At 38.7% G+C, this 57,671-nt stretch carries 60 protein-coding genes and 1 riboswitch (2 of these 61 only partly in view); of the genes, 46 read left to right on the top strand and 14 right to left on the bottom strand.

Translation table 11 applies throughout. The features are described 5' to 3' along the window. From accB to NQ185_RS01640, 8 genes are all read left to right on the top strand, one after another. Positions 1-458 carry the 3' portion of an acetyl-CoA carboxylase biotin carboxyl carrier protein gene (gene accB, locus NQ185_RS01675; protein WP_257579781.1) on the top strand. Its footprint begins 37 nt before the window's first position, so 458 of the gene's 495 nt are visible here — the last part of the coding sequence; its start codon lies beyond the left edge, outside the window; it ends in the stop codon at positions 456-458. Positions 459-632: 174 nt separating this feature from the next. After that, on the top strand, positions 633-1,988 hold the full coding sequence (gene accC, locus NQ185_RS01670; protein WP_257579780.1) for an acetyl-CoA carboxylase biotin carboxylase subunit: 1,356 nt from the start codon (positions 633-635) through the stop codon (positions 1,986-1,988). Positions 1,989-2,003: 15 nt separating this feature from the next. After that, on the top strand, positions 2,004-2,414 hold the full coding sequence (locus tag NQ185_RS01665) for an Asp23/Gls24 family envelope stress response protein (protein WP_257579779.1): 411 nt from the start codon (positions 2,004-2,006) through the stop codon (positions 2,412-2,414). A gap of 196 nt (positions 2,415-2,610) precedes the next feature. Further along, the gene (gene nusB, locus NQ185_RS01660; protein WP_257579778.1) at positions 2,611-2,994 is read left to right on the top strand and encodes a transcription antitermination factor NusB; all 384 of its coding nucleotides are present in this window, start codon (positions 2,611-2,613) and stop codon (positions 2,992-2,994) included. Between the two features lie 15 nt (positions 2,995-3,009). Further along, complete coding sequence (gene folD, locus NQ185_RS01655; RefSeq protein WP_257579777.1) at positions 3,010-3,870, top strand: bifunctional methylenetetrahydrofolate dehydrogenase/methenyltetrahydrofolate cyclohydrolase FolD; 861 nt, start codon at positions 3,010-3,012, stop codon at positions 3,868-3,870. Between the two features lie 89 nt (positions 3,871-3,959). Further along, complete coding sequence (gene xseA, locus NQ185_RS01650; protein WP_257579776.1) at positions 3,960-5,315, top strand: exodeoxyribonuclease VII large subunit; 1,356 nt, start codon at positions 3,960-3,962, stop codon at positions 5,313-5,315. Further along, on the top strand, positions 5,308-5,532 hold the full coding sequence (gene xseB / locus NQ185_RS01645; protein ID WP_257579775.1) for an exodeoxyribonuclease VII small subunit: 225 nt from the start codon (positions 5,308-5,310) through the stop codon (positions 5,530-5,532). Before xseA ends, xseB begins: the two co-directional genes overlap by 8 nt. Positions 5,533-5,534: 2 nt before the next feature. After that, positions 5,535-6,419, top strand: coding sequence for a polyprenyl synthetase family protein (locus tag NQ185_RS01640; protein WP_257579774.1), 885 nt, complete (start codon positions 5,535-5,537; stop codon positions 6,417-6,419). A 66-nt stretch (positions 6,420-6,485) separates the two neighbouring features. On the opposite strand, the gene NQ185_RS01635 is transcribed toward NQ185_RS01640, so the two are convergent. Continuing rightward, positions 6,486-7,019 carry a hypothetical protein gene (locus tag NQ185_RS01635; RefSeq protein ID WP_257579773.1) on the bottom strand — a complete coding sequence of 178 codons (534 nt, stop codon included), beginning with the start codon at positions 7,017-7,019 and terminating at the stop codon, positions 6,486-6,488. A 1,359-nt stretch (positions 7,020-8,378) separates the two neighbouring features. Between NQ185_RS01635 and NQ185_RS01630 the strand changes: the two genes are divergently transcribed. From NQ185_RS01630 to NQ185_RS01595, 8 genes are all read left to right on the top strand, one after another. Then, on the top strand, positions 8,379-8,993 hold the full coding sequence (locus NQ185_RS01630) for a hypothetical protein (RefSeq protein ID WP_257579772.1): 615 nt from the start codon (positions 8,379-8,381) through the stop codon (positions 8,991-8,993). 9 nt (positions 8,994-9,002) lie between these two features. After that, on the top strand, positions 9,003-10,895 hold the full coding sequence (gene dxs, locus NQ185_RS01625; protein ID WP_257579771.1) for a 1-deoxy-D-xylulose-5-phosphate synthase: 1,893 nt from the start codon (positions 9,003-9,005) through the stop codon (positions 10,893-10,895). A gap of 4 nt (positions 10,896-10,899) precedes the next feature. Continuing rightward, on the top strand, positions 10,900-11,739 hold the full coding sequence (locus NQ185_RS01620) for a TlyA family RNA methyltransferase (RefSeq protein ID WP_257579770.1): 840 nt from the start codon (positions 10,900-10,902) through the stop codon (positions 11,737-11,739). 95 nt (positions 11,740-11,834) lie between these two features. Beyond that, positions 11,835-12,284 (top strand): transcriptional regulator AhrC/ArgR, encoded by a 450-nt coding sequence (ahrC, locus tag NQ185_RS01615; protein ID WP_257579769.1) that lies wholly within the window; start codon positions 11,835-11,837, stop codon positions 12,282-12,284. Positions 12,285-12,303: 19 nt separating this feature from the next. Next, positions 12,304-13,998, top strand: coding sequence for a DNA repair protein RecN (gene recN, locus NQ185_RS01610; protein ID WP_257579768.1), 1,695 nt, complete (start codon positions 12,304-12,306; stop codon positions 13,996-13,998). Between the two features lie 109 nt (positions 13,999-14,107). Continuing rightward, positions 14,108-15,394, top strand: coding sequence for a SpoIVB peptidase (gene spoIVB / locus NQ185_RS01605; protein ID WP_257579767.1), 1,287 nt, complete (start codon positions 14,108-14,110; stop codon positions 15,392-15,394). A 246-nt stretch (positions 15,395-15,640) separates the two neighbouring features. Then, a complete protein-coding gene (gene spo0A, locus NQ185_RS01600; protein ID WP_257579766.1) occupies positions 15,641-16,426 on the top strand; it encodes a sporulation transcription factor Spo0A in 786 nt (261 codons plus the stop codon). Positions 16,427-16,558: 132 nt separating this feature from the next. Then, entirely contained in the window at positions 16,559-17,290 is a 732-nt protein-coding gene (locus NQ185_RS01595; protein WP_257579765.1) for a glycerophosphodiester phosphodiesterase, read from the top strand. A gap of 35 nt (positions 17,291-17,325) precedes the next feature. On the opposite strand, the gene NQ185_RS01590 is transcribed toward NQ185_RS01595, so the two are convergent. Further along, entirely contained in the window at positions 17,326-17,568 is a 243-nt protein-coding gene (locus NQ185_RS01590; RefSeq protein WP_257579764.1) for a DUF2627 domain-containing protein, read from the bottom strand. Positions 17,569-17,709: 141 nt separating this feature from the next. On the opposite strand from NQ185_RS01590, the gene bcd reads away from it, so the two are divergent. From bcd to NQ185_RS01540, 10 genes are all read left to right on the top strand, one after another. Then, positions 17,710-18,807, top strand: a complete 1,098-nt coding sequence (gene bcd / locus NQ185_RS01585) for a branched-chain amino acid dehydrogenase (RefSeq protein ID WP_257579763.1) — start codon at positions 17,710-17,712, stop codon at positions 18,805-18,807. Positions 18,808-18,957: 150 nt separating this feature from the next. Continuing rightward, positions 18,958-20,385, top strand: a complete 1,428-nt coding sequence (gene lpdA / locus NQ185_RS01580; protein ID WP_257579762.1) for a dihydrolipoyl dehydrogenase — start codon at positions 18,958-18,960, stop codon at positions 20,383-20,385. Positions 20,386-20,413: 28 nt separating this feature from the next. Then, positions 20,414-21,409 carry a thiamine pyrophosphate-dependent dehydrogenase E1 component subunit alpha gene (locus NQ185_RS01575; RefSeq protein WP_257579761.1) on the top strand — a complete coding sequence of 332 codons (996 nt, stop codon included), beginning with the start codon at positions 20,414-20,416 and terminating at the stop codon, positions 21,407-21,409. Between the two features lie 15 nt (positions 21,410-21,424). Continuing rightward, positions 21,425-22,408, top strand: a complete 984-nt coding sequence (locus NQ185_RS01570) for an alpha-ketoacid dehydrogenase subunit beta (protein ID WP_257579760.1) — start codon at positions 21,425-21,427, stop codon at positions 22,406-22,408. Between the two features lie 34 nt (positions 22,409-22,442). Then, positions 22,443-23,693, top strand: coding sequence for a dihydrolipoamide acetyltransferase family protein (locus tag NQ185_RS01565; protein WP_257579759.1), 1,251 nt, complete (start codon positions 22,443-22,445; stop codon positions 23,691-23,693). A 112-nt stretch (positions 23,694-23,805) separates the two neighbouring features. Next, positions 23,806-25,197, top strand: coding sequence for a methylmalonyl-CoA mutase family protein (locus NQ185_RS01560; RefSeq protein ID WP_257579758.1), 1,392 nt, complete (start codon positions 23,806-23,808; stop codon positions 25,195-25,197). Beyond that, positions 25,194-27,365, top strand: a complete 2,172-nt coding sequence (gene scpA / locus NQ185_RS01555; RefSeq protein ID WP_257579757.1) for a methylmalonyl-CoA mutase — start codon at positions 25,194-25,196, stop codon at positions 27,363-27,365. Before NQ185_RS01560 ends, scpA begins: the two co-directional genes overlap by 4 nt. Next, on the top strand, positions 27,358-28,383 hold the full coding sequence (gene meaB / locus NQ185_RS01550; protein ID WP_257579756.1) for a methylmalonyl Co-A mutase-associated GTPase MeaB: 1,026 nt from the start codon (positions 27,358-27,360) through the stop codon (positions 28,381-28,383). Before scpA ends, meaB begins: the two co-directional genes overlap by 8 nt. 171 nt (positions 28,384-28,554) lie before the next feature. Beyond that, positions 28,555-28,992 (top strand): BrxA/BrxB family bacilliredoxin, encoded by a 438-nt coding sequence (locus NQ185_RS01545; RefSeq protein WP_257579755.1) that lies wholly within the window; start codon positions 28,555-28,557, stop codon positions 28,990-28,992. Between the two features lie 96 nt (positions 28,993-29,088). Next, positions 29,089-29,592: a L,D-transpeptidase gene (locus NQ185_RS01540; RefSeq protein ID WP_257579754.1), complete on the top strand. Its 504-nt coding sequence runs from the start codon at positions 29,089-29,091 to the stop codon at positions 29,590-29,592. 136 nt (positions 29,593-29,728) lie between these two features. On the opposite strand, the gene prli42 is transcribed toward NQ185_RS01540, so the two are convergent. Next, positions 29,729-29,821 (bottom strand): stressosome-associated protein Prli42, encoded by a 93-nt coding sequence (gene prli42 / locus NQ185_RS01535; protein WP_213127746.1) that lies wholly within the window; start codon positions 29,819-29,821, stop codon positions 29,729-29,731. 152 nt (positions 29,822-29,973) lie between these two features. Here prli42 and mce point away from each other — a divergent pair, with 152 nt between their 5' ends. The 5 genes from mce (at position 29,974) to NQ185_RS01510 (ending at position 35,699) form a co-directional block, all read left to right on the top strand. Beyond that, positions 29,974-30,396 carry a methylmalonyl-CoA epimerase gene (mce, locus tag NQ185_RS01530; RefSeq protein ID WP_257579753.1) on the top strand — a complete coding sequence of 141 codons (423 nt, stop codon included), beginning with the start codon at positions 29,974-29,976 and terminating at the stop codon, positions 30,394-30,396. Further along, positions 30,389-31,939 (top strand): acyl-CoA carboxylase subunit beta, encoded by a 1,551-nt coding sequence (locus tag NQ185_RS01525; protein ID WP_257579752.1) that lies wholly within the window; start codon positions 30,389-30,391, stop codon positions 31,937-31,939. Before mce ends, NQ185_RS01525 begins: the two co-directional genes overlap by 8 nt. 870 nt (positions 31,940-32,809) lie before the next feature. Continuing rightward, positions 32,810-33,928, top strand: a complete 1,119-nt coding sequence (locus NQ185_RS01520) for a M20/M25/M40 family metallo-hydrolase (protein WP_257579751.1) — start codon at positions 32,810-32,812, stop codon at positions 33,926-33,928. 23 nt (positions 33,929-33,951) lie between these two features. Then, on the top strand, positions 33,952-34,422 hold the full coding sequence (locus NQ185_RS01515; RefSeq protein ID WP_257579750.1) for a chemotaxis protein CheW: 471 nt from the start codon (positions 33,952-33,954) through the stop codon (positions 34,420-34,422). Between the two features lie 62 nt (positions 34,423-34,484). After that, positions 34,485-35,699: a DNA polymerase IV gene (locus NQ185_RS01510; protein WP_257579749.1), complete on the top strand. Its 1,215-nt coding sequence runs from the start codon at positions 34,485-34,487 to the stop codon at positions 35,697-35,699. On the opposite strand, the gene NQ185_RS01505 is transcribed toward NQ185_RS01510, so the two are convergent. Both NQ185_RS01505 and zwf read right to left on the bottom strand, forming a co-directional pair. Continuing rightward, on the bottom strand, positions 35,700-36,143 hold the full coding sequence (locus tag NQ185_RS01505) for a YueI family protein (RefSeq protein WP_257579748.1): 444 nt from the start codon (positions 36,141-36,143) through the stop codon (positions 35,700-35,702). Between the two features lie 347 nt (positions 36,144-36,490). Next, a complete protein-coding gene (gene zwf / locus NQ185_RS01500) occupies positions 36,491-37,990 on the bottom strand; it encodes a glucose-6-phosphate dehydrogenase (protein WP_257579747.1) in 1,500 nt (499 codons plus the stop codon). Positions 37,991-38,148: 158 nt separating this feature from the next. Here zwf and rnz point away from each other — a divergent pair, with 158 nt between their 5' ends. Then, positions 38,149-39,078, top strand: a complete 930-nt coding sequence (rnz, locus tag NQ185_RS01495; protein ID WP_257579746.1) for a ribonuclease Z — start codon at positions 38,149-38,151, stop codon at positions 39,076-39,078. Here rnz and namA read toward each other — a convergent pair. Beyond that, positions 39,075-40,097: an NADPH dehydrogenase NamA gene (namA, locus tag NQ185_RS01490; protein ID WP_257579745.1), complete on the bottom strand. Its 1,023-nt coding sequence runs from the start codon at positions 40,095-40,097 to the stop codon at positions 39,075-39,077. The two genes, rnz and namA, sit on opposite strands and share 4 nt — an antisense overlap. A 69-nt stretch (positions 40,098-40,166) precedes the next feature. Next, positions 40,167-40,991 (bottom strand): pyrroline-5-carboxylate reductase, encoded by an 825-nt coding sequence (proC, locus tag NQ185_RS01485; protein WP_257579744.1) that lies wholly within the window; start codon positions 40,989-40,991, stop codon positions 40,167-40,169. A 723-nt stretch (positions 40,992-41,714) separates the two neighbouring features. On the opposite strand from proC, the gene NQ185_RS01480 reads away from it, so the two are divergent. The 4 genes from NQ185_RS01480 (at position 41,715) to NQ185_RS01465 (ending at position 45,291) form a co-directional block, all read left to right on the top strand. Beyond that, complete coding sequence (locus NQ185_RS01480) at positions 41,715-42,686, top strand: MBL fold metallo-hydrolase (RefSeq protein WP_257579743.1); 972 nt, start codon at positions 41,715-41,717, stop codon at positions 42,684-42,686. Then, positions 42,686-43,483 carry an SDR family NAD(P)-dependent oxidoreductase gene (locus NQ185_RS01475; protein ID WP_257579742.1) on the top strand — a complete coding sequence of 266 codons (798 nt, stop codon included), beginning with the start codon at positions 42,686-42,688 and terminating at the stop codon, positions 43,481-43,483. The genes NQ185_RS01480 and NQ185_RS01475 overlap by 1 nt, the downstream gene beginning before the upstream one ends. A 183-nt stretch (positions 43,484-43,666) precedes the next feature. Continuing rightward, entirely contained in the window at positions 43,667-44,929 is a 1,263-nt protein-coding gene (locus NQ185_RS01470; RefSeq protein WP_257579741.1) for a Y-family DNA polymerase, read from the top strand. A gap of 29 nt (positions 44,930-44,958) precedes the next feature. Further along, positions 44,959-45,291 carry a YolD-like family protein gene (locus tag NQ185_RS01465; RefSeq protein WP_257579740.1) on the top strand — a complete coding sequence of 111 codons (333 nt, stop codon included), beginning with the start codon at positions 44,959-44,961 and terminating at the stop codon, positions 45,289-45,291. A gap of 35 nt (positions 45,292-45,326) precedes the next feature. Here the strand turns inward: NQ185_RS01465 and NQ185_RS01460 are convergent, their stop codons facing one another. After that, entirely contained in the window at positions 45,327-45,539 is a 213-nt protein-coding gene (locus NQ185_RS01460; RefSeq protein WP_257579739.1) for a CDGSH iron-sulfur domain-containing protein, read from the bottom strand. A gap of 111 nt (positions 45,540-45,650) precedes the next feature. Here NQ185_RS01460 and NQ185_RS01455 point away from each other — a divergent pair, with 111 nt between their 5' ends. Continuing rightward, positions 45,651-45,983 (top strand): iron-sulfur cluster biosynthesis family protein, encoded by a 333-nt coding sequence (locus tag NQ185_RS01455; protein WP_257579738.1) that lies wholly within the window; start codon positions 45,651-45,653, stop codon positions 45,981-45,983. Positions 45,984-45,990: 7 nt separating this feature from the next. On the opposite strand, the gene NQ185_RS01450 is transcribed toward NQ185_RS01455, so the two are convergent. From NQ185_RS01450 to NQ185_RS01440, 3 genes are all read right to left on the bottom strand, one after another. Then, a complete protein-coding gene (locus NQ185_RS01450; RefSeq protein WP_257579737.1) occupies positions 45,991-46,893 on the bottom strand; it encodes a hydroxymethylglutaryl-CoA lyase in 903 nt (300 codons plus the stop codon). A gap of 357 nt (positions 46,894-47,250) precedes the next feature. Beyond that, the gene (locus NQ185_RS01445) at positions 47,251-48,432 is read right to left on the bottom strand and encodes a toxic anion resistance protein (RefSeq protein ID WP_257579736.1); all 1,182 of its coding nucleotides are present in this window, start codon (positions 48,430-48,432) and stop codon (positions 47,251-47,253) included. Further along, positions 48,429-49,082, bottom strand: a complete 654-nt coding sequence (locus NQ185_RS01440) for a 5-bromo-4-chloroindolyl phosphate hydrolysis family protein (protein WP_257579735.1) — start codon at positions 49,080-49,082, stop codon at positions 48,429-48,431. Before NQ185_RS01440 ends, NQ185_RS01445 begins: the two co-directional genes overlap by 4 nt. 129 nt (positions 49,083-49,211) lie before the next feature. On the opposite strand from NQ185_RS01440, the gene NQ185_RS01435 reads away from it, so the two are divergent. Next, complete coding sequence (locus NQ185_RS01435; RefSeq protein ID WP_257579734.1) at positions 49,212-49,901, top strand: CoA transferase subunit A; 690 nt, start codon at positions 49,212-49,214, stop codon at positions 49,899-49,901. Positions 49,902-49,941: 40 nt separating this feature from the next. Next, a complete protein-coding gene (locus NQ185_RS01430) occupies positions 49,942-50,577 on the top strand; it encodes a 3-oxoacid CoA-transferase subunit B (protein ID WP_257580040.1) in 636 nt (211 codons plus the stop codon). A 257-nt stretch (positions 50,578-50,834) separates the two neighbouring features. Here the strand turns inward: NQ185_RS01430 and NQ185_RS01425 are convergent, their stop codons facing one another. From NQ185_RS01425 to NQ185_RS01415, 3 genes are all read right to left on the bottom strand, one after another. Beyond that, a complete protein-coding gene (locus tag NQ185_RS01425) occupies positions 50,835-51,158 on the bottom strand; it encodes a helix-turn-helix domain-containing protein (RefSeq protein WP_257579733.1) in 324 nt (107 codons plus the stop codon). A 124-nt stretch (positions 51,159-51,282) separates the two neighbouring features. Then, positions 51,283-51,420: an anti-repressor SinI family protein gene (locus tag NQ185_RS01420; RefSeq protein ID WP_257579732.1), complete on the bottom strand. Its 138-nt coding sequence runs from the start codon at positions 51,418-51,420 to the stop codon at positions 51,283-51,285. Between the two features lie 27 nt (positions 51,421-51,447). After that, positions 51,448-51,538, bottom strand: a riboswitch (cyclic di-GMP riboswitch). Between the two features lie 234 nt (positions 51,539-51,772). After that, positions 51,773-52,699, bottom strand: coding sequence for an aldo/keto reductase (locus NQ185_RS01415; protein ID WP_257579731.1), 927 nt, complete (start codon positions 52,697-52,699; stop codon positions 51,773-51,775). Between the two features lie 120 nt (positions 52,700-52,819). On the opposite strand from NQ185_RS01415, the gene NQ185_RS01410 reads away from it, so the two are divergent. The 7 genes from NQ185_RS01410 to deoB all read left to right on the top strand — a co-directional run. Further along, positions 52,820-53,368 (top strand): NUDIX hydrolase, encoded by a 549-nt coding sequence (locus tag NQ185_RS01410; protein WP_257579730.1) that lies wholly within the window; start codon positions 52,820-52,822, stop codon positions 53,366-53,368. Next, positions 53,368-54,531 (top strand): endonuclease Q family protein, encoded by a 1,164-nt coding sequence (locus NQ185_RS01405; protein WP_257579729.1) that lies wholly within the window; start codon positions 53,368-53,370, stop codon positions 54,529-54,531. The genes NQ185_RS01410 and NQ185_RS01405 overlap by 1 nt, the downstream gene beginning before the upstream one ends. 80 nt (positions 54,532-54,611) lie before the next feature. Continuing rightward, positions 54,612-55,259: a stage II sporulation protein M gene (gene spoIIM / locus NQ185_RS01400; protein ID WP_257579728.1), complete on the top strand. Its 648-nt coding sequence runs from the start codon at positions 54,612-54,614 to the stop codon at positions 55,257-55,259. 106 nt (positions 55,260-55,365) lie between these two features. Further along, positions 55,366-55,845 carry a ferric iron uptake transcriptional regulator gene (gene fur / locus NQ185_RS01395; protein WP_257579727.1) on the top strand — a complete coding sequence of 160 codons (480 nt, stop codon included), beginning with the start codon at positions 55,366-55,368 and terminating at the stop codon, positions 55,843-55,845. 327 nt (positions 55,846-56,172) lie between these two features. Continuing rightward, positions 56,173-56,400 (top strand): YqzK family protein, encoded by a 228-nt coding sequence (locus NQ185_RS01390; RefSeq protein WP_257579726.1) that lies wholly within the window; start codon positions 56,173-56,175, stop codon positions 56,398-56,400. A gap of 5 nt (positions 56,401-56,405) precedes the next feature. Continuing rightward, entirely contained in the window at positions 56,406-57,299 is an 894-nt protein-coding gene (gene xerD, locus NQ185_RS01385) for a site-specific tyrosine recombinase XerD (RefSeq protein WP_257579725.1), read from the top strand. Positions 57,300-57,555: 256 nt separating this feature from the next. Then, positions 57,556-57,671: the start of a phosphopentomutase gene (gene deoB, locus NQ185_RS01380; protein WP_257579724.1), read on the top strand. 1,066 nt of this gene lie beyond the right edge of the window; the window shows 116 of its 1,182 coding nt (coding positions 1-116); it begins with the start codon at positions 57,556-57,558; its stop codon lies beyond the right edge, outside the window.

Below are 57,671 nucleotides of genomic sequence, written 5' to 3'. Positions count from 1 at the left end.
TAATAGATCAATCTGATATTGAGGAATTTAGTTATGAGCATGAAGGCTCGAAAATTGAATTGAAGAAAAGGACAGCTACTGTAGCTGTTGCACAGCACCACCCAGTTGCGCACCAACCTGTAATGGTTCAACAACCAGTACAAGCAGCCGTAGAAACACCTGCATCTGCACCTGAGAGGGTGGAAGCAAAATTAGAAGGCACTGCGAATAAAGAAAACTATTTGCAAGTCGTTTCTCCTATGGTTGGAACGTTCTATGAATCGCCATCTCCTGATAGTCCAGCTTATGTGCAAACTGGGTCTCAAGTAAATGCAGATACAGTTGTGTGCATTGTCGAGGCAATGAAACTTTTTAATGAAATTGAAGCGGAAGTGGATGGAGAGATTGTGGAGGTCCTTGTAAGAGATGGCGAGCTTGTTGAGTATGGACAACCATTATTCTTAGTAAAGCCAAGATAAAAGGATGTTCAAAAAGTCCGGTAAAAATGACACTTCGAATTTTTTCGTTGGCTTGTTTCTCCGCTGCTCATGTATCAAAAAGCATACATTCCGCTACTCGAAACTGCGCCGCCTCAAAATTCTTGGTCCTTTTTATCCTCCTTTTTGTACACTCATAGATAAGGAGCGTTTTCCATGATAAAAAAATTATTGATAGCAAATAGAGGGGAAATAGCTGTTCGTATTATTCGCGCTTGTAAGGAATTAAATATTGAAACAGTTGCCGTTTACTCAGAAGCCGACCAGGAGGCACTTCATGTTCAGTTAGCAGACGAGGCGTATTGTATCGGACCAAAAATGTCTAAAGACAGCTATTTAAATACTGCAAATGTAATAAGCGTTGCAAAGCTAACGAATTGTGATGCGATACACCCAGGTTATGGTTTTTTAGCTGAAAATGCAGATTTTGCAGAGCTTTGCCGTGTTTGTAATATTATATTCGTAGGTCCAAGCCCTGAAGCTATTTCAAAAATGGGCACGAAGGATGTTGCACGCGAAACAATGAAAGCAGCTGGTGTACCAATTGTACCTGGTTCAAATGGAATTATTAATGATTCCGAAGAAGCACTTGAAATAGCTGAAAAAATTGGCTATCCAGTTATTATTAAAGCAACAGCTGGAGGCGGCGGGAAAGGAATCCGTGTTGCCAGGGATAAAGAAGAATTAGTTAAAGGGATAAATATTACACAGCAGGAAGCGCAGACCGCATTTGGAAATCCGGGTGTGTACATAGAAAAATACGTTGATGATTTTAGGCACGTAGAAATCCAAGTACTTGCTGATAATTTTGGCAATGTTATTCATCTTGGTGAACGTGATTGTTCAATTCAAAGAAGACTGCAAAAATTACTTGAAGAAACGCCATCTCCTGCGTTGGATCCTGAAACAAGGGAAACAATGGGGCAGGCTGCTGTCAAAGCTGCGAAAGCTGTTGATTACTCTGGCGCGGGTACGATAGAGTTTATTTATGATCACAAGAATCGTAAATTCTATTTTATGGAAATGAATACGCGTATTCAAGTTGAACATCCCGTAACCGAAATGGTGACAGGAGTTGATCTCATAAAAGAAATGATTCTCATTGCCTCAGGTGAGAAACTATCTTTAACTCAAGACCAAGTTGAATTCCGTGGCTGGTCCATTGAATGCAGAATCAATGCAGAAAATCCTGAGAAAAACTTTCTGCCATCAGCAGGCAAAATTGAAATGTATTTGCCGCCAGGAGGTTTTGGTGTACGTGTAGATTCAGGTGCATATCCTGGCTATACAATTCCGCCATATTATGATTCAATGATAGCAAAGGTTATTTCATATGGGGCTACACGTGAAGAAGCGATAGCTAGAATGAAAAGAGCATTGGGAGAGTTTGTGATTGATGGGATTAAAACGACCATTCCTTTTCATTTAAATTTACTTGAAAATGAAACTTTTGTAAGTGGGGACTTTAATACGAAGTTTCTTGAAATCCACGATGTGATGAAAGTAAAATAAGCGGAGGTGTTTTAAATGGAAGAGAATTTGAACATGCTTGAAATGACACAGGAGAATGGTCAAACTCTAGGGAAAATAGAAATTGCTCCGGAAGTAATCGAAGTAATCGCAGGAATTGCAGCTTCTGAAGTTGAAGGTGTCGCACAAATGCGTGGAAGTTTTGCTACAGGTGTTGTAGAAAGACTTGGCAAAAAAAATCACGGCAAAGGGATAAGGGTTGAACTGACAGATGAGGGAATAAAAGTAGATGTGTACTGCCTCATGAATTTCGGCGTTTCCATTCCTACTGTGGCTCAGGAAGTACAAGACAACATTAGACAAACATTATATAATATGACAGCACTTGAAGCGGAAGAAGTAAATGTTCATATCGTTGGGGTAGCTTTTGAAACCCAAAAGCAAGAAAGCAATGAATTTGAGGAATAATAATCAAATGCGTAAGTGCCTATCCCACATAGCACAAACTTCTAGCCTAGTCTTAAAATAAACAGGACTAGTCCGGGCTTCCTTATCGTAGGAAGAAGGACAAGAAATTCGCTGGTAGATAGGCAGCTTGCTCTAGACGAATAAAAGCCAGAGGGTAATCCTTTGGCTTTTTCAATCATTAAAGGAGTAAACAAACATGAAAAGAAGAGTTGCTCGCGAAAAAGCTTTGCAAGCCTTATACCAAATTGATATAAGTGGGGCTGAAACTTCCCATGCCATCGAATTTGTTTTAGAAGATCAGAAGGCGGATCAATTTTTACAAGATTTAGTGGAAGGAACGTTGAAGCATCTTCACGAGATTGATCAAAAAATTAGCAAGCATCTCGAAAATTGGTCGCTAGATCGTCTATCAAAGGTCGACGTGAACATATTGAGGCTTGCCATCTATGAAATGAAATTTAGCGAAGATATACCTGAAAACGTAGCAATCAATGAAGCGATTGAGATTGCAAAAACATTTGGCGATGACAAATCCGGAAAATTTATTAATGGAATCTTATCGAAGGTCAAGGGAGAATAAGTAGGGGGAATCATGATGCCGGCAACAATTATTGACGGAAAAGAAATATCGAAACATATTAGGGCAGAGCTTGAACAGGAAGTCGCAAAGCTTACGGCGGAAGGAATCAAGCCAGGGCTTGCGGTTATTTTAGTAGGAAATAACCAAGCATCTCGAACATACGTCACTTCAAAACAAAAGAGCTGCAGAGCAATTGGTATGCATTCGGAGCTAATTGAGCTTCCTGAGGATGTAGAAGAGCAAGTGCTGCTCAATGAGATTGAGACATTAAATAATCGAGATGATATTCATGGAATATTGGTTCAGCTCCCACTTCCAGTGCATATTTCGGAGACGAAGGTGATAGAAACCATTTCTCCAAATAAAGATGTGGATGGATTTCATCCCGTTAATATTGGGAAAATGATGACAGGACAAGATACATTCCTGCCTTGTACTCCTTTCGGTGTATTACAAATGTTAAAATATATGGAACTGAAAGTAGCGGGAAAGCATGCTGTTATTGTCGGCAGAAGCAATATCGTTGGAAAGCCCGCTGGTCAGTTGCTTTTAAACGAGAATGCTACCGTAACCTATTGCCATTCAAAAACACCGGATTTAGCGTCTTATACGAGAGAAGCAGATATTTTAGTAGCGGCTGTCGGCAGGGCTAAAATGATCACTGCTGAATATGTAAAAGAAGGTGCCGTTGTCATCGATGTTGGTATGAATCGTGATGAACATGGTAAATTATGCGGCGACGTTGATTATAATGATGTTTTTGATAAGGCGGGCTATATTACTCCCGTTCCTGGTGGAGTTGGACCAATGACCATTACAATGTTATTGTTCAATACTGTAAAATCTGCACAAAAATTACTTGCTAATCGTAAATAAGTTGGAATTATCTTAGAATAAAGACTAACATAAGAGAGAAGCTGACATCCTAAAGAGTGGATTCAGCTTTTCTTTCTGAGGTGTTGCATATGACGGAACAGCAATATTTATCTGTTAAGGCTTTAACAAAATATATAAAACGAAAATTTGATGTAGATCCTCATTTATCAAATATTTATGTAAAAGGTGAAATTTCGAATTTTAAAAGACATTCAAGCGGCCATCTTTATTTTACGTTAAAAGATGAATCAGCAAGAATCATGGCTGTTATGTTTTCTTCTTACTCACAATCTATGAAATTTAACCCTGAAAATGGCATGAATGTTTTGATACGAGGAAGCATTACCGTATACGAATCAAGTGGACAATATCAAATATACGTTCAAGAAATGCTGCCCGATGGAATTGGAGAACTATTTCTCGCATATGAGCAGCTAAAAAAGAGGCTCGAACAAGAAGGATTATTTCATCCTGATCGAAAGAGACAGATTCCAAGTTATCCAAGGAAAATTGGAATCATTACTTCGCCGACTGGAGCGGCAATAAGAGATATCCTTACGACAATTAATCGAAGATATCCAATTGGGAAACTTACCATTCTTCCTGTTCTGGTCCAAGGAAAACAGGCTTCAGCATCGATTGCCGCTGCAATCAAAAAAGCAAATGACCTATCTGTCGCAGATGTGCTAATTGTCGGAAGGGGCGGGGGCTCCATTGAAGAATTATGGGCCTTTAACGAAGAAGCAGTTGCAAGAGCTATATTCAATTCACGTATTCCTATTATTTCAGCAGTAGGGCATGAAACAGATTTTACAATAGCTGATTTTGTAGCTGATGTAAGGGCCGCAACACCAACTGCAGCTGCAGAGCTTGCAGTACCGCATATTGAGGACTTGATGGAGCGGTTACTCAATCGAAAGAATCGCCTTTATCGTGGGATGGCAGAGATTACAAAAGAAAATAGAGGAAAACTGAACCTGTTAGAAAATTCCTATATATTACGAAATCCACGAAAACTATACGAGCAGAAATGGGAAGCTGTTGACAGAATGACAGATCGATTGCAGCGAGGTCAAGAAAAAATACTATTTCAAAAAATGGATCAATTTCAACGACTACATAAAGTTTTGGCAACTCATCACCCTGCAATGAAACTGCAAATGCATAAAGAGAGGTTTATTCGCATTAAGCAACAGCTTTCACAACAGGCAAAAATCATATACAATCAAAAGTCCAGTGAGTTTTCTACGAAAGTTGCTACTTTGGAAGCTTTAAGTCCATTAAATATATTACGAAGAGGTTATAGTGTTGCCTATACTGATGCTGGTAAAATAATTAATACTGCCGATAAAGCTAATATAGGGGATCAAATTACTTTACAAGTTACAGATGGGGAGTATGTTTGTACAATTGATCATATAGAAAAAGGTGAAAGTAATGGATGAGAAAATAACGTTTGAAGAAGCGATGAACAACCTGGAAAAAATTGTCGTGCGACTTGAAGAAGGAGATATTCCATTAGAGGAGGCACTTGAAATATATAAAAAAGGGATTGAGTATTCAAAGCTTTGCCATGATAAACTGAAAAAAGCTGAACAGCAGCTTACGAAAATTTTGACAGATGATGGGGAGGAAGATTTTCTTCTTCAAGAGGAGGAGTAAGCTTGACCATCGAACACGAAACATTTATTTCCAACTATAAAGATATGCTAGAACAACAGCTATCTTCATCTATCAATAAACTAAAGGCCCCACAAGCATTAAAAGCCTCAATGTTATACTCGTTGACAGCAGGCGGAAAAAGAATTAGACCAATTCTTTTGTTTGCCGCAATCGATGCTTTTGGTAAAAATCCCGAAATGGGCTTATCTACCGCCTGTGCATTGGAAATGATCCATACGTATTCCTTAATCCATGACGACTTACCTTCTATGGACGATGATGATTTGAGGCGTGGAAAACCGACCAACCATAAAATTTTTGGGGAAGCAATTGCTATATTAGCCGGTGATGGACTGCTCACTTATAGCTTTCAACTAATTGCGAAAGACGGGCTGCTAGATGATCATCAAAAAATTTGGCTAATGAATATGTTATCTACATGCGCTGGTCCGGAAGGGATGGTTGGTGGCCAGGTTGCAGATATTCAAGCTGAAAATCAAGAATTGCATTTAAAGGAATTAGAATACATCCACCATCATAAAACTGGTAGACTTCTTACATACAGTGTGATGGCCGGAGCGAAAATCGCTGGTGCAACAGATGAAGAACTTGATATCTTCGAAAAATTTTCTCGCCATCTAGGACTCGCATTCCAAATTAGTGATGACATTCTTGATGTGATCGGCGACGAAAATAAAATTGGAAAACGAATCGGCAGTGATATAGAAAAAAAGAAAAGTACATATCCTTCATTACTATCTCTTGAGGGTGCAAAAGAACATTTAGCCTATCAAATTCACGAGGCAAAAGCGACGATCAATAAAACCAATCTAAAAACAGATTTGCTTCAATACCTTACGGATGTAGTGGCTGGAAGAGATCGATAATGTATTAAAAAACGACCGTAATATCCCAATATGGATATTGCGGTCGTCTTTTTTTAAGGTCAATTCCTAATCATCAATTTCATTCGGAGAAGGAATAGGAAAGATAAATTCTACTTTTTCATTGTTTATAAAAAGTGGGATATGGCATTCTAGACCCTCTAATAACTTGTTATCTACTAGAAAATCTGCTTCAAAAGATGATAGTTTTCCAGCCGGAAATGAAAAAATAATCGCAGTATCGTCCTCTTTTTTTGTTACTATATCGTCCAAACCGTGTCCTACCAAAAGAAAGTGTTTTTTTGGATTTTTCAATAGAAGCATGCTATCCGAACTTTCTTGATTTTTTGTTGCTGTTAATACAGCGGGGGAGCTCCCTAGATTTTCAAGTTTGAAAGTAACTGAAATACGTTGTTCATCCATGTTATTGTAGTAAATGACTTTATTTAAAGTCATTTGAATCTCGTTTTTATTTTGAATTTCGTTCAGCTCAACCTCTTTATTATACACCTTGTCATTCAGAATAAAATGATTATATAGAAGTGAACATCCAGCTAGTAGTACTGCGTATAAGAATATGATTAACCATAATTGCTTCTTCATGATTAACCGCCTTTCTGTATTCGGATACTATTTTAAAAAAAGTCTTATAAACAGCATCTTGCTTCCAGTCCGAACTGTGTGTTAGCACCTGAATATTTCCATAGCACCTGCAAAAAAACTATTCCGCCTCCTTGATCTTAGGAGACTTCCCCTTCATTTTTCCAACCTTCAAAAAATTGAGACTATAATTATAAGTTTAATATTCGCGTATGTAAAAATCAATAAAATGTTTACAACAATGGGCATCAAAGTTTGTGATTAAATCGAATCTCTTTATACCCATTTCCGTATTATGGAAATTAATGCGTTATTCTCGACTAAAATGAGTTGTTTATGAGTTTAATCGAGAATTAAGGATTTATTCTCGACCAAACCGAAATAATTATTGATTTAATCGAGAATTAATGGATTATTCTCGACTAAATCGAAATAATCGTGATTATAATCGAGAATTAGGCTTTATTCTTGATTAAATCTAAATCTAGACCCCACAGTCGTGTATAGCGAGAGAGGAGATTAACCAGACTGCCCGCGGAAACAAGTATCTAGAGCGGGAATCAACTTTTATATAAGTTTATTTGTGCTGACTGAAATTAAAAATAAACATTGAATTTCAATCTAAAAGGGTAGACGTATCTTTAAAATGACTCCTATCTATAAAAATCGCTAAGCTTAAAAGCTGGTCAAATTGAAGAAAAGTTAATATTATGGTATAATTTTTGCATATTGTTGGATGGTGCAGTATTCTAGTCAATCTACCGGTTCTGAAGGTGGGCCTAAAAATTCACCAAAGGGCACATCGATGAAGTTCCTTGTTCCGGCTTGAGTCGCCCAGGCTTGGGTCGGAGCTGGGAGTAAAGGTGTAAGGGCGATCCACAAAGGCATGTGGGCGTTGACCCTTTACCGCGGAGGCTTCGTGATTTTCAGCTGGCTTAAACGCATATGCGCGAAAAACGAAGTATAGACCTGCAACGTGATGTGGGCATCACAAGCAGCGTAGCCTGCCTTGAGTGAAGCTTGAGGGGATTATGGTTATAGAAATGCAGATCGGTTGGCCATCGTTCTGTTTTCTTCCGTCCATATGAAATCAGTTTTGCAAAAGAGGCTAGGAATCAGGTTAAAGATTGCTGAGGAAATCTCCTAGACTGTTCTTTTGGACATAATTTGAGGATTATAGTGCGGACTAAGTGGTAATCCAGTCTGACAGCTGGCGACACTGTCAAGATGAGTTTAAAGGGAAACCACCATGATGGCGACATCTGGCACTTGTCTGGGAAAACCTACTGGACCTAAGCCGTAATTTTTACTCTTTTTATGACCATCCAACTAAATTTCCCGAAAATGGTGAAACAATCGTTTATGAAAGAAATGGTAAATAAATCAATTAAATGGAGTATCAGTATAGCCGTTATCACATTTGTGCTAGCGGCTATTTTTTCAATCGTATCTACTGGAGTCTTGCATGGTGTATCATGGACCTTTGGACTTCTTGTTGTTCTTTTCATTGTCCTTATTGGAATTCTTTTTGATATGATAGGAATAGCTTCTACAGCTGCTGATGAAACACCTTTTCATTCTATGGCTGCAAGAAAAGTTTATGGCGCAAAACATTCCATTCGGATTGTGCGGAATGCTGACCGTTTTGCAAACTTCTGTAATGATGTCATTGGAGATATTTCCGGAATTATTAGTGGGACTGCAGCGGCACTCGTTATTATTCAACTTGCGCATAGTATGGAGATATCAGAAAATTCCGCTTTAGAATACGGAATTAACGTAGGTTTGACGAGCCTCATTGCAGCTGTTACAGTAGGGGGAAAAGCATTTGGCAAATCATTTGCCATTACTTATTCACGAGATATAATATTTCAGGTAGGGAAATTATTACAATTTCTTGAAGAAAAATTTCATATTACCATTATTAAGGACAATAAAAGAAAAAAAACAAAGAAAAACTCCAAAAAACGAAAGTGAGTGGTCCTTTTGGATCTTTTATCAATTAAAGACCCTTCATTTCTCAAAAAAATGAATCATACAGAACTTGAGGAATTAAGCCTAGAAATTAGGAAATTCCTTATTGAAAAATTATCAAAAACAGGTGGGCATATAGGGCCAAATTTAGGTGTAGTTGAACTGACGCTAGCCCTTCATAAATGCTTTAACAGCCCAAAAGATAAAATTTTATGGGATGTGGGCCATCAATCTTACGTTCATAAAATTTTGACTGGAAGAGCGGACCAATTTGATAGCCTAAGACAATATAAAGGTCTTTGCGGATTTCCTAAGATGTCTGAAAGCATCCATGATGTATGGGAGACCGGGCATAGCTCTACTTCATTGTCGGCTGCAATGGGGATGGCGATTGCCCGAGATATAAAAGGGGAATCCAATTTCGTTATCCCTGTAATTGGTGACGGCGCCCTCACTGGTGGAATGGCTCTCGAAGCTTTAAATCATATCGGCGATAGCCAGAAAAATATTACCGTCATTCTAAATGATAATGAAATGTCTATTGCTCCTAACGTTGGTGCTCTTCATAATGTCTTATCAAAGTTAAGGACAGCCGGGAAATATAAATGGGCTAAGGACGAACTTGAATATTTATTGAAAAAAATTCCGGCCGTTGGAGGAAAGCTTGCCGCAACAGCAGAAAAAGTAAAAGACAGTTTAAAGTACTTACTTGTTTCCGGAGTATTTTTCGAAGAAATGGGATTCACGTATTTTGGACCAATTGATGGTCATGATTTTAATGATTTATTTGAAAACTTTCAGTATGCAAAGAAAACGGAAGGTCCTGTTCTTCTTCATGTCATTACGAAAAAGGGAAAAGGATATAGTCCAGCAGAAGATGATCGGATCGGAACATGGCATGGGATTGGCCAATATAAAATTGAAACAGGCGATGTCATTAAATCCGTTGCCTCAGCACCTTCCTGGAGCTCATTAGTAAGTGAAACCGTTCGAAAATTAGCTCGGGAAGATGAGAGAGTTGTAGCGATTACACCGGCAATGCCGGTCGGATCGAAGCTTGAAAAGTTCGCTGAAGAATTTCCAAATCGATTCTTTGATGTTGGCATTGCGGAGCAACATGCCACTACGATGGCAGCAGGACTTGCTACCCAAAAAATGAAACCATTTCTTGCCATATACTCTACTTTCCTGCAAAGGGCATATGATCAACTTTTACATGATATATGCAGGCAAAATTTAAATGTATTTATCGGAGTTGATCGTGCTGGTCTTGTTGGGGCGGACGGGGAAACCCATCAAGGCGTCTTTGATGTGTCATTTTTAAGACATTTGCCAAATATGGTCGTCATGATGCCAAAGGATGAAAATGAAGGACAACATATGGTATATACAGCAGTAAAATATGATGATGGCCCAATTGCGATGAGATTTCCTCGTGGAAATGGCTATGGGGTCCCAATGGATAGTAAATTAAAAGAAATTCCTATCGGCACTTGGGAGATCCTTAGAAAAGGAAAAGATGCCACAATCCTAACATTTGGAACAACCATTCCAATGGCAATGGAAGCAGCCCTCATGTTGGAAAAGAAAGGTGTGTCTGTTCAAGTTGTCAATGCAAGGTTTATAAAACCACTCGATGATAAGATGCTTTATCAAATTTTGAAGACGGGAATACCGGTATTGACCATTGAGGAAGCGGTTTTGCAAGGGGGATTCGGAAGCGCCGTATTGGAATACGCACATGATCAAGAATTCCATCATGCAATCATTGATCGTGTTGGAATACCAGACAAATTTATCGAGCATGGGAATGTTTCAGAATTATTATCTGAGATTGGAATGACATCGGAACAAATAGCTTTGAAACTTCATTCTATGCTGCCAGAGAAGAAAAAAAGGGCATAAATATATGAAACCAAAAAAACAAAGACTTGATGTATTATTGGTGGAAAGAGGCCTAAGCGAAACTCGCGAAAAGGCTAAAAGAGCCATTATGGCTGGAATTGTTTTTTCGAACGAAATAAGGCTTGATAAACCAGGGGATAAGGTAAACGAGGATATTCCTTTACAAATAAAAGGAAATATTCTACCTTATGTCAGCAGAGGTGGCTTGAAGCTTGAAAAAGCATTAAAAGAATTTCATATTTCTGTCCATGACAAAATCTTGCTTGATATCGGAGCATCCACAGGCGGATTTACAGATTGTGCACTGCAAAACGGTGCTAAATTATCATATGCCCTAGATGTCGGCTATAATCAGCTCGCTTGGAAGCTGAGAAACGATCCACGTGTGGTCGTTATGGAAAGAACAAATTTCCGTTACGTAAATCCAGCTGATTTTATTAAAGAAATGCCGAATTTAGCGAGTATTGATGTATCTTTTATTTCACTAAAGCTTATTCTACCAGTTTTAAAACAATTACTTTGCAATGAGAGTGACGTCATCGCTTTAATTAAACCTCAATTTGAAGCAGGGAAAGAGCAAGTTGGGAAAAAAGGAATAATAAGAGATCCTAAAATTCATGAAGAAGTAATTAATAAGATTAAAGATTTTTCACTTCAAGAAGGTTATGATGTCATTAACATCACATACTCACCAATAACAGGCGGAGAAGGAAACATTGAGTTTTTACTTCACTTACATTGGTCTGGAGATCACAAAACGGATCACCCAGGAACAGATAAATTATCCGTAAATATTCATGAAATTGTAAAACAAGCTCATACACATTTAAACTTAAGAAACTAGGGCATTCCTTATGGATTGCCCTTTTTACTCTTAAATTTTATAATGTATAAAGTAGTATAAAAATGCACGTGATTATATTAAGGGTGGGGAGTATGATGACAAAAGGACAGCGTCATATCAAAATTCGTGAATTGATCGGTACAAAAGAAATAGAAACTCAAGATGATTTAGTGGAATATTTGAAAAGTGATGGTTATAACATCACACAAGCAACAGTTTCCAGGGATATAAAAGAATTGCACTTAGTCAAGGTTCCATTGCCTGATGGAAGATACAAATATAGTTTGCCTGCAGATCAAAGATTTAATCCACTCCAAAAATTAAAGCGTGCACTTACAGATTCCTTCGTTGGAATTGATTTTGCTCAAAACTTACTTGTTATGAAAACCCTTCCCGGTAATGCCCAGGCTATTGGTGCATTAATCGATCATCTTGATTGGCAAGAAATTATGGGAACTATATGTGGAGATGATACATGTTTAATCATATGCCGTACACATGAAGATGCGATTTTGATAAACGAAAAGTTTATAGAAATGCTGTAGGAAGTGAGGGGAATAACTCTTGTTACAAGAGCTATCTATCAAGAACTTTGCAATCATTGACCAAATCTCCGTCTCTTTTGAAAAAGGATTAACCGTTTTAACAGGGGAAACAGGAGCGGGAAAATCAATCATTATAGATGCGCTGCATTTACTTGTTGGAGGTCGTGGTTCAGCAGAATTTGTCCGTCATGGGGAGAATAAAGCTGAAATCGAAGGATTATTTTTTCTTGAAGAAAACCACCCATGTTACGGAAGGTCAGCAGAATTTGGAATTGATATTGAAGAAGGAATGATTATTTTAAGAAGAGAAATAGCGAGTAGTGGGAAAAGTGTATGCAGGGTGAATGGGAAGCTTGTTACGATATCCACTTTGCGCGAAATTGGTGGTACATTAATTGATATTCACGGACAACACGAGCATCAGGAATTAATGGACGAGTCTATCCACCTTTCGTTATTAGATCAATATGGCAGTACTGAAATAGCACCTGCTTTGCAAAATTACAAAGATATATTTAAACAATATGATGCAACGCTCAAAAAAATAAAACAGCTTAAACTTAATGAGCAAGAGATGGTACAAAGGCTCGATTTATTACAATTTCAGCTTAATGAAATTCGTCATGCAGAATTAAAAATCAATGAAGATGAATCATTAGCCGATGAAAGAAGGCAGTTAGGAAATTTCGAGAAAATATTTGCAAGTCTTAAAGCAGGATATGAGGGACTTCAAGGAGAACAACACGGACTTGATTATATAAGTCATACGATAAGTCATTTGGAAACGGCAGCCGATTTAGATAAGCAATATGAGCATGTATTGGAATCAGTGGCAAATAGTTATTATTTATTGGAGGAGGCCGCTGATAGGCTTAGAAACGAACTAGACAGCTTGGAATTTGATCCAGAACGTTTGAATGTAATAGAAGAAAGATTAAACGAAATAAATCAATTGAAAAGAAAATACGGATCAACTGTTTCTGAAATACTTGAGTACAGTTCGAAGATAGAAGAAGAAATAGAAATGTTAATTAACCGCGATGCCCGAATTGGAGAACTTGAATCTAAACTCTCCTCACTTGAGGAAGATTTGGTGCTCGAAGGGACAAACTTAAGTTTTTTAAGAAAAAAGTGGGCTGGAAAATTAACAACTGCCATCCACAGAGAATTAAAAGAGCTGTATATGGATAAAACGGTATTTGAGCCCGTGTTTGGGAAGGATTCTGAAAATAATCCTAACTTTGCCAAAGATGGCTTAGATGATGTTGTCTTCTATCTTTCAACAAATCCTGGTGAACCTTTAAAGCCATTATCAAAAGTGGCTTCGGGTGGGGAATTATCAAGAATGATGTTGGCCTTAAAAACGATTTTCTCCAAACATCAAGGTATTACTTCAATCATATTTGACGAAGTCGATACTGGTGTTAGTGGGAGGGTTGCGCAAGCTATTGCCGAAAAAATTTATCAAGTATCAAAATTTTCTCAAGTCCTTTGTATTTCACATCTTCCTCAAGTTGCCGCAATGGCAGACACTCATCTACTAATTTCCAAAGAAGCCGTATCAGGGAGAACAAGGACGTCTTTAAAGATTTTAGGAAAAAAAGAAAAAATTTCGGAAATTGCGCGGATGATTTCTGGAGTTGAAATCACGGATTTAACAATAAAACATGCGAAAGAATTGCTAGATATTACCTATACCAAAAAGTTAACTTGAAAAGCTATCCTTCATTGGACAGCTTTTTTCCTTGCTTCCACTTATAAATGAGCCTAAAGCAGGCTAAATTATAGTTGTGGGCTAGAAAGCGAGGAGAGTGATCAATAGGATGTTGGAAATATTAAGAAAAATAACAGGTGGAATTCTCCTTGTTTCACTTCTAATGCTTATTGTTTATAAGCCATTTCAACAATATATGCACATACCGAATCAAATTACGTTGTTTGAAGGACAACAATATGACATTTCAAAAGCAACCGCAGTAAATGTTTCGACACCTTCATCAAGTGAAAATATTGAATTAGAGGAAAGTGAGCAAGCAATATCATTACAAGGAAAACAAGCTGGCAAAGATAAAATACTACTAGAAATGGCCGGGTTTCCCATCAAGCAAGTAGATGTAAATGTGTTGAAAAATTTTAAGGTATACCCTGGCGGCCAATCAATTGGAGTAAAACTGAATACATTGGGTGTGCTCGTAGTCGGACACCATTTAGTATCTGCAGAAAAGGAAAAACAATCTCCTGGTGAAGCAGCTGGGATAAAAGTGGGAGACATTATTACAAAAATAAACGGAACAAAAATCAATCATATGGCTGAGATAGCATCATTTGTTAATGAAGCTGGGCAAGAGGGGAAAAAACTGGAAATAACGATTCAACGCGGCAAGGAGACAATTGATACTACTTTAGATCCGAAACTGGATGAAAAGGAAAAAACATATAAATTGGGATTGTATATCCGCGATTCGGCTGCTGGAATAGGAACGATGACTTTTTATGATCCAAAAACTAAAAAGTATGGGGCTTTAGGGCATGTCATTTCTGATATGGATACGAAAAGACCAATCGTAGTGGATGATGGACAAATTGTCAATTCAACCGTTACATCGATTGAAAAAGGGAAAAATGGTGCACCTGGAGAAAAACTTGCTCGTTTTTCTTCCAATAAAAATGTCATTGGAAATATTAAAACGAACAGTCCATTTGGCATTTTCGGTGAGCTAAAACAAAATATAAAGAATGGAATATTTGATAAACCAATGCCAATTGCATTGTCTAATCAAGTAGAAGAAGGACCTGCAAAAATTTTGACGGTTGTGGAAGGCAATAAAGTGGAACAGTACGACATAGAGGTTATAAGCACGATTCCTCAAAAATTTCCTGCTACAAAAGGAATGGTCATAAAAGTGGTGGATCCAAAGCTACTCAGTAAAACTGGAGGAATTGTGCAAGGAATGAGTGGAAGCCCTATCATTCAAAAGGGAAAAATTATCGGGGCCGTTACCCACGTATTTGTAAATGACCCAACATCAGGTTACGGTGTCCATATTGAATGGATGCTCCATGAAGCTGGAATCGATATTTATGAGAAAAATACAGAAAAAGCAAGTTGAGGGTGCTCGCCCTCTTTTTTTTGTGGTTTAATGGAAGGAGTAAGAGGGATACACAGAGTATTCGACAAAAATAATATTTTTTATCTAAAGTTGTCGAAAATCGAAGGAAATCAAAGGAATATTAAGGTTTTATATTGTTTTTTATTTATTTTGAAAAAATTTAAAGGAATTTCATCATCTTTGGCGTATTTAACTATTAATGACATAATTTTGAATTATTTTTGGAACTTGAGGAGGAAATGGATAGTGAAAAAAATCAAAGTTTGTATTGTAGATGACAACAGAGAGTTAGTTGGTTTGCTGGATGATTACATTTCATCTCAGGAAGATATGGAAGTTGTAGGTACAGCACATAATGGCCAGGATTGCTTGCAGTTAGTGGAAGATACGAATCCTGACGTATTGATATTAGATATAATTATGCCACATTTGGATGGACTAGGTGTGCTGGAGCAACTTCGTGAATCGGGCACTGTTTTTCCTAATGTTATAATGCTTACTGCGTTCGGACAAGAAGATGTCACAACTAAAGCAGTCGATCTCGGAGCGTCTTATTTTATTCTTAAGCCATTTGACATGGATCATTTGGCGAACCATATTCGCCAAGTTAGCGGCAAAGCTAGCCAAGTTAAGAGGAAGAGTACAATCTCTTCTAAAGCCCAAAATGAAACAAAGCCAAGAAACTTGGAGGCGAGTATTACTTCAGTCATACACGAAATCGGAGTACCAGCACATATAAAAGGGTACTTATATTTAAGAGAAGCAATTTCAATGGTCTATAATGATATTGAATTGCTTGGCTCTATAACGAAAGTTCTTTATCCGGATATTGCCAAAAAATTCAATACGACCGCAAGTAGGGTCGAAAGGGCAATTCGACACGCTATTGAAGTGGCATGGAGCAGAGGGAATGTTGATTCAATATCCTCCTTATTTGGCTATACAGTAAGTATGTCAAAAGCGAAGCCAACGAACTCAGAGTTCATCGCCATGGTCGCTGACAAATTGAGATTGGAGCATAAAGCTTCGTAAACGCATCAAATCTAATATCAAGCGCCTGTCCTTTTTAAAAGGACAGGTTTTTTAATTTATATGAAAAAAATATTATCAACTCATGCTAATGCAGGGTATTATGATACTATACACAATTAGGCGGTGACAATTATGACCATTATTTTAGCACATAGAGGATCTGCTGGAACACATCCTGAAAACACAATGGAATCATTTTTAGCAGCTGAGCATTTTGGTGCGGACGGAATCGAACTTGATGTACATTTAACGCTTGACGGTGATATTGCAGTTATACATGACATTACAGTAGATCGAACAACAGATGGAACTGGAAGAGTAACGGATTTTGCCATGGAGGAATTAAAAAAGTTAAAAGCCAATTATCATTATAAGCATTTTTTCAAAAAAACTGCTAGAATCCCCTCTTTAAGGGAAGTATTTGAATGGATGAAAGGAAATCAGTTAATTTGTAATATCGAGCTTAAAAATAATGATCTCCCATATGAAGGTCTCGAAGAAAAAGTAATCGCTTTAATTAAAGAATTCCGTTATGAAAATCGTATTGTTATTTCTTCATTTAATCACTATTCACTTGTTTATATAGTGAATAATTGGCCGGAAATTGAAACTGCTCCCCTTTATAGCGACCTATTATACAGGCCTTGGGAGTATGCATTTTCCCTGAATTCTAAAGGAATTCATCCGAAATTAAAATCAATCTCTGATACCATTATTAAAACAACGATGGAAAATGGAATTGCTGTTAGACCCTATACAGTTAATAAAGAACGTGATATAAAAAGACTTTTGCAAATAAATTGTTCGGCCATTATCACAGACTTTCCCGAAAAAGCGGTGAAATTAAGAAAAAGTAAAAAATAGGAGCGTGGCAAAAAGGCAAGCTCCTATAAGCAAAGTTAACGTTTTCTTTGCCTGAAACGTTCCTGTACTTGATTTCTCTTTCTGTCACGATGCAGGATGAAACCTGCGATAAACCCTAGTCCTAATATAAAAAACAAAAGACCAGCAAAGAACTGCATCCATAAATATGGAAAAGGGGAAAGTAGCTTTCCAAATAACATATCCCTCATTAATTTAATACCATAACCCGATAAAATACCGGGAATTAATAATAATAATAATGCAATGACTCTTCCCATTAACCTTTTTCGACTCCTTATCAATGTAGCTAAAAAAATCATATAACATCGGTAAGATTTGTCAAGGGACAGCCTTTTCGTTACAATGTAATTAGGATTAGGTATCATGATAAGGTCATAAGAAATATGTGGAGGTAGAAAATGAATATCTTTGAATATATGGTGAACTATGATTACGAACAATTATTATTTTGCCAAGATGAAAAGTCTGGTTTAAAAGCAATTATCGCAATCCATGATACAACTCTTGGTCCCGCTCTTGGTGGCACTCGGATGTGGACATATAAAAATGAAGAAGCAGCAATTGAGGATGCTCTTCGTTTAGCAAGAGGTATGACATATAAGAATGCCGCTGCTGGATTGAATCTTGGGGGCGGCAAAACAGTTATTATCGGTGATCCGAACAAAGACAAAAATGAAGAAATGTTCCGCGCTTTCGGCAGGTTTATCCAAGGATTAAATGGGCGATATATTACGGCGGAAGATGTAGGAACAACCGTTCAAGATATGGATATTATCCACGAAGAAACAAATTTTGTGACTGGGATTTCACCCGCATTTGGTTCTTCAGGCAATCCTTCCCCAGTTACAGCTTATGGCTGCTTTGTAGGGATGAAGGCAGCTGCAAAAGAAGCATTCGGAACCGATTCTTTGGAGGGTAAAAAGGTTGCTGTTCAAGGGGTTGGAAATGTAGCATTTGAACTTTGCCGTTATTTACATGAAGAAGGGGCACAACTGATTGTGACAGATATAAATAAAGCTGCTGTCAACCGTGCTGTCGAAGCCTTCCAGGCGAAAGCGGTTGATCCAGATGATATATATGCAGTTGAAGCCGATATTTTTTCTCCATGTGCCCTTGGCGCCGTAATTAACGATGACACAATACCACAATTTAAGGTCAAAGTAATAGCAGGATCAGCAAACAACCAGCTTAAGGATACAAAACATGGCGATCAAATAAATGAAATGGGTATTGTTTACGCTCCTGACTATGTCATCAATGCCGGGGGAGTGATTAATGTAGCCGATGAGCTATACGGCTATAACAAAGAGCGTGCCCTTAAAAAGGTAGAAGCAATTTATAATAATGTCGCAAAAGTGATCGAAATATCAAAGCGTGATGGCATTCCCACATATGTGGCTGCAGATAGAATGGCGGAGGAAAGAATTGAAAAAATGAAGAATTCAAGAAGTCAATTCCTTCTAAATAATAAACATATTTTGGCTAATCGAATTTAAAAGATAGTTATTGTTATGTTGATTGAGCTGTCCGAAAGCTGGATAATTCCCCGAAGCACTGGTGGAGAGAAACAAAGCGCATAAGGACAGCTTCTTCTATGAGTTCACACATGGATTTAACCTAGCGATAAGCTAAGTGGAGGGATAAAATTGGCACGAGAGTATGATTTAGTAATCCTCGGTGGGGGAACTGGTGGTTATGTTGCAGCCATTCGTGCTTCACAGCTTGGATTGAAAACGGCAATTGTCGAGAAGGAAAAAATAGGTGGAACGTGTTTACATAAAGGCTGCATTCCGAGTAAGGCAATGCTCAGAAGTGCCGAAGTCTTTTCCTTAACGAAAAAAGGTGAAGAATTCGGTGTTTTGACAAGCGGCATCGAACTTAATTTTAAAAAAGTGCAAGATAGAAAAGCTGCTATCGTTGAACAGCTTTACAATGGTGTTCAATACTTGATGAAACAAGGGAAAATTGACATATATAATGGATTTGGACGCATATTAGGCCCTTCGATTTTTTCACCAATACCTGGCACAATATCGGTAGAAATGGCCGATGGTACGGAAAATGAAATGTTGATTCCGAAAAATGTTATTATTGCTACAGGCTCAAGACCAAGTACACTGCCCAACTTAGATATTGATGGGACCCACGTGCTTACCTCAGACGAAGCCCTTGAAATGCAGGAACTTCCTAACTCAATCATTATTATTGGGGGAGGTGTCATTGGCATAGAATGGGCATCAATGCTTGCCGACTTTGGTGTAAATGTGACCGTCATTGAATACGCTGACCGAATTATACCGGGAGAAGATGAGGACATATCTAAGGAACTGACTCGCCTTTTACAAATAAAAGGAATAAAAATCGTGACAAATGCAAAAGTATTATCGGAAACAATGGAAAAAGAGGAAGAAAAAGTACTAATTAAGGCTGAAATTGCTGGAAAAGAACAGGTTTTTTCTGCAGAAAAGCTTCTAGTTTCTGTTGGCCGGAAAGCAAACAGTGAAAATATAGGGCTTCAAAATACAGAGATAGAACTTCTTAAAAATGGAGCAATTAAAGTGAATTCTTCTTTCCAAACGAAGGAATCACATATATACGCAATTGGAGATGTAATTGGTGGTCTGCAACTTGCACATGTAGCTTCACATGAAGGAATTAAAGCAGTAGAACATATTGCTGGTATAAACCATGATTCGATTATTTACGATAACATCCCAAAATGCATATACAGCTCACCCGAAGTTGCCAGTGTTGGTTTTACCGAAAAGAATGCGAAGGAATATGGCTTTCAAGTAAAAATAGGGAAATTTCCTTTTAAGGCCGTCGGTAAAGCACTTGTACAAGGAGAAACTGAAGGATTCGTAAAAATTGTGGCAGATGAAAAAACAAATGATATTCTTGGAATACATATGATTGGTCCTCATGTAACTGATATGATTTCTGAAGCTGGGCTTGCTCGAGTATTGGATGCAACTCCTTGGGAGATTGGAAACACCATTCACCCACACCCAACATTAAGTGAAGCAATAGGAGAAGCAGCATTGGCAGTAGATGGACTGTCTATCCATATATAGGCGGCGAAACGAATGAGGAGGGATTAACATGACAAAAAACCGACATACTGAGCTTGGACTTAGTGATGAGCAAGTGTTAGATATGTATGAAATGATGATGCTCGCTCGCAGGATTGATGAGAGAATGTGGCTTTTAAATCGCTCTGGAAAAATACCTTTCACGATTTCGTGTCAAGGACAAGAAGCAGCCCAGATAGGGGCAGCATTTGCTCTTGATAGAGAAAAAGATTATATACTTCCTTATTACCGGGATTTAGCTGTTGTCTTAAGTTTCGGCATGACCCCTACTGAAATTATGCTTTCGGCATTTGCAAAAGCGGAGGATCCAAACTCCGGTGGTCGTCAAATGCCGGGTCATTTTGGACAAAGAAAAAATAGAATTGTAACAGGCTCTTCACCAGTAACAACACAAGTTCCACATGCAGTTGGGATTGCGCTGGCTGCACAAATGGAGAAAAGTGATCTCGTGACATTCGTATCCTTTGGTGAAGGTTCTTCAAATCAGGGGGACTTTCATGAAGGATTAAACTTTGCGGGGGTTCATAAATTGCCAGTCATATTTATGTGTGAAAATAATCATTATGCCATCTCCGTTCCGCTTAAAAAACAGTTGGCATGTGAAAAGGTATCCGATCGAGCAATTGGCTACGGAATGCCGGGAGTGACAGTCGATGGGAAGGATCCGCTTGAAGTATACAAAGTAATGAAGGAAGCTGTTGAAAGGGCGAGACGAGGTGAAGGCTCAAGTCTTATTGAAACGATTACCCATCGATTAACATCTCATTCCTCTGATGATGATGATCGCAGTTATCGAACTGAAGAAGAATTAACAAAAGCCAGATTAGAAGATCCGATTATTCTTTTTGAAGCGTACCTTAACGAGAATGGATTATTGAATGAACAAACAAAAAAAGAAATAAACGACCGTATAATGATACAAGTGAACGAGGCTACAGATTATGCGGAGAAAGCTCCATATCCAGATCCTGAGGATGCTCATAAATTCGTATATGCAGCGGAGTAATAGGGGGAATAAACAATGGCTGTAATTTCATATATTGAAGCTGTCACTGCGGCAATTCGTGAAGAAATGGAACGAGATGAAAAAGTCTTTGTTCTTGGTGAGGATGTTGGGAAAAAAGGTGGAGTTTTTAAGGCTACACAAGGTCTTTATGAACAGTTTGGTGAACAACGGGTCATCGATACGCCACTTGCAGAATCGGCAATCGCAGGTGTTGGTATCGGCGCCGCTATGTATGGATATCGCCCAATTGCCGAAATGCAATTTGCTGATTTTATTATGCCTGCCGTCAACCAGATTATTTCGGAAGCAGCGCGTATAAGATATCGTTCAAATAATGACTGGAGCTGCCCGATGGTAATAAGAGCTCCATATGGTGGAGGAATCCATGGCGCACTTTACCATTCACAATCAGTAGAAGCGATATTTGCCAATCAACCAGGGTTGAAAATCGTTATGCCATCTACCCCTTATGATGTAAAAGGTTTATTGAAGGCGGCAGTTCGAGATAATGATCCAGTACTTTTCTTCGAGCATAAACGAGCCTATCGACTTATAAAAGGTGAAGTACCTGATGAGGATTACGTACTGCCTATAGGGAAGGCTGATGTGAAGCGCGAAGGGGATGATATAACGGTCATTACTTATGGACTTTGTATCCATTTCGCCTTGCAGGCTGCTGAGCGTCTTGCAGAAGATGGCATCGAGACACATTTATTGGATTTACGCACCGTCTATCCACTTGATCAAGAAGCGATTATAGAAGCAGCATCTAAAACAGGGAAAGTATTGCTTCTAACGGAAGATAATAAAGAAGGAAGCATTATGGGTGAAGTGGCAGCAATCATCGCTGAAAACTGCTTATTCGACCTTGACGCGCCGATAATGAGATTGGCTGGCCCCGATATACCTGCAATGCCATATTCTCCGACGTTGGAAAAGTTTTTCATAGTTAATCCTGAAAAAGTTGAAAAGGCCATGCGAGAGTTAGCTGAATTTTGAGCCGGACAATGGAGGCTAAAAGGAGGAAATCATTTTGTCAATAAAAAACATTACTATGCCCCAGCTCGGTGAGAGTGTTACGGAAGGAACAATCAGCAGATGGCTTGTACAATCTGGTGATCATGTCAATAAATATGATCCATTAGCGGAAGTGATGACGGACAAAGTTAATGCGGAAATACCATCATCTTTTACTGGTACAATTGGTAAGCTGCTTGCTGAAGAAGGGACTACGCTTGCCGTAGGCGAACCAATTTGTACAATTGAAACCGAAGAAGGGGACACGGAGGATGGAACTGTCAACACGGTTGAAAAAAGTGAATCCGAATTGGGTCAGTCCGCTATTACTCCAATTGACCATCAATCTACTGGCAAAACGAGGTATTCACCGGCCGTTTTAAAAATGTCTCATGAACATGGAATCGACTTATCTCTTGTAACAGGAACAGGAAAAGACGGCAGGATTACAAGAAAAGATTTGCAAAAGTTAATTGAATCGAATGAGATTCCACAAATCGGCAATAAAGAAGAGAAGAGCTCCCCTTCTGTTGATATTAAACCGGTGGATCCTATTTATTCTAAGGCAGGGGATATCGAAATACCTGTTTCCGGGGTAAGAAGAGCCATTGCGACGAAGATGCTTCGCAGTAAGGCGGAAATTCCTCATGCTTGGATGATGATAGAGGTAGATGTTACCAATTTGGTTAAATATCGCGATGCTCTAAAATCAGAATTTAAACAGCGAGAAGGTTTCAGTTTAACGTATTTTGCATTCTTCATAAAGGCTGTTGCGCAAGCTCTGAAAGAGTTTCCGATGATAAATTCGATGTGGGCCGGGGATAAAATTATCCAGAAGAAAGATATAAATATTTCAATTGCGGTTGCCAAGGAAGAAGAATTATTCGTTCCAGTCATTAAGCACGCAGATGAGAAGTCAATTAAAGGAATTGCAAGAGATATAACGGATCTAGCTAAAAAGGTTCGAAATGGAACATTGAAAAGTGATGAGACTCAAGGCGGTACATTCACAATTAATAACACCGGTTCATTTGGTTCTGTTCAGTCAATCGGGATTATTAATCATCCGCAAGCAGCCATTTTACAAGTCGAATCCATTATTAAACGTCCAGTCGTTGTAAATGACGGAATTGCCATTCGTGATATGGTGAATCTCTGTTTATCCCTTGATCACAGAGTGTTGGATGGTCTCATATGCGGACGTTTTATGCAACGTGTAAAAGAAATACTGGAGAATATTCCTAAAGAAAACACGTCTGTATATTAATATCTTTAAAAGAAGCTTGTTACTTAGTGGCAGCTTCTTTTAATTTGTTTTGCTCGTTTTTTAGTATTGTACTAAAATAAAGATAGTCGTTAATGGATGGGGGGTTAGTCCAATGGCCAGTATTAAAATGAAAAATGCAATTTTTCCAGAAGCTGATTATCATGCATGGGAACAAGCTGCTCTTAAGGCGTTAAAGAACCAATCTTTGGAAACGCTTTATAGTGAAACGTATGAAGGAATTAAACTTTCTCCAATTTACACAAAAAAAGATATTAAAGATTCGAATATTCGAGTGTTTTCTGCTAACAACGGGTGGAAAATTGCTCAGAAAATCTGCAATCCTATGTGGAATGAGTTAATACAACAGTTGAAAAGGGTAATGGAATTCGGGCAAGAAACCATTTCATTTGATGTAGATAAACTTGATGAAATTCATAAATTAGACTTTACTAAAATTGAACTAAGTAATACACCACTATTGTTATTTACGAAATATAACTTTCCAACCCTTACGAAGAATATTTTACAAGTCGATGCTGCTTTAACAGGTGCAGTAGCTTGTGATTTAATTTCATCTCGTCTTGAAAAGGGTTATTTGTTTAAACACGATGGTCAAACTTGGAGAGATTGGAGGGAAACCATTTCCAAACTTGACGAAAAACATCCTAGAATAAAAACCATCTTAATCGATTGCTCAATTTACCATAATAGTGGGGCGAATGCCGTTCAAGAGCTAGCTGCTTCTTTGGCAGAAGCGATATTTTATATCGAAGAGATGCGGAAAATAGGTTGGGAACCTCATAAAACAATCAATAAAATGATCTTTCATTTTTCGATTGGCAGCAACTTCTTTATGGAAGTTGCCAAGCTAAGAGCATTTCGATCACTATGGAGAACAGTGTCCACCGCTTATGAGGTTGATCCTGACCAAAACAATCCTCTCATTAGTGCAGAAACATCTGCTTTTACGAAATCCTTACTAGATCCGCATACAAATATTCTTCGCTCAGGAAATGAAGCATTTGCAGCTGCTATCGGAGGAGTAGATTTTTTACATGTAACACCTTTTAATGGGATCTCAGATCCTGCAGATGAATTTTCAATGCGAATTGCACGAAACACACAATTGCTTCTTCGTGAAGAAGCCTTTCTTGATAAGGTAATCGATCCTGCGGGCGGATCTTTTTACATTGAAGCAATTACTTCTAATCTTATTGAAAGGGCATGGGAGCTTTTTCAAACAATAGATGGAAAAGGTGGAATCTATCCCGTGTTACAAAGTGGATGGTTTCAAACAAAGATTAAAGAGACACTTTTTAAGAAGATGGAAGATATCCGATCTAGAAAAAAAATAATGATTGGTGTAAATATTTTTACACAGGATGCGAAGAAACTTTTGCGTAAATCTAAAACTCCTTATGAGTACGAAAAAGATACCGTAAAAATTGAACCTTTGGAAAAAGTAAGACTTGCAGAAAAATATGAAAGCGGGGAATTCTCATGAATCAAAAACCCGATTTTCAAAAAATTCAACCGCTTGATTTAAATCAGGAACCGAAAATAGATAAAACTTTGCATCTATCATTCTTTGAAACAAATGAAAACATACGTTTTAAATCTTTATATACAAAAAACGATGTAGAAGATCTTCCCCATTTAAACGATATGCCCGGTTTGCCTCCATTTACTAGAGGACCGTATGCAACGATGTATGTTAGTAGACCATGGACAATCCGTCAATATGCTGGATATTCGACGGCGGAAGAAAGCAATGCTTTTTACAGGCGCAATCTTGAGGCAGGGCAAAAAGGGTTATCAGTGGCGTTTGATTTGGCTACACATAGGGGCTATGACTCCGATCATCCGCGGGTTGAAGGCGATGTCGGAAAAGCTGGAGTTGCCATTGATTCGGTAATGGACATGAACATACTATTTGATGGGATCCCACTTGATCAAATGTCCGTTTCTATGACGATGAATGGGGCAGTTATCCCGATAATGGCCTTTTTTATCGTTGCAGCCGAGGAGCAAGGTGTAAAAAAAGCTCAACTTTCAGGAACAATTCAAAATGATATTTTAAAAGAATATATGGTCCGGAATACGTATATTTATCCTCCTGAAATGTCGATGCGAATAATAAAAGATATTTTTGAATATACAGCAAAACATATGCCTAAATTTAATAGTATTTCTATTTCTGGCTACCATATGCAAGAAGCTGGGGCACCTGCGGATTTAGAACTTGCATATACACTTTCTAATGGATTGGAATATGTGAGGACTGGTTTAAAAGCTGGCTTAAAAATTGATGATTTTGCTCCACGTCTCTCGTTCTTTTGGGGAATCGGAATGAACTATTTTATGGAAGTGGCGAAAATGCGTGCCGCCAGAAAAATATGGGCACAGTTAATGAGCCAGTTTAAACCTCAAAATCCTAAGTCACTTACCTTAAGAACGCATAGTCAAACATCCGGATGGAGCTTGACAGAACAGGATCCATACAATAATATCGTTCGAACCTTAATAGAAGCACATGCAGCCGCGATGGGCCATACTCAATCCTTGCATACGAATGCGCTTGACGAGGCGATTGCCTTGCCAACTGATTTTTCTGCTCGTATCGCGAGAAATACTCAGTTATTTTTGCAAGAAGAAACGGGTATGACAGATGTAATTGATCCATGGGGCGGCTCATATTATGTAGAGTCATTGACAAAGGACCTGATGGAGCGCGCTTGGACACATATTGAGGAAATTGATGAGCTGGGTGGTATGGCAAAAGCAATAGAAACAGGCTTGCCGAAGCTTAGAATTGAAGAAGCGGCTGCACGAAGACAAGCGCATATCGATTCTAAGAAAGAAACAATCATAGGAGTCAATCGCTATAAAATTAATGATGAAGAACAAATGGAAATATTGGATATCGACAATGAAGCAGTCCGTCTGAAACAAATAGAAAGATTAAAAATGCTTAAAAATAATCGAAATGAAGAAAAAGTCAGTGCTGCACTTGATACGTTAACAAGAGGAGCCGCAAGTTCCGAAAAAAATGTATTGGAGCTTGCGATAGAAGCTGCAAGATGCAGGGCGACACTTGGAGAAATTTCTAATGCCATCGAGAAAGTATGCGGCAGACATAGAGCTGTCACCCGCTCCGTAAGTGGAGTTTATAGCTCTAATTTTACGAACGATAAAGAAATTTCGGCTGTAAAAGAAATGACAGATGAATTTTTAGAAAATGAAGGACGCCGACCTAGGATCTTAATTGCTAAGATGGGGCAGGATGGACATGATAGGGGTGCGAAAGTGATTGCGACAGCTTTTTCCGATTTAGGTTTTGATGTCGATATCGGACCACTCTTTCAAACTCCCGAAGAAACGGCAAAGCAGGCAGCTGAAAATGATGTCCATGTCATTGGAATCAGTTCATTAGCTGCAGGGCATAAAACACTTGTGCCGAAATTAATTAAGGAATTAAAGGCAATCAATCGAGAAGATATGATTGTTGTAGTTGGGGGAGTCATTCCTGTTCAAGACTATGAGTTTCTTAAGGAAAATGGTGTTTCGGCTATCTTTGGTCCAGGTACAGTCATTCCGTTAGCAGCTCAAAAAGTGATAGAGGAAATCTATTGTAAGCTAGGATATGTGGAAGAGGTTATCACTGATGGTTGAAAGGAATCGGAGGTTCGTCAAACCGGTCCAAAATGAAGAAAATTCCAAAGAATTGATTCAAGGGCTATTAAATCAGGATAGAGCGGTACTAGCAAAGGTAATTACGTTAATTGAAAGCAATGCCGTACGCCATCAAGAACAATCAAAAAATATTTTACAAAAACTTTTACCTTATTCCGGTCAATCCATACGAATTGGTGTGACAGGGGTGCCTGGTGCTGGCAAAAGCACATTCATTGAAACATTTGGCCATTTATTGTGTGAACAAGGGCACCGCGTTGCAGTGCTCGCTATTGATCCAAGTTCACCGATTAGCGGGGGAAGTATTCTTGGTGATAAAACAAGGATGGAGAAACTTGCAAAACATCCGAATGCTTTTATCCGTCCATCTCCTTCAAGAGGAGAGCTTGGTGGCGTCCATACGAGAACAAGAGAATCTATCATTGCTTGTGAAGCAGCAGGATTTAACGTAATAATCGTGGAGACTGTTGGTGTTGGTCAGAGCGAGTCAATCGTGAGAAGCATGGTGGATTTCTTTTTATTGCTCGTTTTGACAGGTGCTGGCGACGAATTACAAGGAATGAAAAAAGGGATATTGGAACTTGCGGATCTCATTACAGTGAATAAAGCAGATGGGGATAATTTTAATCAGGCAAAGAAAACGATGCGTGAATACAATCAAATTCTTCATTTTATTCAACCGGCAACCGTCGGATGGGATACAAAAGCGACTATATGTTCCTCATTGACTGGAACTGGCATTGACGAAGTATGGGAGACTATTCAAGATTTTATTAAAGCAACACAGTCCAACTCAGCGTTTAAAGAGCGAAGGCAGAAACAAGTGAAGGATTGGCTCTTTGCATTAATAAGAGAACAATTAGAAACTGCCTTTTTTAACGATGAACATATAAAAGAAGTATGGCCAAAAGTTGAATTTGCTGTAATGAATGGCGATACGACAGTTCCAGATGCTGCTGATCTGCTTTTTTCAGCGTACAAAAAAAAGGACAGCTAATCGTGCTGTCCAAAAACATCTAGGGAGTTTAGGGGTATGGATCTAGATGTAGTCTAATTTTACCCAGTTCTCAAAAAAATAAACCTATTTATTTTTAAAAATTATATTATTTGATAAATAGCATGAAATATTGCTATGATAACGATAGTTAAATATAAGGAGTGGTAATTAATGAATATCGATTTTAATTTATATATGAATGATGTCGTTAAGCAAGCACGTGAGGATATGGAAAGAGCAGGATACGCACAATTAACGACACCAGAAGAAGTGGAAGCAGCGTTGGAACAAAAAGGAACAACCCTTGTTATGGTTAACTCTGTCTGTGGTTGTGCAGGTGGAATCGCACGCCCAGCAGCTGCACATTCCGTCCATTTTGACAAGCGCCCTGATCATCTTGTGACCGTTTTTGCAGGTCAAGATAAGGATGCTACCGCAAAGGCACGCAGCTATTTTACTGATTATCCACCATCTTCTCCATCATTTGCTCTCTTAAAAGATGGAAAGCTTTGCACGATGGTAGAACGTCATGAAATTGAAGGTCACGATCCTATGTCAGTTGTGAATAAGCTTCAACAATACTTTGAGCAATATTGCGAGGAAGTTTAATAGTAAATGCCCTGTTTGAGTCGATAGACTTTGAACAGGGCATTTTTGTATGAAAGCTTTCCTTTTTCACATAATAGAGAAAAAGGATGATACAGTATGCAGCTATTGTTCGCCCTTCTCCTTTTCATCGGTTCTCCATTTTGGCCATTTGATGAGGAAGTGTTGCCAGGTGACCCGCTCATTATTGTCAACAAGCGTACAAATGAGCTTGCTTGGATCAATGAAGGCAAAGTACGGTTTATTACAAAAGTGGCGACAGGAAAAACGGATGAAATGACTCCTGAGGGTTTATTTACTATAAAAGTGAAGGCAGAAAACCCATATTATCGTAAAGCCAATATACCGGGAGGGGATCCGCAAAATCCACTTGGCTCAAGATGGATCGGTTTTGATGCTCTAGGTACAGATGGAAGAATCTATGGATTACACGGAACAAACAACCCAACTTCAATTGGTAAATATATATCCGAAGGCTGTATACGACTCCCAAAAACTCAGCTTGAATTTCTTTATGATAATGTTCTAATGGGTTCAAAGGTTCTTGTCGTTAACACGGATCAAACATTTGAAGGTGTAGCTTATGAAATAGGCGTAATATAGAGAAAAGGTGAGGTTCCTTGAATTAGGAAATCTCACCTTTTTTTCGTCTAGCTCATTGCCAATCGACTAGCAAACTTCTTGTCCTTTTCGCTTGCGTAAGAAGCCGCGCTCGTCCCTTGTCGTGTCATCGTAAGTCTTATAAAAATGATAATCCAGCTATAATGGTAGTGGCAATCATAGAGAAGAGCATAATATAAACGATAATTTTTTGAAACTTTTTATTGGCCAATTCAAAGCACCCCTAGATCATTCTTGTTTACTCTATTTTATCTTGAAATCGCCGTTGATACAACCCGTCATCGTACATAGAAAAGCAGGATTGTGAGCAGGAAATGTCGAAGATTACAGAAGTCTTCTATTGAATGCTCTTTGGAGGTTATTATGAAAAATGTAGATCACATTGGGATTGCAGTTCAATCTCTAGAAGAAACTCTTCCATTCTATACAACTAAACTTGGCCTAACATGTATTGCAATTGAAGATGTTCCTTCTGAACATGTAAAAGTAGCTTTTTTGTATGCAACTAATGTCAGGATAGAATTATTGGAACCTACAGATTCAAATAGCGCAATTGCAAAATTCATTGAAAAACGCGGCGAGGGCATCCATCATATAGCTTTTAAGGTAGATTCGATTGAGAAGCGAATCTCAAATTTAAAAAACAATGGCATCGAAATGCTGAACGAAGTACCTAAAGAAGGGGCTGCCGGGGCCATGATTGCATTTCTCCACCCTAAATCTGCCCATGGCGTGTTGTACGAAATATGTGAAAAAAAGCCACTGGAGGAGAATGACGGTGACTGATATATATGAAAAAATTAATGATTTATACGACCTGAGACGAAAAGCCGAACTCGGCGGAGGAGATGAAAGAATCCAGAGGCAACATGATAAAGGAAAGCTGACAGCGAGGGAAAGGATTGATTTGCTTCTTGATCCAGGTTCATTTGTAGAACTTAATCCATTTATTGAGCATCGCTCAACTGATTTTGGATTAGAAAATGTAAAGCATCCCGGCGATGGTGTAGTAACAGGTTATGGTAAAATAAATGATAGGCTCATTTTTTTATTTTCCCAAGATTTTACCGTGTTCGGCGGGGCATTGGGGGAGATGCATGCTGAAAAAATCGCAAAGGCAATGGATCTTGCTGCAAAGAATGGCGCTCCTTTTATAGGTCTGAATGATTCTGGCGGCGCAAGGATACAAGAAGGCGTCGTGTCTCTTGATGGGTATGGGCATGTTTTTTATCGTAATGCCATTTATTCTGGGGTCATACCTCAAATCTCTGTTATTATGGGACCTTGTGCGGGAGGTGCCGTCTATTCACCCGCGATAACTGATTTTGTTTTTATGGTGGATCATACGAGCCAAATGTTTATTACCGGACCGAAAGTGATAGAAACAGTAACGGGAGAAAAAATATCTTCGGAAAATTTGGGCGGATCGAAAGTGCATAATACGATAAGCGGGAATGCTCATTTTAGAGGGAGTAGCGAAAAAGAAGTACTGTTAATGGTTCGAACTCTTTTGGACTATCTACCACAAAATTATCGAGAAAAGCCAGTGATTTCGGAGTGGAGTGAAGAAGATGATTTACGCCCTGAATTGTTAGAGCTTATCCCTTTTGACCCTGTTAGACCTTATGACGTGAGAACTGTTATAAACGAAATCGTGGATGAACAATCTTTTATTGAAGTACATAAGGATTTTGCAAGAAATATAGTAGTTGGATTTGCGAGAATTCGCGGGGAATCGGTTGGCCTCGTTTGCAATCAACCGAAATTTATGGCAGGAAGTTTAGATATTGATTCTTCAGATAAGGCATCAAGATTCATTCGTTTTTGTGATTCTTTTAATATCCCAATTATTACGTTTGAAGATGTTACGGGTTTTTTCCCTGGTATTAAACAGGAGCATGGCGGTATCATAAGGCATGGAGCCAAAATTTTATATGCTTATTCAGAAGCGACCGTTCCAAAAATCACGGTCATACTGCGAAAAGCATATGGTGGTGCTTATGTAGCACTTAATAGTAAAGCAATAGGTGCGGATCTTGTATTCGCTTGGCCAAATGCGGAAATTGCTGTAATGGGGCCTCACGGGGCGGCAAATATTATTTTTGCCCGTGAAATTACAAATAGTGAGGATCCAGAAAAAACTCGCTTGGAGAAAATGGAAGAATATCGTGAAACAGTTGCAAATCCATACGTAGCGGCGGCAAGAGGAATGGTCGATGATGTCATCGATCCACGCGAAACAAGAATAAAATTAATCCAATCTCTTGAAATGCTGCGTCATAAGCATGAAGAAAGGCCCAATAAAAAACATGGAAATATCCCTTTGTAACACATACTCTCGGAATTTTGAAGAGTATGTTGATTTCCAAAAACATAATGAGAATTGGGTTTTATTGAAAAGTTAGACTCATATTTATTTTTTTGGCTCTGTTATAACTGAATGTTGATTTCACTGTAATTGAAAAATAAACGGATAAATTCCGTTTAAATTAGGAAATACCCATATTTCCTTAAAAATAAAGGAAGCTTTTCCGTTTATATCATCCAAATCTTTGGATTTTGTCTTATTTAGAGCAGTTAATCGGAATATCTCCGCTTATATATGACTCTTAAGCTTCCTTTATTACATTAGCGGGAAATTCTCCGCCTATGAATTCTCATACTACACAGAAATTAACAATTAATGCTTTCCATGAGCAAGAGAGTATCCTAGTTGTTCCACATTCTAGGCGGCTACTCCTAGTCGGCTAAAGACGGCCCGTCCTGTGGCCAACGCCGACGTCCTGCCCGTCGGGGGATTAGCGTGGCAGGTGAGACCCCTCAAGGCGCAAAGCGACCGAGGAGGCTCATGGAAATGCGTAAGCGCCTTGACCAGCCCCGACAAGCATAAGGCAGATTACGCAGTGGCTTGCTTTTTAGCCACGTAGTAATATGACTTATGACCTCGAGAGGCTAGCGCTGCAGCTAGACAAACCGCACGCCCCCAGAAAGCGTCCGCTTGAAGGGAAATCAACGGTAGCTGGCTCTCGCGTTGTTTGTAGCTTATTATCTCATTCGATATTGATTGAGCAATTCCACTAATAAAAATAAAATAACATCCTATCAAATGTAGGAGAAGAAAAAAGTGGTACTAGAGTCTTTTGTACCATCTGACTCGTTGAATGCCGGGAGTATATTAACAACAATGGAGGACTGACAAATGATTAATGAACAAAGACTATTAGAAGAATTTCTTGAATTGGTGCAAATTGACTCGGAGACAAAACATGAAGCCGAAATTGCCAAAGTATTAAAGAAAAAATTTCAAGATTTAGATGTGGAAGTCATTGAAGATGACACAAAGGAACAAACGGGACATGGTGCAGGAAATTTAATCTGTACCTTAAAAGGTAATACAGAAGCAACGCCTATTTATTTTACATGTCATATGGATACAGTTGTTCCGGGGAATGGCATAAAGCCTTCCATTAAGGACGGCTATGTTGTCACAGACGGCACCACCATTCTCGGAGCTGACGATAAAGCAGGAATTGCAGCAATGCTGGAATCGATTAAAGTATTGAAGGAACAAAATACTGAACACGGAGATATTCAATTTATTATTACAGTTGGAGAAGAATCTGGTCTAGTCGGAGCAAAAGCGCTAGATTCTTCATATGTAAAAGCTAAATACGGCTTTGCCCTTGATAGTGATGGCAAGGTTGGCAATATTATCGTCGCTGCGCCAACTCAAGCGAGAATTAAAGCAGTACTGCATGGAAAGACAGCTCATGCGGGAGTGGCACCGGAAAAAGGTATTTCCGCTATTACAATAGCTGCAAAAGCAGTTGCAAAAATGCCGCTCGGTCGTATTGACGAGGAAACGACTGCGAATATCGGCCGTTTTGAAGGGGGACAAGCTACAAACATCGTAGCGGATCAGGCAATTGTATTGGCAGAAGCGAGATCCTTAATAAATGAGAAAATGCAAGCTCAAGTAGCTAAGATGAAGGAAGCATTTGAAGATGCCGCTAAAGAAATGGGCGGATCTGCCGATGTAGAAGTTGAGGTAATGTACCCAGGATTTAAATTTGCTGATGGTGATGAAGTAGTAGAGGTAGCTAAAATGGCTGCCGTAAAAATTGGTCGCAATCCAGAACTCTTAACGAGTGGGGGAGGCAGCGATGCAAATGTCATTGCAGGCTTCAATATACCTACTGTTAATCTATCTGTTGGCTATGAAGAAATTCATACGACGAATGAACGGATGCCGGTAGAAGAGCTCGGGAAACTAGCAGAAATGGTCGTAGCAATTGTAGAGGAAGCATCAAAAAGATAAAGTTATCTAAAGGGTGAAGAGAGATGGCAGTTACAGCAATCGTATTTAATGCCGGACAAGAGGAGTACGCGATTCCCGTCTCATTTGTAATTTCTATCGAGAAATATGAAAATGTGAATCCAGTTCCACATTTACCGGATTATATTAAAGGAGTTGTAAAATCAAGGGGTGAACTAATTCCAGTTCTTGATTTAGCATATATTTTATACAATCGTCATATTCAAAATGATGATAGCGTTAGAATGATTGTCATTCATACAGAGGACTTGTCTTTCGCATTATTAGTAAACGAAGCAAAAGAAATCTTGGAAATTCCTGGAAATGCATTGCAGCAAATGGGGCTGGTTGCTTATCATAAAACAAAATACTTTTCTTCAATTGCGAATCTTGAGGAAAGAATCATTACAATGATGGACCCGGTAAGCATGCTTGAAGTCCTTGAAGGAATAAAGGAAATAAAAGACTATTTATATGAGCAAAAACAAGAAGCATAAATTAATTTTAATGAAAGGGCCTAATGAATTAGGCTCTTTTTAACAAAATATAGGTGATCAAAATGAAGGAGAACTATCCCAAAAAAGGTCGTGTCATTTTACATGTAGATATGAATAGTTTTTTTGCTTCAGTGGAAATGGCCTATGACGCTTCCTTGAAAGGAAAGCCACTTGCGATAGCAGGGGATGAAGAACAACGCAGAGGCATCGTCGTAACATGCAGCTACGAAGCTCGCAAATATGGTGTAAAAACAACAATGCCAGTTTGGGAAGCGAAAAAACTCTGTCCGCAATTAATTGTAAAGAAACCTAATTTTGATCGGTATCGGAATGCTTCACAAGCAATGTTTGAAATTTTACGTCACTATTCGGAGTTAGTAGAGCCAGTTTCAATCGATGAGGGTTATCTCGATATTACAGAGAGCTTTGAGCTTGGAACCGCCATAGAAATAGCAAAAGCGATCCAGCAAAGCCTGCTTAATCAACTTGACCTACCGTGCAGTATCGGGATTGCTCCTAATAAATTTTTAGCTAAAATGGCATCGGACATGAAAAAGCCGCTTGGTATTACGATTTTGCGGAAAAGAGATATTGCTCATGCCATTTGGCCATTACCAACATTAGAAATGCATGGTATTGGGGAAAAAACGGCTGCAAAGCTTTTGGCTTTACACATTCATACGATTGGTGATTTAGCAAAAGCAAGTGATTTACAGCTTAAGGCTCATTTAGGAATTCGCGGATTACAATTAAAAGAGCGGGCAAATGGAATCGATTCTCGCCAAGTTGATCCGGATGCTGCGGGAGAAAACAAAAGCATTGGAAATTCCATTACATTACCAAGGGATATTTCCATTCAATCCAAGTTATTGGAAATTCTTGAATCCCTTTCAATTAGTGTATCAAGCAGATTAAAGAAAAAAGGTTATGTAACGAAAAATATCGCCATCACCATTCGCTATAACGATAGAAAAACGATCTCAAGAGGTAAAAAAATCATCAATCCGATTGTAGAAGCAGAAGATATTTTTCAAGCAGCCAAAACCTTATTCTTGCATAACTGGAAAGGGGACCCGGTAAGACTTTTAGGCATAACAGGTCAAGATTTAGTGGATGAAGAAAATGCTTACGAGCAGCTTAATTTATTTTCATATGAAAAAGCAGCTCAAAAGGAGCCGCTTTATAACGCCATAGATAAGATTAAAAGTAAATATGGTGCCTCAATCCTTCAAAAAGGAAGCGATCTTCAGAAGGGCACGAAAAAAACTAAACTGTAATTATTTTTTGAGAAAACGAAACAAACTAGTTAAAGATTTCTTTTTTTTCTTTGAAACAGTTACAGTTTTTTCTTTATTTTTTTGAATATAGATTTCTTTTTTATCAATTGCATAATCATACGTCAAGACAAGGCCGATATTCGTATCATAATTTTTGTTTGCGACGATTGAAAATTGAATATGGTTTGATCTGGCTTTATGAATATAGTCCGATAAATAGGAGTAATCAAGATCACCATTTAGGAGCATTACTGCTTTCGGATGCTCCTTCATTAATTGTATGACCTCTGGATAAACACCTTTTTCCATCACCTGGCTTTTCGTAAGTGCGACGACAATTCTTTCTCTAATTGTGCCTAGAAATTTCCTTCGTTCTTCAGGTTTAATTTCTTTTACCCCGTACATTCCCTTTTGTAAATAATCATCCACATTGGAGCTTTTCACGGCAAACACCTCCGCGGTAATATATTCTATATGATGTGTATTTGTTAAACTAAAAATATGTATTTATATATAGTATATCAGGTATCTCATGGTAACTGTATTAATAGGCAAAAGAAAAAGGCTGCTATTCAACAGCCTTAGATAGTTCTTTTTGTCTAGCTTCAGCGCCTATCACTAGCAAACTTCTTGCCCTTCTCGCTTGCGTAGTCAACATCGCTTCACTTCGTTGCGCGTGTTTCTTTATCTCAGAGGAACGTCGACTAAAAACGCCACATCCTGTGGCGACTTCGACGGACCCACATCCTGTGGGCCTGTACGTCGATGAACAGGCGCTTCCGCTTTTCTTATTAACAATCCGTTACATCTAGGTCCGTAACTGGCCACCATATAAAACCGTCTTTTTCAAGCAGTTCATCCGCTTCTATAGGCCCCATAGATCCCGCACTGTAATTTGGAAATTTTGCTTTTTCGCTTTCCCAATATTGACTGATCTTGTCAACAAAACTCCAAGATAAAGCGACTTCATCCCAGTGTGTGAAGTTTGTTGCATCGCCTCTTAGGCAATCGAACAACAATTTTTCATATGCTTCAGGGGTATTAAGACCCGCGATGCTATTATTGGAAAAATTAAGCTTCACTGGTGTTGTTTCCATCATTTGGCCTGTGTCCTTGGCATTTAAATGAAGAGTGATGCCTTCTTCCGGCTGAATGTGAATGACAAGAAGATTCGGGTCTAAGTTTTTATCCGATTTATAATAAAGGTTCATCGGGATGTCCTTAAATTGAATTACAATCTTCGTCGATTTAGCTGTCATTCTTTTTCCCGTTCTAATATAAAACGGAACTCCTGCCCAACGGAAATTATCAATCATTAATTTACCCGCTACATACGTATCCGTATTCGATTCTTTATTTACATTTTGCTCTTCACGGTACCCATTCACTTTTTGGCCATTTTCTTCACCTGGCCCGTATTGACCTCTAACGAAGTAATGTGGGACTTCATTCTGTTCGATGGAGCGAAGGGCACCGAGTACCTTTACTTTTTCACTGCGAATTTCTTTTGGCGTAAGTCGAATTGGCGGCTCCATGGCGAGAAGGGCTACCATTTGCAACATATGGTTTTGAACCATATCGCGCAGAGCGCCGCTCGTTTCGTAATACCCGCCACGCTCTTCCACACCTAGCATTTCACTTGATGTAATTTGAATATTTGAGATGAAACGATTATTCCAGAGCGGTTCGAAAATCGCATTAGCAAAGCGGATGACTTCAATATTTTGAACCATTTCTTTTCCGAGATAATGATCGATCCGGTAAATATCATTTTCAGAGAAGACGTTTCTAATTCTTTTATTTAATTCAATAGCAGATTCAAGATCATGCCCAAATGGTTTTTCGATGACAAGTCTATGGAAGCCTTCAGTATCAGTTAATCCGTCAATTTTTAAATGCTCAGCGATCGTACCAAAAAATTCTGGAGCCATAGCCAAATAGAAGATTCGGTTTCCTTCTAGGGAATATGTTTTATCAAGCTCATTTGCTAGATTTTTTAATTGTATGTATGAGTTTGAATCGCTGACATCATGAGATTTATAATAAAAATGAGAAATAAATTCTTCAACATTCTCCGCATCTTTAATAGATGTTAAGACTGAATCTTTAACATGTTCTCTTAAAACTTCATCGGTCCACGGGCGTCGTGCTACACCTACGACCGCAAAATGCTTCGCTAATTTTCCCTTTCTAAATAGATGATAGAGGGAAGGGTATAGCTTTCTTTTCGCTAAATCCCCAGTGGCTCCGAATATCATAATGAGCGATGCGGGTGTTTCTGATTGAATCATAATGAAAACCTCTCTTTTCCTTCGTAAACTTTTCCAACATGATTGTTATATCCTATCTTATCAATTATTCTGAAAAAAGACGACTAGTCAAGTATCTATTTTTATATAGCTTATTATAATTATGATAAAATGAATATTATTTATATAGGGGGTTCAATATGAAACTGCTCTTTCTTGGAACTGGCGCAGGCGTCCCGGCAAAACCTAGAAATGTCTCTTCCTTGGCATTAATGTTATTGGAGGAGAGAAACTCTGTATGGCTTTTCGATTGTGGTGAAGCAACCCAACACCAAATTTTACATACTTCATTAAAGCCTAGAAAAATTGAAAAAATTTTTATTACCCATCTACATGGGGATCATATTTTTGGACTGCCCGGATTATTAGGCAGCCGTTCTTTCCAAGGTGGAGAAACAGGACTAACGATTTACGGTCCAAAAGGGATTCGTGAATATGTTGAAGTTTCTCTTAAAATTAGTCAAACCCATTTGAAATACCCTTTATCAATAATTGAAATTGAGAATGGGACTATCTTTAAAGATGAGCAATTCGAGATTGAAACTCTGCAACTTGATCATGGAATCGCAAGCTTCGGCTTCCGCATAACGGAAAAAGATAAAAAAGGAACCCTTGATGCCAAGCGGCTTCGCTCTGAAGGTATATTGCCAGGTCCGATTTATAAGCGTCTAAAAAAGGGTGAAATCGTCACTCTGGAAGATGGAAGAGTGATCAATGGCAACGAATACCTAGGACCTGATTTAAAAGGCAGGGTCTTATGCATTTTAGGCGATACACGACCTTGTGAAAATGCAATCACTCTCGCATCAAGAGCGGACGTCGTCGTTCATGAAGCCACTTTTTCCGCTGAAAGCGAACGGATGGCATGGGACTATTTCCATTCAACGACCGTACAAGCTGCAACACTTGCTTTACAAGCACAGGCACATACACTTTGTTTAAATCATATTAGTTCTCGCTATATTAAGGAAGATTGGGATCAGCTCACGGAAGAAGCAAAGGCTGTTTTTCCTAATACGGAAATGGCTTTTGATTTCCTGGAAATGACCATTGCACCTCATAAAAATTAAATCATCCAGCCTCTTTTGTATTGCTCAGGAGCTGCTAACTCATGTTTCAGCTCTTTCGCTGCAGTTCTTGGCCAGTATGGATCACGCAATAGGACACGGGCGAGAAAAATTAAATCCGCCCGGTTATTTTGCAAAATTTCTTCCGCCTGAGTCCCATTTGTGATTAACCCTACAGCGCCAGTCGGGATATTAGCTTTATTTCTAATTTGATCCGCAAATGGAACTTGATAGCCTGGAAAAGTAGGAATGGCTGCAGGGACTACAGCACCTGAACTAACATCTATTAAATCGACTCCTTGCTTCTTCATCCAATGCGCCATCGATACATAGTCTTCTTCGTTAAGTCCTTCATCATGATAATCATTGGCTGAAACGCGAACGAATAGAGGACCATCCCAAAACGATTTAACTTCCTCGATGATGTTTCTTAAGAAGCGATAACGATTTTCCGGAGTACCGCCGTAATCATCACTACGCTTATTTGTAAGCGGTGAAAGAAATTCATTAATGAGATATCCATGGGCAGCATGGATTTCGATCACTTTAAATCCGGCTTTTTTTGCTCTTTCTGCTGCTTTGCCAAATGCCGCAATTGTTTCGTTAATTTCATCTATACTCATCTCTTTTGGCGTTTTCATATTTTCATTAAAAGGAATGGCGCTCGGTGCGATGATTTCCCCATCAAGGACCGCCTTGCGTCCCGCATGGGCTATTTGAATGCCACTGACGGCACCATGCTCTTCCATCATTCGCGTAAGCTTAGAAAGACCCGCAATATGATCATCGCTCCAAATACCTAAATCACGGGAACTGATCCTTCCTTGCGGTGTAACAGCGGTTGCTTCAACGACAATTAGCCCGACTTGCCCAACAGCACGGCTCGTATAATGGGTATAATGCCAATCCCCAACCATCCCATCCTCATTAAAACAGGAATACATACACATTGGAGACATCACTATTCTATTTTTTAGCGTAATATTTTTAACCGTAAAGGGTGTAAACAGTTTTACAGACATTCTTTTGCCTCCTATTTTGCTTTCGCTCTATTATAGCAAGTTGGAGGCTTTGTTTGCATGTATTATGAATCATGTGATTTTTGCTTCGTACATGACTCCCAATTGTTTTGATTGCTTGGCAGCTGCTTCGATACAAGCAATAAATGCATCTTGCATCTCTGCCTGCTCAAGAACAGTAATTCCCGCTTCTGTCGTTCCACCGGGACTTGTTACGTTGTGTCTAAGAACTGCAGCCTCTTTTCCAGATACTGACAGCATTTCAGCTGCACCCAATAATGTTTGAACGATCAGCTTATTGGATGTATCTTTTTCAAGTCCAAATTGTTCTGCTGCTTTTTCCATTGCTTCCACAACATAATAAAAATAAGCGGGACCGCTTCCAGATAGTGCTGTAATGGCATCCATCTGGTATTCCTCCACTACTTCAGTTATCCCAATAGCAGAAAAAATGGAAAGGGCCATTTCTTTCTGGCGATTGGAAACGCTATGGTTAAATGTAATGGCTGTTGCCGACTTTCCAACACTTGCAGATGTATTTGGCATTGCTCTTGCAATGGCACAATTTGTTTTTAATTTATCACTGATAAACTCGATCGATATTCCTGCCATAACGGAAACAAAGAAACTTTCTTCCCGTATATATGGGCTGATTTTTTCCAAAGCCTCATTCGCATCTTTCGGCTTCACGGCAAAAATAATCATATCCGCATCAGAAATAAGTTCATTCATATCATAGGTAGTATAAACTCCGTATTTTTGTTCGAGCTCTTGTATTTTCAGTTTATTATGTCGATTCGTTATACTAATATTTTCACGACTGCATATATTTTTCTCAATCAACCCTGTAATCATTGCTTCTGCAATGGAGCCAGCTCCAATAAATGAGATTTTCAAGGGTATCCCTCCGTTCTTATGAAATAAAAAACCCCTCTCATCCTATAAAAGGACGAAAGGGAATAGCTTCCGTGGTACCACCTTCATTGGCTGCATAGTTTAGCAACCATCTCTTACCCCTTAACGCGGGTTACGGTCAGTTTTGCCGACAGCTCACTAGGTAGGTTCAAACAGAAAGGGGATGTTGGAGCCTTCCAGCCTATGGACTCCAATCTCTTGCATCATTTCGGTTTTACTAATCCCGGTTCATCGCGAAATATTATATTTGATTATGATTATCGGAAGATCAAATGTCAAGAATATTTTATGAATAATCAGTGAGTAATGACTTTTTTTCCATAAATAAAGAAAGTTATAAACCTTTTGAAAATCGCATTTATGAACCAAGGCTTTTGCTGTCTAGCTCCGGCGCCTATCGACTAGCAAACTTCCTGTCCTTCTCTTTTGCGTAAGTCAACATCGGCTCGTCTTGTCCAGCTACAGGCACCAGCCCCGACAAGCAAATGTTCTGAGGCAATAAAAGTCAAAAACCAGACTTTTTTTGCCTCAGAACATTTGCTTGTCGGGGCTAAACAGGCGCCTTCCGCTTTTCCAACCTCGCCGTGTTTCCTTTATCACAGCCTGCGGCCTTGAAGTTTGTACGTCGATGGGCAAGGCGCTTGCGCTTTTCTAATATATACCGATACACTGTAATTACTTATCTTATAAAGTTGAGGGATTTACATGACTCCTAATGAAAAAATAATAAAAATTGTATTGCCTACCCCATTTGCTGTAGGTGATGTGAATGTTTATGTGTTGAAAGGGGATGCGGTTACTCTTATCGATGCAGGAGTGAAGACGGAAGCAGCCTGGGAGGCATTTACTTTCCAACTCGCTCAGTATGGATTGACGCCTGAAGATATCAATCAAGTTGTCCTCACCCATCATCATCCTGATCATGTAGGATTTTTAGAATGGCTCCCTGAAGTGCCTATATACGGACATAAATATGTACGTCCGTGGATTGAAGAAGATCAAGCATTTTTCGCTGCGCATGATGATTTTTATAGACGAATATTTAAGGAATTCGGATTGAGAGGAGATTTTGAAAAAATGTTGCATATTTTAAAATCTCCTCTTAAATATTCTAGTGGTGCTCCGCTTGCGCAAGAAATTGCCGAAGGAGATAAAATCCCGGGACTAGAAAAATGGTCAATTCTTGAGACTCCTGGTCATGCCCAAAGCCACTTGTCATTTTATCTGGAAAATGATGGGGTCTTGCTCTCTGGAGACCATTTACTTGCTACGATATCGTCTAATCCTTTTCTTGAACCTGCATTAGAACCGGCTTCCGAGCGGCCAAAACCACAGCTGCAATATAATGAATCGCTCGGGAAGCTATTAGATATAGACATTCGGATTGCCTATACCGGGCACGGAGCAGATATTCAGAGAGTTCATGAACTTGTTAAACGTCGCTTACATCGCCAGCACGAACGCGCATTACAAGTACTGGAAATGCTTAAAGCAGAGAGACTCACGACATTTTCGATTACGAAAGAGCTTTTTCCTGCTGTATATCAAAAGGAACTCGGATTAACTTTATCTGAATCGACTGCCCAGCTTGATTATTTACTATCACTTGGCCTAATTGACAAACAAATAGACGATGATGGGGTTGCATTCTTTTTTGCTATTAAGGAAGTGGCATGATGAAAAATGAACGCCTTAAAGGAAAAACTGTTGCAATAACGGGAGCTTCAGGGGGACTCGGTGAGCAAATTGCTTATATATGTGCTCAAAATGGTGCTAACTTAATTTTACTTGCACGCAATATCGAAAAGCTGAATCAAATGTCTAACCGGATTCATGATGAGTATGGTGTAAAATGCACAGGATTAGCACTCGATGTTTCCAATACAGAAGAGATTTCCCATGTGTTTAAACAGATATATGAAACGGAAGGGGAAATTGATGTTTTAGTGAATAATGCGGGTTACGGCGTTTTTTCTAATGCTGTTGACATCAATCTTCCAGATTTAGAAGGAATGTTTGCTGTTAATGTGATTGGCTTAATCGCTTGTACAAAAGAAGTCATTCCGTATATGTGTAAAAGGAGATACGGTCATATCATTAACATAGCCTCACAAGCTGGTAAACTTGCAACCCCAAAATCAAGCGTATATGCTGCTAGCAAACACGCTGTACTTGGTTTTTCGAATAGCTTGCGAATGGAATTGTCGCAGTTTGAAGTATTTGTAACAGCTGTTAATCCCGGGCCAATCCGTACAGATTTTTTTCAAAAAGCTGATCCAGGAGGATCCTATCTTAAAAATCTTGGCCAATTTATACTGGATCCTGAAAAGGTCGCCCGTAACATTGTCAACATCATGCTTAAAAATCACCGAGAAATCAATATGCCGCGCTGGATGAATTGGACGGCGACTTTACATACATTGGCACCAAAACTTGTAGAGTTACTAGGCAGAAAAGCTTTTTTAAAAAAATAACCTCAATATGCATCTCTGTAAATGGAGATACATATTGAGGTTTTATTTTGGAAGTCTCTTTTACAAACAACAACTTTAAGAAAATAGTCTCTTGGAAAAAAGTACTATTTGAAAAAATAGGTCCTTTCAGCTAATATATTGCATATAATAGAACAAATGTTCGTTATGGTTGGAGGCATAAATATGGGTGTTGATTACAGCGAACTTCCACATGACAAAATATTATGTATTGATATGAAGAGCTTTTATGCTAGCTGTTCGGCGGTGATGCTTGGGTACGATCCATTGGAATGCCATCTTGCGGTTGTCGGGAATTTGAACCAACCAGGAAGCGTCGTACTCGCAGCATCCCCACGTTTGAAAAAAGATTTCGGAATTAAAACGGGCTCTAGGCTTTTTGAAATTCCGAATGATGACAGAATTAAGCTTGAAGAGGCAAAGATGAGCACTTATTTACGGGTTGCCACTGAAATTACACGTCTTTTTAATCGCTATGTTCCGAAAGAAGCGATTCATGTATATAGCGTGGACGAGAGCTTTATCAAAATCGATGGAACGAGTGATCTATGGGGAGATGCTCGTTTAGTTGCCGAGAAAATTAAAGATGAGCTGTTCCGAGAGTTCCAGCTAACATGCTCGATCGGCATTGGACCTAATATGCTTCTTTCCAAGCTTTGCCTTGATCTTGAAGCAAAAAAAGTCGGCATTGCGGAATGGACATACGAAGATGTTCCGAAAAAGCTATGGCCGGTCGCTCCACTTAGAGAGATGTGGGGAATCGGAAGAAGGGTAGAAAAGACGCTAAATGGTATGGGGATTTTTAATGTGGGGCAGCTTGCTCATTCGGATTTGCACTTGCTTGAGAAAAAATTCGGGGTGATGGGGAATCAGCTTTATTATCATGCATGGGGAGTAGATTTATCAGAGCTAGGGGCCCCAATCATAGAAGGGCAAATTAGCTTTGGGAAAAGTCAAATATTACTGCGTGACTATAAGGAGAAAGAGGAGATTGTTTGTGTCATTCTTGAAATGTGTGAAGAGGTGGCGCGAAGGGCAAGGGATCGTAAAAAGGCGGGGAGGACCATTAGCCTCGGTATTGGCTATAGCGATAAAGAATTTGGCGGTGGATTTTTGCGGTCGTTTTCGGTGGAAGAACCGACAAACACGACGATGGATCTATACCGCGTCTGTTTACGGCTATTCGAAACCCATTATACAGGAAAGACAGTACGACAAATTTCCATTGCTCTATCCAATGTGACAGATGATGGGTATGTTCAGCTGAATTTATTTGAACCGAGAAAAGTAAGTGAAAAGCAACTTGGCTACACGGTCGATCAAATCCGCAGACGCCATGGAGGAGTTTCCTTATTGCGGGCAATTTCTTATACGAAAGCGGGAACGGCAAGGAAGAGAGCGGCTCTCGTAGGGGGACATAAAGCTTAAAATATACATGCAAAAGGGGATGTATACGTATGATTCGGGATCGTGGGCGTATAAAATGGAATTCGCTTATGCTTCCAGAGCATGTTACAATGCTTCGGGGGTGGGCAGAGGAAGATACGTATGAAGAAGAAAAGCAATTGGATGAACAGAAATTGGAAATGCTTGATGAAGTGGCAAGCGTGGCAATGGAATTTGGAAAAAAAGTCGTGGTCAGACATTTTATCGATCATCATCATAAAGAGGTAATAGGACAGATTCATTATTTTGATGCGATAAATAAAGAATTTCGTATAGTCGATGAGAATGACCGTGTTATAAGGATTTCGGTTGGGCGGATTGAGCATATGACCATAATAGAATAAAAAAGACCCGCGTTGACCGCGGGTTGCAATCTTATTTAGTCATTTAATACTTTTTCCGCGCGGACACAAGATTCAAAAGTTCCTTTATGCGTACCATCGCAAAACGGTTTGCGACTGGAAAGACCACAGCGACATAAAGAAAATACTTTTTTCGTTTCAAATACATTACCGTCAACGTCAATTAATTCAACGTCTCCTGATACTCGATAAGACCCATTATCCATAACTTTAATTTGTACTTTTTCCAAATTCGTTTCCCCCTTGTAAAAGACTATTCCTATTAATAGTAGAAGGAATGGAGAGGAAATGCAACCTTCGGGATGTATATGTTAAAATGAGTGAAAGGGAGGGAAAGTCCGATGAAAATTTCAATTTCAGAAGAGGCTGCTCGTCAAATCGAGCGAAAAATGGACGAGAAAGATTTAATCTTAAAGTTAAAATATGAGACGGACGGCTGCGGCTGCGCTGTCAGTGGTGTCCCTACACTGCAATTAATTAGTAAACAAGATCTGGATAAAAATGATATATTAATCGAGACTGATAAATTGGACGTTTATATGGAAAAGTCAAAAACCATTTTTTTCGATGAAGAAATGAAAATTGATTACTCGCAAGAATCCCAATCATTTCGCTTATCAAGCCCCGGGCAAATATTAAACGGGCGAATGAGCTGCAGCATAGTATCGGGCTAAGTGGTGATTAGGGTTGGTGTCCCCCCTTACTAAATCGATAAAAGCCCGAATCAATTTTCCGCGATAAGTGAGGGGTGATTACATCAATCGCATCAACAAGTCTATCAAGGTCAACCCCGGTTTCAATTCCCATCCGTCCAAGCATATACACAACATCTTCGGTCGCCACATTGCCGCTCGCGCCTGGTGCGAAAGGGCAACCGCCAATCCCACCTGCCGATGTATCAAAACGATCAATTCCTGCTTGAAGGGCAGCAAAAATATTAGCGAGCGCCATTTTCCGTGTATCATGAAAATGAGCCGTAAGTTGAATGGTAGGCAACTCTTTCTTTAGTTTGGAAAAAAGCAAAAAAGATTCAATGGGTGTTGCCATTCCAATCGTATCAGCCGCACTTAACTCATCAACACCAGCTTTAGCAAATTCATGACAAAGCTTCAATGTGTCCAGAGTAGAAACTTTCCCTTCATACGGGCAGTAAAAAGCTGTAGAAATGCAGGCGCGTATAAAAAAACCATCGGCCTTCAATTCAGCAATGATCGGTTTCAATTCCGCCATACTTTCCCGTGTTGATTTATTAATGTTTTTTCGATTAAAGCTATCACTCACCCCAACGAAAACCGCGATATCTTTACAGTCGGTTTCCAACAGTTTTTCAATTCCTTTTCGATTCGGAACTAATGCAATGGCACGGACCTCCCTAGGACGAGCGTTCACAATCGAAACCGCATCCTTCATTTGCGGTACCCATTTTGGTGAAACGAAGGAGGTGATTTCCATTTCCTGAATTCCTGCAAGCTCCAATTTCTTAATAAATTCTTTTTTAGTCTCAGTATCAATAAAATTGTCCTCATTTTGCAACCCATCGCGTGGACCTACTTCAATAATAGTCACTTTTTCCGGTAAAGACACCCCAACTCCTCCTTACAGAAGAATAGTCTCTCGGCATTCACCGAATAGATAGTACAAGGTTTTCTTGTGCTTTTTTTTATTTCACTTTTTATTAGTAAAATTGACCATTCTACATTAAACGAGAAAATAATCTACATACTTCGCATCCGCCTATCACCGCCTCCTCAGTCGCTTCGCGCCTTGCGGGGTCTCACCGCCCGCCCCGCGGAAAGCGAGCAACTGTAGCGGAAATCAACCTAGCACTATCTTGGTAAGCAACAATGATTACGAATCGAAATTCTGAGAGTCTATAAGATTAAACGTCATTACCATAAAATATGAAAAACCGGACGCCATATATGTCCGGTTTTAAAAAATTTATGTGAGTCTTAGTAGTTTTTGCTTCAGCTCGTTCTCCATTGAAACAAGTTCTTGCTCCGCTTGGGAACGTTTTGCGCGGCCTTCTTGTTGAATTTTGATTGTTTCTTCGAGAGTCGTGATCAAATTCGATTGTGTCTTTTTTAATGTTTCAATATCGACAAGTCCGCGTTCATTTTCCCTTGCTGTTTCAATTGTATTTGTTTTTAGCATTTCAGCATTTTTTAACAGTAGATCATTCGTTGTTTTCGAAACTTGCTTCTGCGCTTCTACAGCCTGGCGTTGACGAATAAGCGTTAAAGCAATCGCAATTTGGTTTTTCCAAAGCGGAATGGCTGTCATGATCGATGTTTGAATTTTCTCTGCAAGCGCCTGATTCGTATTTTGAATCATTCTAATTTGCGGAGCACTTTGAATTGTAATTTGTCTGCTTAATTTTAGATCGTAAAGTCGTTTTTCAAGACGATCTGCAAATTGAACCATATCATTCACTTCCTGATATGTCATTTGATCGCCGGAAGCTTCAGCTTTTCGCTTAAGTTCAGGTATTGTCCTAGTAGTCAATTCTTCAATTTTTAATTCCCCAGCAGCAATATAAATGTTCAAAGCATGAAAGTATTCCTTGTTTTTCTCATATAATTGTTCAAGCATCTTTAAATCATCTATCAATGTTTGCTTCGATTGAGTCAATTTCACAGTAATCCGGTCAATTTGCGCTCCAGTTTTTTGGTATTTAGACATTACCTCTTGTATTGAATTAGAAATCTTTCCGAACATTTTTGAGAAAAAGTTCTTTTTTTCAGGTGAGAGTTCGTCTGGGTTCACATCCCGTAGTTTACTCATTAAATCATTTAAAATATCACCAATTGGACCAATGTCTTTACTTTGCACGTGATCGAGCATCGAGCTTGAAAAATTCAACAATTGCGATTGTGCATGAGTTCCGTAAGCGATCACCGCTTGATGGTTAGCGGGATCAATCTGTTTTGCAAGTTCCAGTGCACGTTTCCTGTTTTCTTCAGGTAAGCTGTCCACTAATCTAACAGGTTTAACCTCCTGCTGCAGCTGTTCCTGTTTTATCGGAACAATCTCCTGCTCACCAAATGGATTGGCTAGTAGATCATCAAGACTTGAAAAGTCGGTTTTTAATACTGTTTCAGTTTCTTTATTTTGTTCACTCACTGTTTCGTTCTCCTTTCATCGTCGAGAGGGTTATATTCTAGTTTTTTTAAAGAATGTTTTGCAACATCCAGTTCAAATTTTAAATCATCAATATCTGATGAAAGTACATGATATATATCTTTTTTGATAGATTCACTTAAATCCTCCAACGTGCTTTGCGTTTCTTTAAGCGAAATATACATTTTTTCATTTTTAACAGGCTGGGCGGCAAGCATTGCATACCTTTCAGAAAGCTCGACTACGGAATCAAGATGATAGAAGAAGAAACGCTCAGACTGATAAAAACGTCTTGGATCTTTATTAATAATTGCGTACATCCGTTTTGATAATTTGCTTAGTTCATATAGCTGTTTAAAAGCACCCATCGTCCTTACAGAAAAAAAAGCTTTTTGTAATCTGCTGATTTTTCTCTTCGCTTCAGCCAAGTTTTTTTGTATATACACATATTCTTTTCTCGTCAATTTATTTTTTTTCAAAAATTTGCGATCAGAATATAGTTTTATTCCAAAAAAGGTAAGACCTCCTACGAGAAATGCGGAGACAGTGGAAGTTATAAATTCTATGTTAAAACCATTAGACAAAATCACCCACAGCAAAATGGTTTCCGCAGCGGCAAACATACCGAGAAAAAATGAAAAAACTGGTTTCATGCTGCATCTACTCCTTATTCCTTCTTTTCTATATAAATTAATACGTTGATGGTTAAATAAAGGTTTCATTCATATCTATTATAGAGAATAAACCAATCTTTTGAAAGATAAAAAGGAGGACCGAAGAAATTGAAAAAAACTTATACGTCCTTTCGTGAAGCCATTGGTGATATTGAAGATGGCTCTACACTCATGGTAGGCGGATTTGGTCTTTGCGGAATTCCTGAAAATTTAATTTTGGCACTGAAAGACAAGAACGTTAAAGAATTGACAATCATTTCAAACAATTGTGGAGTTGATGACTGGGGACTCGGTTTATTGCTAAAAAATAAACAGATAAAAAAAATGATTGGGTCATATGTCGGTGAAAATAAAGAGTTTGAAAGACAAGTTCTTTCAGGTGAAATTGAGGTAGAGCTAATTCCTCAAGGGACTTTAGCCGAGAAAATCCGAGCAGGTGGTGCTGGGATTCCGGCCTTCTACACCCCTGCAGGTGTTGGAACAATGATCACAGAAAATAAGGAAATCCGAGAATTCAATGGAAAAACATATGCGCTTGAGGAGGCGCTTGTTGCCGATTTTAGTATTGTTAGAGCTTGGAAAGGGGATGCAATGGGGAACCTTGTATATCGTAAGACAGCACGTAATTTTAACCCCATTATTGCAACGGCCGGAAAAGTAACCATTGCAGAAGTTGAGATGCTATGTGAGACAGGGGAAATTGACCCTAACATGATTCATACGCCAAATGTTTATGTGCAAAGGATTATTCAAGGCGACCAGGAAAAAAGGATTGAAAGAAAAACAATGAAAGGGTGAGAGAAGATTGAATGTGGATCGGTCGAATATTCGAAAGAGAATGGCAGAACGGGTTGAAAAGGAAATTAAAAATGGGTTTTATGTAAATTTAGGAATTGGCATGCCGACATTAGTGGCCAATCATATATCACCCAAAAAACAAGTTGTCCTTCAATCTGAAAATGGGTTGCTTGGCATTGGCCCTTATCCCGAAGAAGTGGATCTGGATCCAGATTTAATAAATGCCGGAAAGGAAACGGTCACTGCAATACAAGGCGCAGCCTATTTTGATAGCGCAGAATCGTTTGCAATGATTCGGGGGGGACATATTGATCTTGCTATATTAGGGGGGATGGAAGTATCAAAAGATGGGGATCTAGCTAATTGGATGATTCCCGGAAAAATGATCAAGGGAATGGGGGGAGCGATGGATCTCGTTCACGGTGCTAAAAAAATAATCGTCATGATGGAACATGTGAACAAGGACGGAAAACCCAAAATATTAAATGCTTGCAGTCTCCCGCTGACAGGCAAACAAGTGGTGAATCGAATTATTACAGATCGGGCTGTAATAGATATTACGGATGCGGGTCTTGAATTGAAGGAAGTAGCAAAGGGCTACAGTATAGAAGGCATTATTTCTTCAACAGAACCGGATTTAATAGTGAGCGAAAATATTATTTTAGAAGCCTATTAAATAAGGCTCTTTTCCCAAACATTGTTGCTATTAATGTAAATCTAAATAACAAGAAAAAGAATTTATCCTTGGAACTGATATTAAAATGGGAAAAGAGCTACTAGCTTTATAAGAAACGCTAAACTTCCTTACTAGGCGTAAAAGCAGGCTCTTGGGCTTTTATAAAAACAGCAACTTTAAGAAATAGCCTTAAATAATAAATGGCTTGATTTCTCCCATAAAATCAAGCCATTATTCTCTCGTTCGTTCAAGTTAGTTTATTTATTTCCCATTTTCCATTTATTGAATTCTAGAAATTCACGAAATTCTTCTTTAGATACTCCTGAGGTCATAGCTTCCCTGACAAGATCCTCCCAATCCGAATCTAAACCGAGGGTTTCATCTTGTTCATCATGAAGCAGTGCATTAACTGAAATTCCTAATACTTCTGATACTTTTTCTAAAAAATGGATTGAAGGGTTCGATTGGATATTTCGCTCAATTGAACTTAAATAAGATTTTGCAACTCCAGCTTTTTCCGCCAATTCCGATAATGACATTTTTTTTTGTTTTCGATAATCACGCAAACGTTCGCCAATCATGTAAATCTTCACCTTCCTTACAGCAGATTATACCATATAACGAAGGTTTGTTTCATATTTAGAACAATCTTGAATGAATTTTTTTTGCCTTATTAAAAAATAGTTCCGAAGATGTGTTATATAACTAATGCTTATTTCCCTTATGAATGTTAAAAAACTCTTTAATGTTTTCTGGACTAATTCCAGCATTTAGTGCAGCTAATATTAACTCCACCCATTCCTCATCGAGTTGCTCCGATTTTACCATAACTGTTTTCCGCATAGTGACCTCCTAAAATACATAGAGTATTTAGGTAGCCCAGCTGCCATAGTGGATGAAAGAAACCTTAGGCCTGTGGCTTTGCGTATCTGTCTTTCGATCAGACTTGCCTTTATCTATTATTATTTCACTTGTATTTAAGAATCATTATAGACGTTACTAAAGTCACAGTCGCAAAAAAAATGTCGAAGTCGAAACAATACAGACACTTTAAAAATTAGTCATTTAGGAGTAGTTTTTTGTCGTAGAATAAAAAACTAGTTGGAAAAGAGAACTAACATCATTTGCATCAACCAAGAATAGTAAATAAAATTGTTGAAATCAGTAGGAAAATGGTGAACGAAAATTTTAAAAATTATATATGTTCTGTATAATTGCTCTTTTTTGCTATCATTTCTAAATATACGATTTCTTCTTTAGAAAGAGGCGATGAATTAACTGCCCTTACATTATCAAGCAATTGTTCAACTGTACTGACCCCCGTAACAACCGAGGCAACGGATTTATGAGCTAAGTTAAATTGAAGGGCAACCTCATTTAGAGAACGCGATTGAGGTAAAAGTTTCGCTTTTATACTTCCTATTAATTCCTTAATTTCTTCTGGAGAATAATTAAGATATGCTTTAATTTTAAAGTCATCTGCATCAATCGCTTCAAGTATTTTATCACTTAAAATACCTCTTGCAACTGAGCCCCTTGTCAGGACACTTATATTATTTTCTTCTAAGAGTGGCATGACTTCTTCTGGACGCCTGTCCAGTAAACTATATTGCATCATATTACTTATAATCGATGAATCTTTAACATATTTGCGGATGACATTAGGTCGAATAGAAGAAATGCCGTAATAACGGATGAATCCTTCTTCCTTTAATTCCTCAAATGCCTCAATTGTTTCATCGATAGGGTCGTCTATTGTCCCGCCATGCAGCTGATATAAATCAATATATTCCGTTTTTAGTCTGCGAAGGCTATCTTTCACTGCTTCTTTTATATACGCCTTTGAAGGATCCCAACTCCAACCATCCTTCTGTTCATTCCAACGGTTTCCAACCTTTGTAGCGATGATTATATCTTCTCTCTTACTAGATAGTGTCTTTCCTACAATTTCCTCATTCATTCCTCGATCATATAAGTCGGCCGTATCAAAATAATTAATTCCCGCATCTAATGCCGTTTCAATTATTTTTTGTGCTGTATTTAATTCAGTTCCAATTGACATACAGCCCAGTCCAATTTTGGAAACTCGTAAATCAGAATTTCCTAGCTGTCTTTTTTCCATATCCTAATCACCTTCCATTCTTTTCTCCATTTTACTGGAAAGTCGCCCAGTATAACAAAATTAATGTTCTGGTTGCTTTATGTTATGATTGGAAAAGTGAAAGAGAAGGAGCGACAAATCATGAAAAAATTTGAAGAAAAAACGATACATAGCAATGAAATATTTAATGGAAAAATTATTCGTCTACAAGTAGATGACGTAGAGCTTCCTGATGGAAAAATGGCAAAACGGGAAATCGTGAAGCATCCGGGAGCAGTAGCAATAATTGCCTTAAATGATGAAAATAAAATTATTATGGTCGAGCAGTATCGAAAACCATTGGAACGATCATTACTTGAAATACCTGCAGGGAAGCTTGAATATGGGGAAGAGCCTCTAGTGACAGCTGAGCGTGAGCTTGAAGAAGAAACGGGCTATGCAGCTGGGAAGATGGAGCATTTAACATCATTCTACACTTCTCCAGGATTCGCAGATGAGTTAATTCATCTTTATATTGCAACTGAATTAAAAAAAATAGATAATCCAAAAATTGGCGATGAAGATGAGTTCGTAGAGCTTTATGAAATTACGCTAGATGAGGCGATTCAATTCGTCGGTGAAAAGAAAATTTATGATGCGAAAACAGCATACGCGGTCCTTTATTTACAACTTAGAATGGCGATGACATGATGAATGAATTTTTTTCAGACTTGCATATTCATATTGGAAGGACTTTAACAGGTAAACCTGTAAAAATAACAGCAAGTAAAAATCTTACTCTATCTAATATATTGAAGGCCGCGAAATATCCAAAAGGTTTAGACATCGTTGGTGTGATTGATTGCCATTCACCAGAAGTCATTCTTGAAATCGAAAATTTATTAGAAGCGGGGAAACTCATTGAACTTGAAGATGGGGGCTTCGAATATGAAAATGGTGTAGTTCTTATTCCAGGATCTGAAATAGAAATTAATGATCGTTATTGTAAAGGTCCAATTCATGTTCTCGCATACTTTCCAACTATGCAAGCGCTTAAGGAATTTTCAAATTGGCTCTCTGAAAGAGTGACAAATATTCAGTTAAGCACGCAAAGAATTTATGAAGAAGCAAGAGTAGTACAAGAAAAAGTCAAATCTCTTAACGGGTTATTTATACCTGCCCATGTATTTACTCCTTTTAAAAGTCTATATGGGAAAGGTGTCGAAAAATCATTAACGGAAGTTTTAAATCCAGACTTTATTGATGCTATAGAATTAGGTCTAAGTTCTGATACGAACATGGCCGATCAGCTTTCTGAATTACACAACTACTGCTTTTTGACAAATTCCGATGCCCACTCCCTAGCAAAAATAGCGAGGGAATATCAAATGCTTGAACTGAAAGAACCTACATTTAAGGCACTTGAACAATCTTTTAAAAATATTGACGGAAACACAATTAAAGCAAATTATGGCTTAAATCCTTTATTGGGAAAATATTACCGAACGACTTGTGCAAATTGTTTTACACAAAAGCAAGGGGCAGTTTGTCCAAATTGTGGCTCGACAAAATTTACAATGGGAGTATTTGAACGGCTCACTCAATTGGCGAATGCGGAATATAAACCGAAAAGGCCGCCATATATTCATCAAGTGCCTTTAGAATTTATTCCCGGTCTTGGACCAAAAGCTATGGATAACCTATTGAATCATTTTGGGACTGAGATGAATATTTTACACCGTGTTAAAGAATCAGAGCTTAAAAGTGTTGTGAAGAAAGAGCTTGCTGACATGATCGTTCAAGCCCGAATGGGGAAATTGCAAGTTGCTGCAGGCGGGGGCGGTAAATATGGAAGGATTCAAAAAAATGATTAGTTTTTTGTAATGTAGATGTAGACATACTACCTGCTCGTCCATCATATAATGTACCAATCGCGGGACAGGAGGAGCAAAATATGCGCAATAGACTTTCTACTAATATTATCAGTCGTCATTTTCAAGAACATTCTTCCATCTACACTTTCATCATGGTCCTATTTTTAATGGGAGTCATATTTGGTTCCATTTTTGTCAATAGTTTATCTCCTCACCAAAAAGAAGATCTCTTTTATTATTTAAACCAGTTTTTTGGACAAGTAGGAGAGGGGAAGATGGTTCCTCCGGAAGAGCTATTAAAATTAAGCTTCTGGCATAATGTGAAATTTGCCGGTCTCATATGGATTTTAGGAATTTCTATCATTGGTTTTCCGCTAATTTTTATTTTATTATTTATAAAAGGGATTGTTGTAGGATTTTCTGTCGGGTTTCTTGTGAATCAAATGGGTTGGAACGGCTTATTGCTGGCATTTGTTTCCCTGCTCCCGCAAAATTTATTAATCATCCCTATTTTTATCTTTATTTCTGTTTGTTCAATTGCACTTTCAACGAAATTAATAAAGAAAATTTTTATTAGACAATCCCTTCCTTTTCATCTCTTGCCTGTCTTTTCAAGGTACTTTTTATCCTATATTGGTGCAATTGCCATCATTACAATAGCTGCAGGCTTAGAGGCATATGTTTCACCGATGTTGATGAAGTCAATCATCGTTTCCATAACAAATTAATATTTATTAAACTTTAAGTTGCTTCGTTATTTATAGTCATTTTAGTTTGATTATGACTTCCCTTCTGCTATAATAAAGTGGATAGTGGCGAGGGAGGATACATAGTATGGAAAGTCGTATTGATCGCATAAAGAAACAGCTACATTCTGCAAGCTATAAGCTTACTCCCCAGCGTGAAGCCACGGTTCGGGTGTTGCTTGAACATGAAGAAGATCATTTAAGTGCAGAAGATGTTTACCTGCTAGTTAAAGAGAAAGCGCCAGAAATTGGGCTTGCTACTGTTTATCGAACATTGGAACTTTTAACAGAATTAAAAGTAGTGGATAAAATCAATTTTGGCGACGGTGTTTCCCGCTATGACCTGCGAAAAGAAGGGGCAGCACATTTTCATCATCACTTAGTTTGCATTGAATGTGGAGCAGTTGATGAAATACAAGATGACCTTTTAGGTGATGTGGAGAAAATTGTAGAGCGTGAATGGAATTTTAAAATAAAGGATCACAGGCTCACCTTCCATGGGATATGCTGGCGTTGCCATAAAAAGACTGACGAAGAAAATGAAAGTAAAAATAAAGAAGAAAAATAACGAAGCCTTTTCCCGTTCCTAGGGAAGAGGCTTTTACTTTTTTTTCGAATCCATGAATAAATAAAGACAAGCTGGGCATATGCTTTTAAAAAAGAAAAGCGCAGGCGCCTTGTTCATCGACGTACAGGCCCACAGGATGTGGGTCCGTCGACGTCGCCACAGGACGTGGCGGTTTTAGTCGACGTTCCTTATTTGGCCTCTGACTGAGATAAAGGAAACACGACGAGGAACGAGTCTGGCTTCCTTATCGTAGGGAAGAGGACAAGAAGTTTGCTAGTCGATAGGCGCTGTAGCTAGACAAAAGTATGTCAGCAAAGGAATGGTTTTATGAAAAATATGCTCAAAGTCTTCATCGGAACCTTAAGATTGTTTTTATTATTTGCTGGGTGCACGATCCTCTTTTATTATGGTATTATGTGGATAAATCAAGAATATGAAAATTATCGGCGTTACGATGAGCCGGAAGGAACAGCGGTAAAGGCTTTTCAGCCGTTTGGAGATGAGGATCATGGCTGGTTTTCACGCCTTCTGCTTTTTTATCAGAATGGAGAGTAATGACAATGCAAGATCGGCTACAGGATTTTATTCATTTTATGATTGTAGAAAAAGGATTGGCAGAAAACACGATTATTTCGTATGAACGTGATCTAAAACGCTATCTAAAATATGTACAACAAGTTGAACAATTGAAATCACTGAACGATGTATCACGAATCCATATCGTTCAGTTTTTGTCATTTTTAAAGGGTGAAGGGAAATCAGCTAAGACACTTGCTAGGCATATTGCTTCCATAAGAGCATTCCATCAATTTTTACTAAGGGAAAAGGCTGTAGAACAAGACCCTTCTGTTCACATTGAAACTCCGCAGATGGAAAGAACATTGCCGAAGGTCTTAAGTTTTAGGGAAGTTGAATCATTATTAGAAACACCTGATTCATCCTCGCCTTTTGGTTTAAGAGACAAGGCGATGATTGAGCTATTATACGCTACAGGAATTCGTGTTAGTGAACTTATTAATCTTGATATGGAAAATGTACATCTGACAATGGGGTTTGTACGTTGTATAGGGAAAGGGAATAAGGAAAGAATTATTCCAATTGGAAAAATAGCACAAGAAATTATCGAACAATATATATTTGAGTCACGTTCAAAACTGAAAAACCCTAAAAATCGAACTGAGGCTTTGTTCCTTAATCATCATGGAAATCGGCTAACGAGACAGGGATTTTGGAAGATTATTAAAAAGCTTGCCTCTGAAGCGAAAATTGAAAAAGAACTCACTCCCCATACCCTAAGGCATTCATTTGCAACCCATCTACTTGAAAATGGGGCAGACTTGAGAGCGGTACAAGAAATGCTTGGACATGCCGATATTTCAACAACCCAAATTTATACTCACGTAACAAAAACAAGATTAAAAGACGTGTATACAAAGTTTCATCCACGTGCATAAGAAAAGCGGAAGCGCCTTGCTCATCGACGTACAAACTTCAGGGCCTCTGACTGAGATAAAGGAAACACGATAAGTCCGGTAGGACGAATCGATGTTGACTTATCGTAGGGAAGGGGACAAGAAGTTTGCTAGTCGATAGGCGCTGGAGCTGGACACGGAAAAGTAAAACCAACCGCAAAATTGCGGTTTTTTTATTGTATCTATAAGGGTATGATACAAGTATAGTCGAATATCAACATTAGAGGGGGCAACAAATATGGGTGATAATTTTAAAAGAGTACATCTTATTGTCTTAGACTCGGTCGGAATCGGCGAGGCTCCTGATGCCGCAGCTTTCAACGATGAAGGTGCGGATACATTAGGCCATATTGC

It is taken from the genome of Lederbergia panacisoli (assembly GCF_024626525.1).
GTDB lineage: Bacteria > Bacillota > Bacilli > Bacillales > Bacillaceae_C > Lederbergia > Lederbergia panacisoli.
The sequence above is the reverse complement of the archived record's forward strand: the minus strand, read 5'-3'. Positions and strand labels throughout refer to the sequence as shown.

Excerpts from the sequence above, each read along its gene's own strand:
- accC (WP_257579780.1), top strand. The coding sequence starts at position 633 with ATGATAAAAAAATTATTGATAGCAAATAGAGGGGAAATAGCTGTTCGT.
- NQ185_RS01665 (WP_257579779.1), top strand. The coding sequence starts at position 2,004 with ATGGAAGAGAATTTGAACATGCTTGAAATGACACAGGAGAATGGTCAA.
- nusB (WP_257579778.1), top strand. The coding sequence starts at position 2,611 with ATGAAAAGAAGAGTTGCTCGCGAAAAAGCTTTGCAAGCCTTATACCAA.
- folD (WP_257579777.1), top strand. The coding sequence starts at position 3,010 with ATGCCGGCAACAATTATTGACGGAAAAGAAATATCGAAACATATTAGG.
- xseA (WP_257579776.1), top strand. The coding sequence starts at position 3,960 with ATGACGGAACAGCAATATTTATCTGTTAAGGCTTTAACAAAATATATA.
- xseB (WP_257579775.1), top strand. The coding sequence starts at position 5,308 with ATGGATGAGAAAATAACGTTTGAAGAAGCGATGAACAACCTGGAAAAA.
- NQ185_RS01635 (WP_257579773.1), bottom strand. The coding sequence starts at position 7,019 with ATGAAGAAGCAATTATGGTTAATCATATTCTTATACGCAGTACTACTA.
- NQ185_RS01630 (WP_257579772.1), top strand. The coding sequence starts at position 8,379 with ATGAAAGAAATGGTAAATAAATCAATTAAATGGAGTATCAGTATAGCC.
- NQ185_RS01620 (WP_257579770.1), top strand. The coding sequence starts at position 10,900 with ATGAAACCAAAAAAACAAAGACTTGATGTATTATTGGTGGAAAGAGGC.
- ahrC (WP_257579769.1), top strand. The coding sequence starts at position 11,835 with ATGACAAAAGGACAGCGTCATATCAAAATTCGTGAATTGATCGGTACA.
- spoIVB (WP_257579767.1), top strand. The coding sequence starts at position 14,108 with ATGTTGGAAATATTAAGAAAAATAACAGGTGGAATTCTCCTTGTTTCA.
- NQ185_RS01595 (WP_257579765.1), top strand. The coding sequence starts at position 16,559 with ATGACCATTATTTTAGCACATAGAGGATCTGCTGGAACACATCCTGAA.
- NQ185_RS01590 (WP_257579764.1), bottom strand. The coding sequence starts at position 17,568 with ATGGGAAGAGTCATTGCATTATTATTATTATTAATTCCCGGTATTTTA.
- bcd (WP_257579763.1), top strand. The coding sequence starts at position 17,710 with ATGAATATCTTTGAATATATGGTGAACTATGATTACGAACAATTATTA.
- NQ185_RS01575 (WP_257579761.1), top strand. The coding sequence starts at position 20,414 with ATGACAAAAAACCGACATACTGAGCTTGGACTTAGTGATGAGCAAGTG.
- NQ185_RS01570 (WP_257579760.1), top strand. The coding sequence starts at position 21,425 with ATGGCTGTAATTTCATATATTGAAGCTGTCACTGCGGCAATTCGTGAA.
- NQ185_RS01560 (WP_257579758.1), top strand. The coding sequence starts at position 23,806 with ATGGCCAGTATTAAAATGAAAAATGCAATTTTTCCAGAAGCTGATTAT.
- scpA (WP_257579757.1), top strand. The coding sequence starts at position 25,194 with ATGAATCAAAAACCCGATTTTCAAAAAATTCAACCGCTTGATTTAAAT.
- meaB (WP_257579756.1), top strand. The coding sequence starts at position 27,358 with ATGGTTGAAAGGAATCGGAGGTTCGTCAAACCGGTCCAAAATGAAGAA.
- NQ185_RS01545 (WP_257579755.1), top strand. The coding sequence starts at position 28,555 with ATGAATATCGATTTTAATTTATATATGAATGATGTCGTTAAGCAAGCA.
- NQ185_RS01540 (WP_257579754.1), top strand. The coding sequence starts at position 29,089 with ATGCAGCTATTGTTCGCCCTTCTCCTTTTCATCGGTTCTCCATTTTGG.
- mce (WP_257579753.1), top strand. The coding sequence starts at position 29,974 with ATGAAAAATGTAGATCACATTGGGATTGCAGTTCAATCTCTAGAAGAA.
- NQ185_RS01520 (WP_257579751.1), top strand. The coding sequence starts at position 32,810 with ATGATTAATGAACAAAGACTATTAGAAGAATTTCTTGAATTGGTGCAA.
- NQ185_RS01515 (WP_257579750.1), top strand. The coding sequence starts at position 33,952 with ATGGCAGTTACAGCAATCGTATTTAATGCCGGACAAGAGGAGTACGCG.
- NQ185_RS01510 (WP_257579749.1), top strand. The coding sequence starts at position 34,485 with ATGAAGGAGAACTATCCCAAAAAAGGTCGTGTCATTTTACATGTAGAT.
- zwf (WP_257579747.1), bottom strand. The coding sequence starts at position 37,990 with ATGATTCAATCAGAAACACCCGCATCGCTCATTATGATATTCGGAGCC.
- rnz (WP_257579746.1), top strand. The coding sequence starts at position 38,149 with ATGAAACTGCTCTTTCTTGGAACTGGCGCAGGCGTCCCGGCAAAACCT.
- namA (WP_257579745.1), bottom strand. The coding sequence starts at position 40,097 with ATGTCTGTAAAACTGTTTACACCCTTTACGGTTAAAAATATTACGCTA.
- NQ185_RS01480 (WP_257579743.1), top strand. The coding sequence starts at position 41,715 with ATGACTCCTAATGAAAAAATAATAAAAATTGTATTGCCTACCCCATTT.
- NQ185_RS01475 (WP_257579742.1), top strand. The coding sequence starts at position 42,686 with ATGAAAAATGAACGCCTTAAAGGAAAAACTGTTGCAATAACGGGAGCT.
- NQ185_RS01470 (WP_257579741.1), top strand. The coding sequence starts at position 43,667 with ATGGGTGTTGATTACAGCGAACTTCCACATGACAAAATATTATGTATT.
- NQ185_RS01465 (WP_257579740.1), top strand. The coding sequence starts at position 44,959 with ATGATTCGGGATCGTGGGCGTATAAAATGGAATTCGCTTATGCTTCCA.
- NQ185_RS01455 (WP_257579738.1), top strand. The coding sequence starts at position 45,651 with ATGAAAATTTCAATTTCAGAAGAGGCTGCTCGTCAAATCGAGCGAAAA.
- NQ185_RS01440 (WP_257579735.1), bottom strand. The coding sequence starts at position 49,082 with ATGAAACCAGTTTTTTCATTTTTTCTCGGTATGTTTGCCGCTGCGGAA.
- NQ185_RS01430 (WP_257580040.1), top strand. The coding sequence starts at position 49,942 with ATGGCAGAACGGGTTGAAAAGGAAATTAAAAATGGGTTTTATGTAAAT.
- NQ185_RS01425 (WP_257579733.1), bottom strand. The coding sequence starts at position 51,158 with ATGATTGGCGAACGTTTGCGTGATTATCGAAAACAAAAAAAAATGTCA.
- NQ185_RS01420 (WP_257579732.1), bottom strand. The coding sequence starts at position 51,420 with ATGCGGAAAACAGTTATGGTAAAATCGGAGCAACTCGATGAGGAATGG.
- NQ185_RS01415 (WP_257579731.1), bottom strand. The coding sequence starts at position 52,699 with ATGGAAAAAAGACAGCTAGGAAATTCTGATTTACGAGTTTCCAAAATT.
- NQ185_RS01410 (WP_257579730.1), top strand. The coding sequence starts at position 52,820 with ATGAAAAAATTTGAAGAAAAAACGATACATAGCAATGAAATATTTAAT.
- NQ185_RS01405 (WP_257579729.1), top strand. The coding sequence starts at position 53,368 with ATGAATGAATTTTTTTCAGACTTGCATATTCATATTGGAAGGACTTTA.
- spoIIM (WP_257579728.1), top strand. The coding sequence starts at position 54,612 with ATGCGCAATAGACTTTCTACTAATATTATCAGTCGTCATTTTCAAGAA.
- fur (WP_257579727.1), top strand. The coding sequence starts at position 55,366 with ATGGAAAGTCGTATTGATCGCATAAAGAAACAGCTACATTCTGCAAGC.
- NQ185_RS01390 (WP_257579726.1), top strand. The coding sequence starts at position 56,173 with ATGAAAAATATGCTCAAAGTCTTCATCGGAACCTTAAGATTGTTTTTA.
- xerD (WP_257579725.1), top strand. The coding sequence starts at position 56,406 with ATGCAAGATCGGCTACAGGATTTTATTCATTTTATGATTGTAGAAAAA.